The 53,332-nt window shown below is 75.4% G+C and carries 39 protein-coding genes; 13 read left to right on the top strand and 26 right to left on the bottom strand.

Features of this window, described 5'->3' with window-relative positions; translation table 11 throughout:
- Positions 1 to 2,268 (bottom strand): DNRLRE domain-containing protein (locus ACF1AK_RS35170; protein ID WP_391502902.1); only part of this gene is annotated, 2,268 nt, incomplete at its 3' end.
- Between the two features lie 369 nt (positions 2,269 to 2,637).
- Between ACF1AK_RS35170 and ACF1AK_RS35165 the strand changes: the two genes are divergently transcribed.
- On the top strand, positions 2,638 to 2,931 hold the full coding sequence (locus ACF1AK_RS35165) for a hypothetical protein (protein ID WP_391502901.1): 294 nt from the start codon (positions 2,638 to 2,640) through the stop codon (positions 2,929 to 2,931).
- Here ACF1AK_RS35165 and ACF1AK_RS35160 read toward each other — a convergent pair.
- Positions 2,928 to 4,529, bottom strand: a complete 1,602-nt coding sequence (locus ACF1AK_RS35160) for a glycerol-3-phosphate dehydrogenase/oxidase (protein ID WP_391502900.1) — start codon at positions 4,527 to 4,529, stop codon at positions 2,928 to 2,930. The two genes, ACF1AK_RS35165 and ACF1AK_RS35160, sit on opposite strands and share 4 nt — an antisense overlap.
- A gap of 34 nt (positions 4,530 to 4,563) precedes the next feature.
- The gene (locus ACF1AK_RS35155) at positions 4,564 to 5,196 is read right to left on the bottom strand and encodes a TetR/AcrR family transcriptional regulator (RefSeq protein ID WP_391502899.1); all 633 of its coding nucleotides are present in this window, start codon (positions 5,194 to 5,196) and stop codon (positions 4,564 to 4,566) included.
- Positions 5,197 to 5,216: 20 nt separating this feature from the next.
- Between ACF1AK_RS35155 and ACF1AK_RS35150 the strand changes: the two genes are divergently transcribed.
- The 5 genes from ACF1AK_RS35150 to ACF1AK_RS35130 all read left to right on the top strand — a co-directional run bounded on the left by ACF1AK_RS35150 (position 5,217) and on the right by ACF1AK_RS35130 (position 10,796).
- Entirely contained in the window at positions 5,217 to 6,842 is a 1,626-nt protein-coding gene (locus ACF1AK_RS35150; protein WP_391502898.1) for an FAD-binding oxidoreductase, read from the top strand.
- Complete coding sequence (locus tag ACF1AK_RS35145) at positions 6,839 to 7,762, top strand: diacylglycerol kinase (protein ID WP_391502896.1); 924 nt, start codon at positions 6,839 to 6,841, stop codon at positions 7,760 to 7,762. Before ACF1AK_RS35150 ends, ACF1AK_RS35145 begins: the two co-directional genes overlap by 4 nt.
- 83 nt (positions 7,763 to 7,845) lie before the next feature.
- Positions 7,846 to 8,217 (top strand): hypothetical protein, encoded by a 372-nt coding sequence (locus tag ACF1AK_RS35140; RefSeq protein ID WP_391502895.1) that lies wholly within the window; start codon positions 7,846 to 7,848, stop codon positions 8,215 to 8,217.
- A 1-nt stretch (position 8,218) separates the two neighbouring features.
- Positions 8,219 to 9,535 carry a tetratricopeptide repeat protein gene (locus tag ACF1AK_RS35135; RefSeq protein ID WP_391502894.1) on the top strand — a complete coding sequence of 439 codons (1,317 nt, stop codon included), beginning with the start codon at positions 8,219 to 8,221 and terminating at the stop codon, positions 9,533 to 9,535.
- Entirely contained in the window at positions 9,528 to 10,796 is a 1,269-nt protein-coding gene (locus ACF1AK_RS35130) for a Clp protease N-terminal domain-containing protein (RefSeq protein ID WP_391502893.1), read from the top strand. Before ACF1AK_RS35135 ends, ACF1AK_RS35130 begins: the two co-directional genes overlap by 8 nt.
- Positions 10,797 to 10,804: 8 nt before the next feature.
- Here ACF1AK_RS35130 and ACF1AK_RS35125 read toward each other — a convergent pair whose 3' ends face one another.
- Complete coding sequence (locus ACF1AK_RS35125; protein WP_391502892.1) at positions 10,805 to 11,134, bottom strand: hypothetical protein; 330 nt, start codon at positions 11,132 to 11,134, stop codon at positions 10,805 to 10,807.
- Positions 11,135 to 11,293: 159 nt separating this feature from the next.
- Here ACF1AK_RS35125 and ACF1AK_RS35120 point away from each other — a divergent pair, with 159 nt between their 5' ends.
- Complete coding sequence (locus ACF1AK_RS35120; protein ID WP_391502891.1) at positions 11,294 to 11,854, top strand: TetR/AcrR family transcriptional regulator; 561 nt, start codon at positions 11,294 to 11,296, stop codon at positions 11,852 to 11,854.
- A 59-nt stretch (positions 11,855 to 11,913) separates the two neighbouring features.
- Here the strand turns inward: ACF1AK_RS35120 and ACF1AK_RS35115 are convergent, their stop codons facing one another.
- The 8 genes from ACF1AK_RS35115 to ACF1AK_RS35080 form a co-directional block, all read right to left on the bottom strand.
- Entirely contained in the window at positions 11,914 to 13,275 is a 1,362-nt protein-coding gene (locus ACF1AK_RS35115; RefSeq protein ID WP_391502890.1) for a DUF2252 domain-containing protein, read from the bottom strand.
- 178 nt (positions 13,276 to 13,453) lie between these two features.
- Complete coding sequence (locus tag ACF1AK_RS35110; protein ID WP_391502889.1) at positions 13,454 to 15,094, bottom strand: multicopper oxidase family protein; 1,641 nt, start codon at positions 15,092 to 15,094, stop codon at positions 13,454 to 13,456.
- Positions 15,091 to 15,711, bottom strand: coding sequence for a hypothetical protein (locus tag ACF1AK_RS35105; RefSeq protein WP_391502888.1), 621 nt, complete (start codon positions 15,709 to 15,711; stop codon positions 15,091 to 15,093). The genes ACF1AK_RS35110 and ACF1AK_RS35105 overlap by 4 nt, the downstream gene beginning before the upstream one ends.
- Positions 15,712 to 16,131: 420 nt before the next feature.
- Positions 16,132 to 18,726, bottom strand: coding sequence for an FtsX-like permease family protein (locus ACF1AK_RS35100; RefSeq protein ID WP_391502887.1), 2,595 nt, complete (start codon positions 18,724 to 18,726; stop codon positions 16,132 to 16,134).
- A complete protein-coding gene (locus ACF1AK_RS35095; RefSeq protein WP_391502886.1) occupies positions 18,723 to 19,520 on the bottom strand; it encodes an ABC transporter ATP-binding protein in 798 nt (265 codons plus the stop codon). Before ACF1AK_RS35095 ends, ACF1AK_RS35100 begins: the two co-directional genes overlap by 4 nt.
- Before the next feature lie 166 nt (positions 19,521 to 19,686).
- Positions 19,687 to 20,475 carry an aminotransferase class IV gene (locus tag ACF1AK_RS35090; protein WP_391502885.1) on the bottom strand — a complete coding sequence of 263 codons (789 nt, stop codon included), beginning with the start codon at positions 20,473 to 20,475 and terminating at the stop codon, positions 19,687 to 19,689.
- A gap of 64 nt (positions 20,476 to 20,539) precedes the next feature.
- Positions 20,540 to 22,036: a pyridoxal-phosphate dependent enzyme gene (locus tag ACF1AK_RS35085; protein WP_391502884.1), complete on the bottom strand. Its 1,497-nt coding sequence runs from the start codon at positions 22,034 to 22,036 to the stop codon at positions 20,540 to 20,542.
- Positions 22,037 to 22,155: 119 nt separating this feature from the next.
- Complete coding sequence (locus tag ACF1AK_RS35080; protein WP_391502883.1) at positions 22,156 to 23,202, bottom strand: GNAT family N-acetyltransferase; 1,047 nt, start codon at positions 23,200 to 23,202, stop codon at positions 22,156 to 22,158.
- A 574-nt stretch (positions 23,203 to 23,776) separates the two neighbouring features.
- On the opposite strand from ACF1AK_RS35080, the gene ACF1AK_RS35075 reads away from it, so the two are divergent.
- Both ACF1AK_RS35075 and ACF1AK_RS35070 read left to right on the top strand, forming a co-directional pair.
- On the top strand, positions 23,777 to 25,000 hold the full coding sequence (locus ACF1AK_RS35075; RefSeq protein WP_391502882.1) for a hypothetical protein: 1,224 nt from the start codon (positions 23,777 to 23,779) through the stop codon (positions 24,998 to 25,000).
- A complete protein-coding gene (locus tag ACF1AK_RS35070) occupies positions 24,997 to 26,127 on the top strand; it encodes a glycosyltransferase family 4 protein (protein ID WP_391502881.1) in 1,131 nt (376 codons plus the stop codon). The genes ACF1AK_RS35075 and ACF1AK_RS35070 overlap by 4 nt, the downstream gene beginning before the upstream one ends.
- A gap of 84 nt (positions 26,128 to 26,211) precedes the next feature.
- On the opposite strand, the gene ACF1AK_RS35065 is transcribed toward ACF1AK_RS35070, so the two are convergent.
- The 5 genes from ACF1AK_RS35065 to ACF1AK_RS35045 all read right to left on the bottom strand — a co-directional run bounded on the left by ACF1AK_RS35065 (position 26,212) and on the right by ACF1AK_RS35045 (position 30,723).
- Positions 26,212 to 26,493: a hypothetical protein gene (locus ACF1AK_RS35065; RefSeq protein ID WP_391502880.1), complete on the bottom strand. Its 282-nt coding sequence runs from the start codon at positions 26,491 to 26,493 to the stop codon at positions 26,212 to 26,214.
- A 9-nt stretch (positions 26,494 to 26,502) separates the two neighbouring features.
- A complete protein-coding gene (locus ACF1AK_RS35060) occupies positions 26,503 to 27,450 on the bottom strand; it encodes an SPFH domain-containing protein (RefSeq protein ID WP_391502879.1) in 948 nt (315 codons plus the stop codon).
- A 265-nt stretch (positions 27,451 to 27,715) separates the two neighbouring features.
- Positions 27,716 to 28,381: a response regulator gene (locus tag ACF1AK_RS35055; RefSeq protein WP_391502878.1), complete on the bottom strand. Its 666-nt coding sequence runs from the start codon at positions 28,379 to 28,381 to the stop codon at positions 27,716 to 27,718.
- The gene (locus ACF1AK_RS35050) at positions 28,369 to 29,724 is read right to left on the bottom strand and encodes a sensor histidine kinase (RefSeq protein WP_391502905.1); all 1,356 of its coding nucleotides are present in this window, start codon (positions 29,722 to 29,724) and stop codon (positions 28,369 to 28,371) included. Before ACF1AK_RS35050 ends, ACF1AK_RS35055 begins: the two co-directional genes overlap by 13 nt.
- 45 nt (positions 29,725 to 29,769) lie before the next feature.
- Positions 29,770 to 30,723: a DMT family transporter gene (locus ACF1AK_RS35045; RefSeq protein ID WP_391502877.1), complete on the bottom strand. Its 954-nt coding sequence runs from the start codon at positions 30,721 to 30,723 to the stop codon at positions 29,770 to 29,772.
- A 112-nt stretch (positions 30,724 to 30,835) separates the two neighbouring features.
- On the opposite strand from ACF1AK_RS35045, the gene ACF1AK_RS35040 reads away from it, so the two are divergent.
- The 3 genes from ACF1AK_RS35040 to ACF1AK_RS35030 all read left to right on the top strand — a co-directional run bounded on the left by ACF1AK_RS35040 (position 30,836) and on the right by ACF1AK_RS35030 (position 34,366).
- Positions 30,836 to 31,801 (top strand): LysR substrate-binding domain-containing protein, encoded by a 966-nt coding sequence (locus ACF1AK_RS35040; protein WP_391502876.1) that lies wholly within the window; start codon positions 30,836 to 30,838, stop codon positions 31,799 to 31,801.
- Positions 31,802 to 32,524: 723 nt separating this feature from the next.
- On the top strand, positions 32,525 to 32,872 hold the full coding sequence (locus ACF1AK_RS35035) for a hypothetical protein (protein ID WP_391502875.1): 348 nt from the start codon (positions 32,525 to 32,527) through the stop codon (positions 32,870 to 32,872).
- A 201-nt stretch (positions 32,873 to 33,073) separates the two neighbouring features.
- Entirely contained in the window at positions 33,074 to 34,366 is a 1,293-nt protein-coding gene (locus tag ACF1AK_RS35030) for a chitinase (RefSeq protein ID WP_391502874.1), read from the top strand.
- Between the two features lie 58 nt (positions 34,367 to 34,424).
- Here the strand turns inward: ACF1AK_RS35030 and ACF1AK_RS35025 are convergent, their stop codons facing one another.
- From ACF1AK_RS35025 to ACF1AK_RS34995, 7 genes are all read right to left on the bottom strand, one after another.
- On the bottom strand, positions 34,425 to 37,460 hold the full coding sequence (locus ACF1AK_RS35025) for a hypothetical protein (protein WP_391502873.1): 3,036 nt from the start codon (positions 37,458 to 37,460) through the stop codon (positions 34,425 to 34,427).
- Positions 37,460 to 39,346: an HSP90 family protein gene (locus ACF1AK_RS35020; RefSeq protein WP_391502872.1), complete on the bottom strand. Its 1,887-nt coding sequence runs from the start codon at positions 39,344 to 39,346 to the stop codon at positions 37,460 to 37,462. The genes ACF1AK_RS35025 and ACF1AK_RS35020 overlap by 1 nt, the downstream gene beginning before the upstream one ends.
- A 68-nt stretch (positions 39,347 to 39,414) precedes the next feature.
- Positions 39,415 to 40,386 carry a hypothetical protein gene (locus ACF1AK_RS35015; protein ID WP_391502871.1) on the bottom strand — a complete coding sequence of 324 codons (972 nt, stop codon included), beginning with the start codon at positions 40,384 to 40,386 and terminating at the stop codon, positions 39,415 to 39,417.
- A gap of 249 nt (positions 40,387 to 40,635) precedes the next feature.
- Complete coding sequence (locus tag ACF1AK_RS35010) at positions 40,636 to 41,517, bottom strand: geranyl diphosphate 2-C-methyltransferase (RefSeq protein ID WP_391502870.1); 882 nt, start codon at positions 41,515 to 41,517, stop codon at positions 40,636 to 40,638.
- 15 nt (positions 41,518 to 41,532) lie between these two features.
- The gene (locus tag ACF1AK_RS35005; protein WP_391502904.1) at positions 41,533 to 42,936 is read right to left on the bottom strand and encodes a family 2 encapsulin nanocompartment cargo protein terpene cyclase; all 1,404 of its coding nucleotides are present in this window, start codon (positions 42,934 to 42,936) and stop codon (positions 41,533 to 41,535) included.
- Between the two features lie 243 nt (positions 42,937 to 43,179).
- Complete coding sequence (locus ACF1AK_RS35000) at positions 43,180 to 43,899, bottom strand: flavodoxin family protein (RefSeq protein WP_391502869.1); 720 nt, start codon at positions 43,897 to 43,899, stop codon at positions 43,180 to 43,182.
- Between the two features lie 90 nt (positions 43,900 to 43,989).
- Entirely contained in the window at positions 43,990 to 44,715 is a 726-nt protein-coding gene (locus ACF1AK_RS34995) for a DUF5995 family protein (RefSeq protein WP_391502868.1), read from the bottom strand.
- A 309-nt stretch (positions 44,716 to 45,024) separates the two neighbouring features.
- Here ACF1AK_RS34995 and ACF1AK_RS34990 point away from each other — a divergent pair, with 309 nt between their 5' ends.
- Entirely contained in the window at positions 45,025 to 48,036 is a 3,012-nt protein-coding gene (locus ACF1AK_RS34990) for a hypothetical protein (protein WP_391502867.1), read from the top strand.
- 94 nt (positions 48,037 to 48,130) lie between these two features.
- On the opposite strand, the gene ACF1AK_RS34985 is transcribed toward ACF1AK_RS34990, so the two are convergent.
- Both ACF1AK_RS34985 and ACF1AK_RS34980 read right to left on the bottom strand, forming a co-directional pair.
- Positions 48,131 to 51,214, bottom strand: a complete 3,084-nt coding sequence (locus ACF1AK_RS34985) for an SGNH hydrolase domain-containing protein (protein ID WP_391502866.1) — start codon at positions 51,212 to 51,214, stop codon at positions 48,131 to 48,133.
- Positions 51,215 to 51,230: 16 nt separating this feature from the next.
- Complete coding sequence (locus tag ACF1AK_RS34980) at positions 51,231 to 52,928, bottom strand: glycosyltransferase family 2 protein (RefSeq protein ID WP_391502903.1); 1,698 nt, start codon at positions 52,926 to 52,928, stop codon at positions 51,231 to 51,233.
- Positions 52,929 to 53,332 lie beyond the last annotated feature (404 nt).

The raw sequence follows: 53,332 nt of genomic DNA, 5'->3' as shown, positions 1-53,332 counted from the left end.
GGACAGGTTCCCCGCACGGTCCTTGGCCTGCACGCTGAGCACGCGCCGGCCCTCGGTGGTCGGGGTGATCGACGTGGTCAGCGCCGCGGTGGCGTTGACGGTGACCGGGGTGCCGCCGTCCAGCGTGTAGACGTAGGCGACCAGGTCACCGGTGCCCGAGGCCGGGGTGAAGGTGAACGAGCCGGCCTGGTTGGCCGCGCCGTGCCACAGCCCGTCCGACGGGTAGTCGGCGGAGGTGACGAACGGCGCACCCGGCTTGACGGTGTCGGCGATCAGGTGGGTCCCGACCCAGCCGGAGCGGGACTTGCCGTCGTCGAGCATCGCCCAGATCGAGTACTGCACGCCCTCGTCGAGCTTGGCGATGCCGTAGTCGGACGGGCGGACGGTGGCGATGGCGCCGTTCGGGGTGGGCCTGGCGATGCTGCCGATGAACGTGTCGCCGCGCCACAGGTCCAGGTAGACCGTGAGCGCGTCACCGTCGACGTCGGCGGCCTGCACCTGGAAACGCGGGTTGGCGTCCGGGGTGTAGACCGGGCTGCCCGGCTGCGACGGCAGCACCTGGACGGTGGCCGGGGTCGCCGGGACGGTGTTGTAGGTGACGGAGATGTACGGCGGGAAGTCGCCCTCGGCGGAGTCGAACTTCTTCCAGGAGAGGCTGCTGTTCTCGTCCGCCGCCTTCAGCAGGAAGCCGTAGTCGCGGTAGCCGAACTGGGCGAAGTGCCGGATCATCCCGGTGACGTCGGCCTTCGCCCACACCGAGCCGTCACCGGCGGTGCAGGTGTGGGTGTCGCCGCCGTCGTTGTCATAGGTGTCGTTGGACGTCGCCCAGAGGGTCTCGCCCTGCGGCATGTTGTTCCACCGCATCCACCCGGCCGCGCCCAGCGCGTTCCAGACCTCCCACTGCTTCGCGATGCAGGAGGAGGAGTGGAAGTTGTACAGGTTGAGCGTGGCGCTCTGGATCTGCTTGCCGTTGAAGTCGCCACCGGGGATCGTCAGGAACGAACGAGCCTTGGTCGAACCGTCGTAGCTGCCCAGCTTCAGGAGATCGGCCGACGAGTTGTCGGTGTTCTCGTTGTTCTGGATGTAGGTGTCGAAGGTGGTGACGACGTCGACGACCGGGTCGATGGTGACCGGGTAGCTGGTCCTCGCATCGGCCAGGAACGCCGCGTCCGGGGTGAACACCAGCTCGGTGTCCGCGCCCTGACCGCGCACCTCCATGGTCACCGGGGCCCGGTTGAGGTGCTCCTGCGAGGCCTGGTCGACCACCGCGTCCCACATCACGGGGGCGGGGATCTTCACGGTCTGCTTGCCGGAGACCTTCTCCAGCAGCTGGATCGAACCGTCCGGCTGGGGAGCGACGGTGAGGCCGGTGGTGTCGAGCGGGATCGTGATCGTGCCGGTCTGGGAGACGGCGGAACGGTCCTTCACGATCAGGAACTGCTCGAAGCCGGTCCGGGTCGCCTGGAGGACGAGGTCGACGCCGGGGCGGGCGTCGACGTAGGTCGCCTTCTTGCCCTCCAGCTTGGGTTTGGGCAGCTTGCCGAGCCAGCCGAAGGAGAGCTGCTGGTCACCGGAGCCGATCGTGACCAGCGGGCGCTCGGCCGGCTTGGCCGCGGGGGCCGCGGGGGCCGCGGGGGCGACCGTCGGGGTCGCCGTCGGGGTGGCGGCGGGCGCGGCCGGGGTGGCCGTCGGGGCCGCCGTCGGGGTGGCGGCGGGCGCGGCCGGGGTAGCGTCCGGCGTCGCCGTCGGAGCGGCCGTCGGGCCGGCGTCCGGGGTTGCCGTCGGACCGGCGTCCGGGCCGGCCGGGGCCGCGGTGCGGGCGGCGCTGCGGGAGGCGTGCTCGGTGGGCGTCGCGGTGGGCGTCGTGGCGCCCGGCAGGCTGTCACCCACCGTCACACCGGCGTCGCCGCCCTCGAAGACCAGGCCCTCCGGGTGCGCCTTGGGCGCGACCTTGCCGTCCGGCGTCTGCACCAGGGTGGTGTCGACCGGCACCCAGGCGTCGCCGACCTTCATCCGCAGCGGACCGGTGGAGCGCTCGGAGGTCAGCGTCCCGTCCGGGTTCGCCCACAGGGTGACGAACTCGGTGCGGGCCTTGGTGACCTCGATCCGGCGGCCCTGGAGGCGGGCCGCCAGCAGGGCCGACGCCTCGTCGGGCGCCTCCGTGGAGGGCGCGGCCGGGGCGGCCGGGGGCACCGGCACCTCGGCGGACTGATTGGACGCCAGGGCATCGGCGACGACACCGGTCTGCACCAGCAGACCGAGTGTCAATACCGTGGATATCCGGCGTATCCAGCGCATCGAAAAGGCCCCGCCGGTGGAACCGGGCGAGGCCAGGGAGCGTCGTGACATCAAGACTCTCTCGGAAAAATGGCACACATTCAGACGGTTCCGTTTCGGAACCGGAAGACAACCTCTCATCTTCAGCGAACGCCCAGGAACCAATCAGGATGACAATCGAGTAACGGATCACCCACGTCCCGTAATTAGGTGGCGATTCATCCGCATTCGCGCCGGTCGGACCATTTCCGCCGTTCGCCCCGAGATATCAGGAATCGCCCGCTCCCGCGCCGTAGACTGGCCGTTGTCCGGGGCTTCCCGGAGGGGGGCCCACGGGACGGGGATTCGCGGGAGGTCCTCATGCGCCGGCGGCACAGCTTCCACCTCGACCGGGGAGCACACTCCGTCACGGTGAACGTCAGGTCCGGCTGGATCACCGAGACCGAGCTGCTGGTGGACGGCAAGGAGGTGGCCTTCCACCGGGTGCACGGTCACGGGGTGTACCCGCTGACACTCGCCGCCCAGCTCCCCGGGGAGCCGCCGCAGCAGGTGGCCGTCCGGCTGGAGCGCACGGGCGTGCCCGAGCGGCCGCTCAGCTGCGCGCTGGAGTCCGGCGGGGCCGTGCACCCGATGCCGGAGCGCACGGAACGCTAGGCCCTCGACCCCCGCCCCGAACCTCCGCCCTGGACCTTCGCCGCGATCTCCTCGACGGCCGCGCGCGCCCGGTCGGCGTCCGCCGGGACGAGGCCGATCCTGGTGCGCCGGTGCAGCACGTCCTCGACGTCCAGCGCGCCCTCGTGGGTGAGCGCGTACGCGATCTCGGCCCGGCCGACGTCGATCCCCTCCGCGACCGGCGCGCCGTAGCCGGCGCCCAGCCGCTCCTCCCCCACCGCCAGCACCTCGCGCGCCGCGCCGCCGTGCCGGGCGAGCAGCGAGGCCGCCACCTCGCCCTCCGGCGCCGGGCGGCTGTCGCGGTGGCCGGGCGCGCCGACCAGCGGCAGCCGGGCCGTCCAGCAGGCGCGGGCGGGCAGTTCGCGCAGCCGGACGGCGGTGTCCACGGCGTCCTCGGCCATCCGGCGGTAGGTGGTCAGCTTGCCGCCGACCACGGTGATCACGCCGTCCGGGGACTCCAGTACGGCGTGCTGCCGGGAGAGGTCGGCGGTGGCGCCGTCGCCGGTGTCGATCAGCGGGCGCAGTCCGGCGTAGGCGCCGCGCACGTCGGCCCTGGTCAGCGCCGTCTCCAGGGCGGCGTTCACGGTGTCGAGCAGGAAGTCGAGCTCGGCCTCGGTGGGCTGCGGCTCGTCCGGGACGGGGCCGGGCGCGTCCTCGTCGGTGAGGCCGATCGCCACCCGGCCGAGCTGCTGCGGCAGCGCGAAGACGAAGCGGCTGGTGGAGCCGGGGACGGGCACGGTGAGCGCGGCGGAGGGCCGGCCGAGCGCGGCCGCGTCGACCAGCAGGTGGGTGCCCCGGCTGGGGCGCAGCCGGATGGAGGGGTCCACCTCGCCCGCCCACACGCCGGTGGCGTTGACCACCGCGCGGGCGCCGAGCAGGAACGATTCACCGGTCAGGGCGTCGGTGAGCCGGGCGCCCGACCCGGTCACCTGCTCGGCGCGCACCCGGGTCAGCACGGACACCCCGTACTGCGCCGCCGTCCGGGCCAGCGCCACCACCAGCCGGGCGTCGTCGACGAGTTGGCCGTCGTGCGCGACCAGGGCGCCGGACAGCCCGGCTCCGCGCAGGCCCGGCACCAGGGCGCGGGCCCGGTCCGCGCCCACCCTGCGCACGCGCGGCAGCAGCCGGCCCGGGGTGCCGGCGCTCAGCCGCAGCGCGTCGCCCGCGTGGAAGCCCGCCCGGACCAGCGCGGCCTGCCCGGGCCTCATCAACCCCTCCAGCAGCGGGACCAGTTGGGGCAGCGGGCGGACCAGGTGCGGGGCGGTGCGGGTCATCAGCACGCCGCGCTCGACGGCGCTCTCCCGGGCCACCCCGATCCGCCCGGAGGCGAGGTAGCGCAGACCGCCGTGGACGAGCTTGGAGCTCCACCGGCTGGTCCCGAACGCGAGGTCGCGCGCCTCGGCCAGCGCCACCGAGAGCCCGCGGGCGGCCGCGTCCAGCGCGACGCCCGCGCCGGTCACGCCGCCGCCGATCACCAGCAGGTCGACCGACGGCCCGGAGGCGAGCGCGTCCAGCTCCAGCTCCCGGCGGCGGGCGGTGAGTCGGGCGGTCCCGGCGAAGGGCCCGGCGGGGGTGGTCATCTGCGGCCTCCGTGGCGGCTCGGTGTCGGCGGGTTCACGGCGCGAGGTAGCCGTCCAGGGCCCGGGCGAGCTCGCGGCGCCAGGCCGCCTCGGGCAGCAGGGCCGCCACCATGCGGTGCGACTGGACGGTGGACTGGGCGATCAGCAGCACCATCGCGGCGAGCTCGACCGGCTCGCCGGCCCGGATCGAACCGTGGTGCTGCCCCTGGACGATGCCGGTCCGCAGCGCCTCCAGCAGCCCGCGCTGGCTGGTGCCGAGGCGCTCGACCACGTACTCGAAGAGGGTGTCGGAGTCGGCGGAGCGCAGCAGCGCGCCGAGCACCGGGTGGTCGCGCAGCCGGACCGCCACCTCGACGACGCCCTCGACGAACGCGGCCCGGTCGGCGCCGCCGAGCCGCACGGCGTCCCGGGTGGCGCCGATCTCGCGGGTGAGCAGCGCGCCGATCACCGCCCGGACGTCCGGCCAGCGCCGGTAGACGGTCGGCCGGCTCACCCCGGCGCGGCGCGCGATCTCGGCCAACTGGGTGCGCCCCACGCCGAGTTGCACGATCAGCTCGGCGGCGGCGTCGAGGATCGCGTCATCGGTTCCGCGCGGCGCGGCGGACGGCGGCACGGCGGGCCGTCCGGGGCTCTCGGGCCCCTCGGAGCCCTCGTTACTACTTGACATGATGTGTAAAACTGTAACGCATGACCCCCGAGAAGCAAGCGGCGCCGGCCGGTGCGGCCGCCCTGCCGCTCCCCCCGATGAAGTGGGACGCCTGGGGCGACCCGGCTCTCGCCAAGGAGCTGTCCGCCGACATCAAGGGCCTGCTCGCCGCCGCCCTCGGCGTCACCGGCGACGCCGCCCCCGGCCCGGACGCCTCGGAGGTCGTGCTGCGGCCCTGCGCCCTCTCCCCCGACGACCTCGCGGCACTCGCCGCCGTCGTCGGCGAGGCCCACGTCAGTACCGCCGACGCCGACCGCCTCCCCCGGGCCGGCGGCAAGTCCACCCCCGACCTGCTGCGCCGCCGCTCGCGCGAGCCGCAGGACGCGCCCGACGCCGTGGTGCTGCCCGGCGACGAGGACGAGATCGCCGCACTGCTCGCCGTCTGCGCCGAACGCCGCATCGCCGTCGTGCCGTTCGGCGGCGGGACGAGCGTCGTCGGCGGACTGGAGCCCGAGCGCGGCGCCTTCGCCGCCGTCGTCTCACTCGACCTGCGCCGCCTCGACCGGCTGCTCGACCTCGACGCGACCTCCGGCGAGGCGCTGCTCGGCGCCGGCCTCACCGGCCCGGCCGCCGAGGCGCTGCTCGCCGAGCACGGCTTCGAACTCGGCCACTACCCGCAGAGCTTCCGCTTCGCCACCATCGGCGGCTTCGCGGCCACCCGCTCCTCCGGGCAGAACTCGGCCGGCCACGGGCGGTTCGACGAGATGGTGCGCGGCCTGCGCGTGGTCACCCCGGCGGGCGTGCTGGACCTCGGCCGCGCCCCCGCCTCCGCCGCCGGGCCCGACCTGCGCGAGCTGTTCCTCGGCTCGGAGGGCACCCTCGGCGTGATCACCGCCGTGCGGGTGCGCATCCACCCCGTGCCCGCCGTCAAGGCGTACGAGGCCTGGTCGTTCCCCGACTTCACCACCGGCACCGCCGCGCTGCGCGCCGTCGAGCAGCAGGGCACCGGCCCGACCGTCATCCGGCTCTCCGACGAGGCCGAGACGATGATCAACCTCGCCATGACCGAGAAGATCGGCGGCGAGCCCGCGGTGACCGGCTGCCTGGCCGTCACCGTCTTCGAGGGCGGCGCCGAGCAGGTCGCCGCCCGCCACCGGCTCACCCGCGCCGTCCTGCTCGCCGCCGGCGGCAGCCCGCTCGGCGAGGCGCCCGCCCGGGCCTGGGAGCACGGCCGGTTCAACGCCCCCTACCTGCGCGACTCGCTGCTCGACGCGGGGGCGCTGTGCGAGACGCTGGAGACCGCCACCAGCTGGCAGCAGCTGCCGGCCCTGCGGTTCGCCGTCACCGCCGCGATCACCGAGGCGCTCCCCGGCTCCCTGGTGCTGTGCCACGTCTCGCACGTCTACCCGACCGGGGCGTCGCTCTACTTCACCGTGGTCGCCGCGCTCGGCGAGGAGCCGCTGGAGCGCTGGGCCGCCGCCAAGCGGGCCGCCTGCGACGCCATCGTCCGCTCCGGCGGCACCATCACCCACCACCACGCCGTCGGCACCGACCACCGCCCGTGGATGGCCGCCGAGATCGGCGACCTGGGCGTGCGCGTCCTGCGCGCCGTCAAGGCCGAGCTCGACCCGGCCGGCATCCTCAACCCGGGCAAGCTGATCCCATGACCGGCCGGAGAACCATCGCCCGCGTCGTTCTCCTCACCAACCCCGCGGCGGCCGGCCACGCCGAACCGGCGGCCCGCCGCGCCGCCGCCCGGCTGCGCGCCCTCGGCATCGCCGTGGACGCCCGGGCGGGCGACTCCGCCGCCGACTCGCTCGCCCTCGCCCGGGCCGCCGTCCACGGCGACGGCCCGGGCGCGTGCGACGCCCTGGTCGTGGTCGGCGGCGACGGCATGATCAACCTCGGCCTCCAGGCCGTCGCCGGCACCGCCGTCCCCCTCGGCGTCGTGCCGGCCGGCACCGGCAACGACCACGCCCGCGCCCACGGGCTGCCCCGCAACGCCCCGGAGGCCGCCGCCGACGTCATCGCCGCCGGCCACACCCGCACCGTCGACCTCGGCCGGATCACCGCCGCCGACGGCACCACCCGCTGGTTCGGCTCCGTCCTCGCCAGCGGCTTCGACTCCCTCGTCAGCGACCGCACCAACCGCCTGCGCCGGCCGCGCGGCCGGCTGCGCTACCACCTCGCCATCGCCGTCGAGTTCGCCAACCTCCGCCCGCTGCCGTTCCGGATCACCCTCGCCGACGGCACCGAGATCGACCGCGACCTCACCCTCGCCGCCGTCGGCAACACCAGCAGCTACGGCGGCGGCATGCTCATCTGCCCCGACGCCGACCCCGCCGACGGCCTCCTCGACGTCACCCTCGTCGACGCCATGCCCCGCCTCCGGGTCGCCCGGTTCTTCCCCACCCTGCTGAAGGGCACCCACGTCCACCACCCCGAGGTCACCACCCACCGCACCCCCGCGCTGCGGCTGTCCTCCCCCGGCATCACCGCCTACGCCGACGGCGAGTTCATGGGCCGCCTCCCGGTCGAGGTCACCGCCGTCCCGGCCGCCCTCCACCTCCTCGCCCCGGCCCCCTGACGGGGATCAGCACCGCGGTAGAATCCGCATCGGTAAACTGCCGCCCTCAACTCCGTGCGTTACCAGGGCTTGTGGGGGCATTCGTGGACGTGCACATTTCCGTGACCGGTGGGGAGACCGTCGCGGAGGCCGAGTCGCTGACCGACTGGCTCCGGGGGGAGCCCGGGCTGCGGGGCGTCGTCCTGACCGGGCGGGCGCCGCGGCCCGGGGAGATGGGGGCGGTGCTGGACACCGTCTCCGTCGCCCTCGGAGCCGGCGGCGGCCTCTCGGTGCTCGCCTCCTCGCTGCGGGCGTGGTTCGCGCAGCCCCGGCGCAGCGACGTCCGGCTGAGGATCCGCCGCCCGGGCGGCGCCACGGTGGAGCTCGACGCCAAGCGGGTGCACGCCGGGGAACTGGAGGCGCTCCTGCGCACGGCGCTGGCGGAGCCGGACGAGTCCGCCCCCGAGCAGGGCTGACGTGCCGCTCCCCGATCCCCAGCGTTCACGGATCGTGCTCGTCGGCGCGAGCGACTACACGGACCCGGACCTGCCGGCCCTCCCGGCGGTCCGGCGCACCGTGACCGACCTCGCCGCCCAGTTCACCGACCCCGTGCACGGCATCGTCCCCGAGGAGCACTGCAAGGTCCTGCTGAACGACACCGACCTGTCCCGGGTCGGCCGGACCCTGCGGGACGCCGCCAGCGCGGCCGAGGACCTGCTGCTGGTGTACTTCACCGGGCACGGGCTGGTCGGCGGGCGCCGGCACGACCTCTACCTCGCGCTGCCCTACAGCGAGTACGAGGCACCGGAGTTCAACTCCGTCGAGTACGACAAGCTGCGTGCGACCGTGCTCGACAGCCGCGCCGCCACCAAGATCATCGTGCTGGACTGCTGCTTCTCCGGCCGCGCCGTCAACGACACCATGGCCGGCGGCCGCGACACCGTCGACCGGCTCGAAGTCGCGGGCACCTACGTGCTCGCCTCCGCCCCGCGCGACCAGGTCGCCCTCGCCCCGCCCGGCGAGGAGTACACCGCGTTCTCCGGGCGGCTGCTGCGGCTGCTGCGCGAGGGCGTCCCCGGCGGCCCGGAGGAGCTGACCGTCGTGGAGCTCTACCGGCGGCTGGCCGCCGCCATGCGCGCCGAGCACCTGCCCGTCCCGCGCAACCGGGGCACCGAGAACGCCGACCAGACCGCACTCGCCCTGAACCGGGCCTTCGCCGCCACCGCCGCCCCCGACCTGCGCAACCGGCAGGCCGCGGCCGACCAGCAGGCCCTCCAGGGCGACTGGGCGGGCGCCGCCGAGGCCCTGCGCGCGGTCCTCGCGGAGCAGACCCGCATCCTCGGCCAGGACCATCCGGACACCCTGCGCTCGCTGCGCAACCTCGCCCACTGCCTCGGCGGCGCCGGCGACCCGGCGCAGGCCGTCCGCCTGCTGCGCCCCCTCCCCGAGGCCTACGCCCGGCTGCACGGCGGGGACCACCCGGACACCCTGCACACCCGCCAGTTCCTCGCCGTCAACCTCGGCGAGTCCGGCCGGCGCGCGGAGGCGGTCGCCCTGCTGCGGATCCTGCTCGCCGACCGCAGCCGCGTCATGGGCGGCGAACACGTGGACACCCTGCGGACGCGCCACATGCTCGCCCGCAACCTCGCCCTGACCGGCGCCGAGGCCGAGGCGGCGGCACTGCTGCGGCAGGTGATCGCGGAGCGGGAGAGGGTGCTGGGCGCGAAGCACCCGCACACGGTGCGGGCCCGGAAGGACCTGGCGGCACTGGAAGGAGGCGGACGAGGTGTTTGAGGACTTCGACGACCGCGTGCGCAGGGCCGTCCTCCTGGCGGGCGCCCAGGCGGCCGCTCGCGGTCACGGGCGGATCGACACCCCCCACCTCCTCCTGGGCCTCCTCGACGAGGAGGGAGACGCCTGCAGCGTCCTGATCGCGGGTGGTGTCGACCCCGGGGCCGTCCGCCAGGAGGTCGAGAACCGCATCGGCCGCGGTACGCACCACGGCCCCATCGTCGGGTACTCCCCGGGCGCCGAGTCGGTCTTCCAAGCGTGCCGCCGCAAGGCGGTCGAGCACCCCGACGGGCTGGTCCGCGTCACGGACCTGCTGCGGGAGCTCGCCGTCCGACGCCCCGTCGAGGGCGCCGCCGAGGTGCTGGCCCATTTCGGCCTCACCCGGCCGAGGATCGAATTCCTCGCCGCCCAGCCCGCGGCCCGTCCCACGGTGCTCGCCTCGCTCGGCCGGGACCTCACCGCCGCCGTCCGGGGCGAGACCGTCCACGGGCGGCGCCCGGAGATCGAGCAGGTGATGCGGGTGCTGCGCCGGCACACCCGCAACGTCGCGCTGCTGGTGGGCGAGCCGGGTGTCGGCAGGACGAGCGTGGTGATCGGGCTGGCCGAGGCCATCGCCCTGGGCCGGGCGCCCGCGGACTTCCTCGGGAGGACCGTCCGGCTCCTCGACGTGGGCGCCCTGTTCGCCGACCCGCAGCACCACGGCCGGTTCACCGAGCTGATGGCCGAGCTGGTGGGCAACCTCATGGAGGCGACGGACCTCGTCCTGTTCCTCGACAACGCCCTCGCGACGGTGCGGACGCGCGAGGGCGTCGTCGAGGCGCTGGCGTTCCTGCGGCCGGTCTTCGGCCGGGCGGGCGTCTCCGTCGTCGCCACCGCCACCAGCGAGGAATTCCGGCGCTGGGAGCGCGGCTCCGCGCTCGACCGCGCGATCCAGCTGGTGGCGGTGACCGAACCGGCGCCGGGCGAGGTGCTGGAGATCCTGCGCCACGCCCGGCACCGGCTGGTCGAGCACCACGGCGTGGAGATCACGGACGAGGCCCTGGAGACCGCCGCCCGGCTGGCCCGCGACTTCCTGCCCGGGCAGGCCCTTCCCGGCGCGGCCGTCGACCTGCTCGACGAGTCGGCCGCGAGCGTCCGCTCCGGGCCCGGGCAGTCGCAGGGCTCCCCCGCGGTCACCCGGACCGTGGTCGAGCACACCGCCCACGCGGCCGTCCCCCTCCACCTGCCCGTCCCCCACGACCCGTTCGTCTGGTCGATGAGCTGACCCCGCCGCTACCCCAGCTCCAGCGCCTCCCAGGCGAAACCCTCGCCCCACCCGGGCTCACGCCTCGCCCAGGCGGTCATCGCCGCGATCACCGGCTCGGGCTCGTCGAGGAGCACCTGGAAGTGCCGGTCCGGTCCGCCGTCCCGGTACTCCAGGGTGTACTCGCCGCCCTCCTCGTGCCACACCTGCACATAGACGCCCGGCTCGTCGGGCAGCCGCCCGACCACCAGGAAACGGTCCTTGCGCTCCCCGATCCGCCGGACCAGCCCCGCCAACGCCTCGGCGCCGGGCCGCGGGTGGGTCTCGTCGTTCTCCGTCCGCACCGTGATCTCCAACATGGCCCGATCCTGGCACGGGCCACTGACACTCCCGCCTCCGCTCCTGTTTCCGCCTCCGCTCCTGCTCCCGTCTCCGCTCCTGCTTCCGCTCCTGGCGGGCCGGGCCCGCAGCCTCGGCCGCGTCCGGCCCCGGACGGCCGCTTCGGTACGGTGGGCCGCATGGGTGTGACGCGGACGCCGCGGGGGCGGTGGGTGGAGGAGGGGCTGCGGGCGCTCGCCGAGGGCGGGCCGGAGGCGGTGCGGGTCGAGGTGCTGGCGCAGGCGCTCGGGGTGACCAAGGGCGGCTTCTACGGGCACTTCCGCAACCGCGAGGCGCTGCTCGCCGAGATGCTGGACACCTGGGAGCACACGGTCACCGACGACGTCATCGAACGGGTCGAGGGCGAGGGCGGGGACGCCCGGACGCGGCTGGGGCGGCTGTTCGCCATCGCCGCGACGCCCGGGCAGGGGCCGGGGACCGGGATGGCGGTCGACCTGGCGATCCGTGAGTGGGCACGCCGGGACGAGGCGGTGGCCGGGCGGCTGCGACGGGTCGACGACCGGCGGATGGCCTACCTGCGGTCGCTGTACGGGGCGTTCTGCCCGGACCCGGAGGACGTGGAGGTGCGCGCCTTCGTGTCGTTCACGCTGCGGATCGGGTACCACCTCGTCGACGTCGGCCACGAGGGGCGCAGCCGGGCCGAGGTGATGGAGCGGACCAGGGACTGGCTGCTGCGGTAGCCGGCGGCCGTCGGCCCGTCACGGCGTCGGGGAGCCATGGCCTCGGGGGCCCGGCGCCCTCAGACCCCCCGGCGGGCCTCCAGCAGGCCGTTGTCGATCGCCGCCACCAGCGCGGCGTGGTCGGCGAGGGTGCGGTCGGCGTACTGGACGGCGAAGTCGGCGACGGCCTCGGCGAAGGTGTCCGAGCGGCCGAGGTAGCCGGCGATGGCGATCCGGTCACCGGAGCGGGCGTGCGCACGGGCCAGGGCGCGTCCGCAGAGGTCCGCGTAGGCGCGCAGGTCACCGGGGGCCATGCCGGCGACGTCGGCGGAGCCCTTCATGTCGCGCAGCTGCCGGCCGTAGAAGTGCCGGCCGGCCGGGCCGGTGGTCCAGCCGAGGAAGATGTCGCTGGCGGCCTGGAGCAGGCGCTGGCCGGTGACCACGCGGTGCCCGCCGTGCACCACCGGCGCCTCGCCACCCGGCCGGCCGGCGGGCAGGTACGGCTCCAGGACGGACCGCCCAGCCTCCTTGAGCTGCAGGAACAGCGGATCGCGCTCGTCGCGGCCCTCCAGCAGGAGGACGAAGCAGCGGGTGCCGACGCTGCCGACGCCGACCACCGTGCGGGCGACGTCGGCCAGCCGGTAGCGGTCGAGCAGGACGCGGCGGTCCTCGGGGAGGGTGGCCCGGTAGTCGCCGAAGATCTTGCCGACCCGGCGCAGTTCGTCGCGCGGGAGAGGTTCGAGCAGCGGCGGGTCGCTGACGATCCGGCGCCGGCCGTCCTCGCCCCGCTCGGTGAGCTTGTCGAAGGCCTGGAGGCTGGTGCGGCGGCGGGCCTTGTCGAGACCGGCCTCGACGCGCCTGCGACGGCTGCGCTTGCGGACCAGCGGGAGGAGGTCGTCGGCGTCGATCCGGGCGTACCAGACGTCGAGTTCGCCCAGCGCGGCGAGGCGGCGCATGGCGGCGGCGTAGCCCCGGGCGGCGGTGAGGGCGGCCCGGCGGGCACGGTCGTCGCCGTGCCCGTTGTCGCGGGCGGCGACGGTGACGCTGGCGGCGAGCCGCTTGAGGTCCCACTCGAAGGGGCCGGGGTAGGTCTCGTCGAAGTCGTTGGCGTCGAAGAGCAGCGCCCGCTCCGGGGAGGCGTACACGCCGAAGTTCAACAGGTGGGCGTCGCCGCAGAGCTGGACGGTGAGGCCGGTCTCGGGGACGGCCGCGAGGTCGGCGGCCATCACGGCGGCGGCCCCGCGCAGATAGGCGAACGGCGATTCGGCCATCCGCCCGTAGCGGATCGGGACGAGGTCGGGAAGCCTGTGCTGGGACTGCCCGGCCAGGACGGTGAGCGGATCGGGCCGGTCGGCGGCGGCGATCCAGCGGCCGTGGGCGGAACGCGGGATGAGCTCGCGGGCGGCCCGGCCGAGCCGGCGGCGTTCGGTCGGACTGGTCATGCGCAGCTCCTCGACGTGCGCTCCGGCGGGCCGGGGCGGGCGCGGCTTCCTTCCCCGCGACGCTAGGGCAGCCGCCGGGGGACGGCACGTCGGAGCGCGGGCGGACGTCCGGGACGCCCGCCCGCGCTGCGCCGGACGGGTGAATCGAGTGCATGCGTGCACAGGCGCGCGGCCCGCGTCACTCCACGGTGAAGTCCGCCATCATCGCCATGTCCTCGTGCTCCAGGTTGTGGCAGTGCAGCATGTAGGACCCCGGGTAGTCGGTGAACCGCACCAGCACCTCCACCGCCTCCGCCGGCCGCAGGTCCACGGTGTCCTTCCAGCCCTCGTCGTAGGGGCCCGGGTCGCCGCCGTTGCGCGACAGCACCTGGAAGGCGTTCAGGTGCACGTGGACCGGGTGGTGGACGTCGCTGAAGAACCGCCAGATCTCGGTGCTGCCGAGCTCCGGGGCGGCCAGCGCGCGGCCGGGCTGGTAGAGCCGGTTGTTGATGGTCCAGTTGCCGTCGCGGCCGCGGCGGAAGCCGAAGACCCGGGTGGCGACGGCGGCCTCGGGGTCGAGCCGTTCGAGGGTGCAGAGCCGCTCGGGCAACGGTGGATCGTCGTTCACCGGGCGCGAGCCGACCTCGAACAGCATCACCTCCTCGGTCCGCCCGGCGCCGAAGCGGTTCATCAGCCGCACGGCGGTGCCGGGCGGGTAGCGGGAGAAGTCCACCACCAGGTCGAAGCGCTCGGCCGGCGCGATCTCGACCGCGTCGTGCGCGACCGGCTCCTCCAGCAGCCCGCCGTCGCCGCCGATCTGGACGAGCGCGTCACCGCCGGGCGGCTGCGGGTCGAGTTCCAGCCGGTAGAGGCGGGCGTTGGAGGCGTTGACCAGGCGCAGCCGGTAGCGGGCCCGGTCCACCTCGGCGCGCGGCCAGGGGGCGCCGTTGACCAGGATGACGTCACCGAGGACGCCGTTCATGTAGTCGTCGGTGACGCCCGGGACGGCGAGGTCGGGGTCGGTGGCGGGGTAGGCGAAGGAGCCGTCGGCGGCGAAGGCGCGGTCGGCGAGCATCAGCGGGAGCTCGCGCTCGCCGCGCGGCAGCGGCAGGGCGTCCTCCTCGTCGTCGCGGACGAGGTGGAAGCCGGTCAACCCGCGCCAGATGGCGGGGCCGGTGAAGCCCATCCGGTGGTCGTGGTACCAGAGGGTGGCGGCGCGCTGGTGGCCCGGATAGGTGTAGTCGCGGGTGCCGATGACGGTCCGGACGGCGTCGCGGGTGGCCCGGCCGGCCGATCCGCGCATCGTCTTCATCCCCTTCATCCCCTCCGTCCCGGCCATGCCCGCCATGCCCGCCATGCCCGCCAGCGCGTGGGCGGTGGCGTGGTCGGCGGACGAGCCGACCGGGAGCAGCAGGTCCACCGGGTAGCCGTCGCTGTCCGCCGGGGTGTGGCCGCCGTGCAGGTGGACCACCGAGGGCACCGGCAGTTCGTTGCGGTGGCTCACCACCGTCCGGCGGCCGGAGCGGACGGACAGGGTGGGGCCCGGGTAGGTGCCCCCGTACGTCCAGGCCTCGGTGTGCACGCCGGGCAGGATCTCCAGCCGGGCGACCCGCTGGGTGATCTCGTAGTAGTCCGCGGTGCCGTCGGTGCGGACCGGGGCGAGCACGGCCGGCACCGGGAGCGGGACCTCGAACGGCTCCGGCAGCGGGACCTCACTGCTCAGCAGCCGTCCGGGCCGCCCCTCGGCCAGCAGCCGGGCGGCCGCGGGGACGGCGAAGGCGCCGAGGGCACCGGCGCCGAGCACGGCCGCGCCGGCGCCGAGGAAGCGGCGGCGGTTCACGGGGCCACCTCCACCGGGCCGCTCCCGGTGCCGGCCGCCGTGCCGGAGGGCCGGGGCAGCCGTCCGGACCCGTCCTCCGTCCCTGTTCCTGTTCCTGTACCTCTTCCCGTTCCTGTTCCCGTTCCCGACGGCGACGGCGACGCTGCGGGCGAGGTCAGCGGCAGCCGCCAGGCGCCGACCAGGCCGAACAGGTGTGCGCTGACCAGCAGCACGCCCAGCGTCACGTGCACGCCGACCGACCGCTCGTAGCCCGTCCAGGTCTGCGCCCCGGCCGCCGCCAGCAGCAGCACCGCCACCACCAGCGGCCACCACGGCCCGCGCTCCCCCGCCGGCCCGGCGGCCCGGCGCACCAGCGCGGCCGCCGGCAGCTGGAGGACCAGCACGCCGCCCAGGGCCATCGCGGCGACCTCGTGCGCCCGCAACGCCTCGTAGTGGCCGTTCAGGAAGCCCGCGGCCAGCACCGTCCCGGCCAGCACCAGCGCGGCCGAGGCCGTCGCGGTGCCCCGCAGCAGGAGCCGCGGCAGGCGGACCGCCCGGGGCGCCGGCGGACCGTCCGGCGTACGTGCCGGGGGGAACAGCGGCAGGCGGGGCGTGCGGGTCACCGGGGGACTGCTCAACTCGGCCTTCTCTCTGCCGGGCGCGCCGCGAGGCCGGGGCCCGCCGGGCGGGCATGCCGGACGCGCTCGGCGCGGGGGTGTGGGCGGGACAGCCGCCGCGGGCACGCGGCACCGGCTCCGGGCGCGGCCGCGCACGCGGCTGATCACCCCTCACTATCGGTGCGGGGACGCCGCTTTCCGGCCGACGACCCCGCTCTCCCGTCTGTTCAGCGCGGCTTTGTCACCCGAACGGGCGGTGCGCCGCCCCCGCGCGCACCGCCCGTCCACGCCCCCGGTGTGCTCCGGGAGCCCCGGCCCGGAGCACGGAAGGGCCCCGGTCCACCGGCGGCACCCCCGTCGCCCGCCGGTGGACCGGGGCCCGGTCCGATGATCCGCCCCGCCCTTTCCCCGTGCTCCCCCACCGGTGCCGTTGCCGGTCGGCTACTGCTTCCCGCCGCTCGCGGCGACCGGGCTGGAGCCCAGCAGGGCCCGGGCCGGCAGGGCCGTCGCGGCCAGGCAGAGCACCACCGCGCCGGCGGCCAGCGGCAGCGCCGTCCCGACCGGAACGAACGGCGTCGCGCCGGTGAGGCCCCGGGTGACCGGGACCAGCGTCAGCCAGGCGATCACCGAGCCCACGCCCAGACCGGCCGCGGCCACCAGCAGCGCCTCCCAGCGCATCATGTGGCGCACCTGGCGCCGGGTGGTGCCGGCCAGCCGGAGCAGCGCCACCTCGCGGCGCCGGTCCAGCACCGTCATGACGAGGGTGTTGGCGGCCGTGACGGCGGCGAACCCGCCCAGCACACCGGCCATCACCGTGTTCGCCCAGGCGCCCATCTCCTGCGACTTGTCGGACTGCGCCGCGAAGCCCGCCCGGTCGGTCACCGTCAGACCGGGAACACCGAGGCCGGACAGGCCCGCGGCGACCGCGGCCCGGTCGGCGCCGGGGGCGTCCGCGACCAGCACCTGGCTGTCGAAGGCGGCGGTGACGTGCTCCGCGACCGCCGCCCGGGGCAGCAGCACCTGGCCGAAGCCGAGTCCGCGCTCGTAGGTGGCGACCAGCAGCGGCTTCGTCGCCGTGCCGTCACCGAGCCAGAACGGGACGCGCTCGCCGACCTCGACGCCCAGCGCCGAGGCCAGGTCGGCGGAGAGCGCGACGGTGTCGGTGGCGCGGCCCAGGCCGTCCAGCGAGCCGGCCCGCACCCCGAGGTCGAGCACCTTGGGCAGCCGGGACGGGTCGCCGGTGATGCCGAGCGCGGTGGCGGAGAGCAGCTGGTCGCCGGTCCGGTAGACGACGCCGGTGCGCAGCACGCCGACCGCCGCGTCCACGCCGGGCACCTTGGCCGCCCGCTCGACGACGCCGGCCGCGGCGGGCGCGCCGTCCGTCCCCGGGACGGCGACGGGCAGACCGGGGCCGGTGGAGCCGAGCACGTGGTCGGCGGTGATGCCGGTGCGCACCTGCTCGCCGGTCTCGTGCCGGATGGTGCTCTGCATGAACAGCAGGGTGCCGCAGAAGGCGGTGACCATCACGATCGGCGTGATCGCGGAGGCCAGCCGGCGGGCGTTGGCGCGGGTGTTGTCGGCCGCCAGCGAGCCGGGCGCACCGCCCGCCCGCAGCGGCAGGCCGAGCGCCCAGGCCGCGGCGCGGGCCACCCAGGGGCCCAGCAGGGCGACCGCGACCAGGAAGGACATCACCACGCCGAGCGCGGTGTTGGCGGCGTTCTCGCCGTCCAGGCCGGCGGCGACGCCGGCCAGCACCACGCCGCCGGCCGCGAAGACCACGCCCAGGACGGTGCGGACGACGCCCAGCCGGGCCGGTTCGACGGCGGCCGCGCCGAGCGCCTGGCTCGCCCGCATCTTCGAGGGGCGGCGGGCGGCGAAGAAGCCCGCGGTCAGCGCGGCGAGCGTGCACGCCGCGACGGCGACCAGCATCGGCAGCGGGCCGACCGACAGCTCGACGTCCGCCGGGACGACGCCGCGCTCCACCATCCCGTCGAACCACCAGCGGGCCAGGCCCACCCCGGGCAGGACGCCGAGCGCGGCGGCGAGCGGCGCGACCAGCATCGCCTCGGTGGCGATGGTGCGGCGGATCTGGCGCGGGGTGGCGCCGACGGCGCGCAGCAGGGCGAACTCACGCGAGCGCTGGCCGACGGCCAGGGCGACGGTGGAGATCACCACGAACACCGCGGTCATGGTGGCCGTGCCGCCGAAGGAGCCGCCGATCGCGATCAGCATCACCTTCGCCTCGTTCAGCAGGGGCTGCTCGACGACACCGCGGCCCTTGCCGGTCAGCACCTCGGCGGCGCCGCCGACGGCCTGCTTCACCTGCGCGGTCAGGGCCTTGCGGTCCACGCCCTCGCGGGGCTGGACGGCGATCGCGTCGACCCGGCCGGGGTGGCCGGAGAGGCGGTCGGCGCGGTCGTCGGCGAACCAGGCGGTGGGGCCCGCCTGCTGGGCGGCGGCGAGGCCGGAGACCCGGTAGGTGCCGCCGCCGCCGGGGGCGGTCAGCGCCACGGTGGCGCCCGGCGCGAGGTGGGCGGCGCGCGCCGTGTCGGCGTCCAGCACGACCTCCCCCGCGCCGGGGGCGCGGCCCTCGACCAGCTTGTCCTGCGGGCCGGCGATGCCGAGCGCGGCGAAGCCGCGGCCGGTGAGGCCGGGGAGCGCTCCGGCCGTGCCCTGGGGGGCGTTCGGCGCTCCGCCCTGCAGCGGGAAGGCGGTGTCCGGGCGGGCGGCGGCGACGCCGGGCTGTGCGGCGATCCTGGCCACCAGCCCCGCGTCCACCCGGGCCCGCTCGGACAGCGGCTGCTCGTGGGTGTCGGACTCGTCGTTCGTCTTGTAGGTGATGCTGACGTTCGGGTCGGCGGCCACCACGACGGGCGTCCCGCCGTAGCGCACGGACGGCACGGAGGCGGTGATGCCGGTCTGCAGCAGCGTGCCGCAGGCCGTGATCACGGCGGCGCCGAACAGCAGCGCGACGAAGGTGCCGATGAAGGAGGCCGGGCGGAAGCGCACCGAGGCCCGGGCGAGTCCGTTGCTCATGCCGCAGCCCCCAGCCGGCGCGCGGTCAGCCGGACCATCCGGTCGGCGATCGTCTGCGGGTCCGGGTGGTACAGCTCGTCGGCGAGCGCGCCGTCGGCCAGGAAGAGCACGCGGTCGGCGAACGAGGCGGCCACCGGGTCGTGGGTCACCATGACGACGGTGGCGCCCATGGTGTCCACCACACGGCGCAGCAGGCCCAGCACCTCGTGGGCGGTCGTGGTGTCCAGCGCGCCGGTCGGCTCGTCCGCGAACAGCACGTCCGGGGCGGTGATCAGCGCGCGGGCGATCGCCACGCGCTGCTGCTGACCGCCCGACAGCTCCCCGGGGCGCCTGCGGCCGAGGTCGGCGAGGCCGACCTGGGCGAGCAGCTCCTTCGCGCGGGCGCGGTCCTGGCGCTCCCCGGCGAGGCGCTGCGGGAGCAGCACGTTCTGCAGCACCGTCAGCGAGGGCAGCAGGTTGAAGGACTGGAAGACGAAGCCGATCCGGTTGCGGCGCAGCCTGGTGAGCCGGTCCTCGCTCAGCCGGGTGATCTCCTCGCCGCCCAGGTACACCTCGCCCCCGGTCGGGCGGTCCAGGCCGGCCGCGCACTGCAGGAAGGTGCTCTTGCCGGAGCCCGACGGCCCCATCACGGCGGTGAAGGTGCCGCGGTCGAGCGCCAGGTCGATGCCGCGCAGGGCGTGCACGGTCTCGCCGCCCCGCCCGTAGCTGCGCCGGACACCACGCAGCTCGATCGCGGCGTGGGCGGCGGGGCGCCCGGTCGGCTCGGGCTGGGGGCGGGAACGGCGGGGTGCCATGAGGGGCCTTCCTTCGTGGATCGTCGCTGGTCGTCGACGTGTTCCAGGCTAGGAAGACGCGGGGCGCCGGACCATCCGGTCCGCTGCCGGAACGGGGGTGGGGTTATCCCCCCGCCCGCTCTCCGGGTGGCGCCAGGGCGCGCGTTCCCGGCCGGGCGCCCCCGGGTCAGATCGGCTCCGGCTCGACCCCCTCGTAGGCGGCGCGCAGGGCGGCGACGACCGGGTGCGCCGGGTCGAGCGCGGTGCCGTCGATCGCGGCGAGCGGGCGCACCCCGACGCCCGCGTTGAGGGCGACGGCCGCCACGAAGCGGCCGACGCCGGCCGCGGTGACCGGCTCGCGCCGCTGCGGGCCGGGATGGGCCGCGGCGAGCAGGGCGGCGGTGACGCCCGGCAGCGCGGCGGCGTCCGGCCAGACCAGCGCGTCGCCGTCGTACAGGGCGAGGTTCCAGGTGGCGCCCTCGGTGACCCGGCCCGCCCCGTCGAGCAGCAGCGCGTCGTCGTAGCCGTCGAGCTGGGCGAGCCGCCGCCGGTGCAGCAGGCCGAACAGGCCGACGTGCTTCACCTCCGGCAGCTCGCGCCGGTACGCGGTGGTGCGCACCCGCAGCGGCCCGGGCGCGGCGGCGGGTGCCGGGCGGGTGGTGACGAGCAGGTGCGGCACGGCGGGGGCGGAGGGGCGCTCCAGGCCGAGCGCCGGGTCGAACACGGTGACCCGGACGATCACCGGCGCGCCGTCGGCGGGCAGTGCCCGGCGGATCCGGGCGCGGACCTCCGCGCGGTCCAGCCCGGCGCCGAACACCGTGCGGCAGTCCCGGACCAGCCGGTCCAGGTGCAGCCCGAGGCCCCGGGTGCGGCCGGCCTCGGCGCGCAGGGTGGTGAAGTGCCCGTAGTTGAGCAGGCCCAGGGCCGCCAGCCGGGCGGGGTCGGCGGGGGCGCCGTCGATCTCGATCTCTGCCATGGCGTCGAGTCTCCCAGGGGGGGCCGGGGGCCGTACGGTGCGCCCGGGGTGGCGGGCGCCCGCCCTAGGCGGTGAGGGCCGACCGCGGCAGCACCCCGGCGGCCCGGCCGTCCACCAGCACCAGCACGCCCGGGTGCGCCGCACCGAGCGCGGCCCGGGCCTCCGTCACCGACTGCCCGACGCCCACCGCCGGGAGCGCCGGTCCGAGCAGGGCGCCCAGCGGGGCGTCCGGCTCGGCGGAGCCGTCCGCGAGCGCCGCCGCCAGCACCTCGCGGGACACCGAGCCGACCACCTCCACCGCGCTCACCCCGTACGGGCGCGCCGCCCGCGCGAGCACCGCCGGGGCGATGCCGCCCGGCACGCCGTGCAGCCTGCGCACCGCCTCGCCGACGGTCGTGCCGGCGTCGACCGTGACCAGCGGCCCGGCGCCGTCGAGCAGCGGCCGCAGGCCCGAGGGTCCGGGCAGCGGCCGCGGGCCCGCCGGTCCGGGCAGGTCCGCCGCAGCCGCCGGGAGGCCGTCCTCCGTGCTCCTCCCGCCGCTCTCCCCCGTGTCCTCCCCCTCGGGCCCCTCCTCCAGGAAGCCCCACTGCCGCATCCAGGCGTCGCTGTGCACCTTGGAGAGGTAGGAGCGGCCCGAGTCCGGCAGCAGCACCACGACCAGGTCCTCCGGCCCCAGCCGGCGCGCCACCCGCAGCGCGGCCGCCACCGCCGTGCCGGACGACGGCCCGGCCAGGATGCCCTCCTCCCGGGCGAGCCGGCGCGCCGTCAGCAGCGACTCGCGGTCCGGGATGCGCTCGAAGGCGTCCGCGACGTCCTTCCGGTAGGCCTGCGGCCAGCGGTCCTCGACGGTGTCGGGGTGGATGAAGTGGCCGATGCTCTCGACGTAGTACGCGCTGCCGTCCCCGCCGCCGTAGACCGAGCTCTCGGGGTCGGCGCCGATCACCGTGACCCTGCCGCCGGAGACCTCCTTCAGGTGGTGGCCGGTGCCGGTGATGGTGCCTCCGGTGCCGACGCCCGCGACGAAGTGGGTCACCCGGCCGCCGGTCTGCTCCCAGATCTCGGGGCCGGTGGTCCGGAGATGGGCGTCGGGATTGGCCTGGTTGTCGTACTGGTCGGCGAGCCAGGCCCCGGGGATCTCCTCGGCGAGCCGGCGGACGACGTTGAACAGGTGCGAAGGGTCCTCCAGCGGTACGGCGGTCGGCGCGAGCACCACCTCCGCGCCGTACGCGCGCAGGATGTCCGACTTCTCCGGCGCGGCCCGGTCGGCCACGCCCGCGATCACCCGGTACCCGCGCCGGCGGCCGACGATGGCCAGGCCGATGCCGGTGTTGCCCGAGGTCGCCTCCACGATCGTGCCGCCGGGGGCCAGCAGGCCGTCCCGTTCGGCGGCCAGCACCATCGAGAGCGCGGCGCGGTCCTTGACGCTGCCGCCGATGCTCAGGAACTCGGCCTTCGCGTAGACCGGGGCGGCGAGACCGGCGCCGAGCCGGGCGAGGCGGAACAGCGGTGTTCCGCCGATCGCGTCGAGGACGGACTCGTGCACGGCGGGCCTGGGGGGCATGGCGGGCTCCTCAACTCGGGTTGCTGCGGGCGGTGTCGACGCGTGCGTCCGGCGGAGCCTTCCCGGCGCGGCGGGCGGGTAGGCCGTGTCCTGCGCCTCACCGGGCCGCGTCCTGCGCCTCATCCGGCGGGCGGCGGGGCGGGCGCGTTCGGGCGCGGCTCCTCCGCCGGCCGGGGCACGCCCGGGAGGGCCGGGGGGCGGTACGGGGTGGTCACCGTCCGGCCCCGGGCGCGGGCGGACTCCTCGAACCGGCCGATCCGGTGGGCGAGTCCCTCCGGTTCGCCGATGTCCGCCCAGCGCCAGGCCTCCGCCCACCACTGCGGACCGCGCACCAGCGGACGGCCGGCGAGCGCGAGGTGCAGCGCGAGCGTCGAGCGGGCGTAGTCGTGCACCCAGCCGTCGGCCTGCCGGTAGGCGGCGGTCTCGTCCAGGCGCAGCCGGCCCCGTTCGCTCCCGGCGGCGAGCAGCGGCGTCCAGCCGGGCGCGTCGGGTCCATCGGGCGCGCCGGGCTCGTCGGGTCCGTCGGGCTCGTCGGGTCCGGGGGACGGGCGGTCGGCGACCAGCAGCACCAGGCGGCCGTCCTCCTCCCGGACGCGGTAGGGCGGGAGCCGGCGCACCCGGGCGAAGCCGATGGCGTGCTTCCAGGAGACCACCCACAGCCCGCGGCGCAGGTAGTAGCGGACGGCGTGCTGCCAGGTCCAGCGCGCCTCCAGCCGGTAGCCGGGCAGGCCCTCGGCGGTGGCGGCCCGGTAGACCTCGTCGAGGGCGGCCGCCGCCAGGCCGCGGCCGCGCGCCGAGGGGCGGAGGTAGAGCGAGGAGACGGCCAACTGGCCCGGTCCCCTGGTCCAGTTGTCGACGGCGACGGTGCCGACGGGCTCGGCCCGCTCGGCGTCGGCGCCGCCGTCCAGCAGCCAGTACCGCCGCCGGTACAGCTCGCCGCCGGGCCACTCGCGGCCGCACTCACCGAGGCGCTCGCGCAGCCGGCGCTCCGCGGCCGGGCCGATCGCCTCCGGGTCGACGCACTCGCCCAACTCCCCCTCGGCGCAGGAGGCGAGGTCCCAGAGCGCGAAGCCGCGCCCTTCCTCCGCCCCCGCCGCCCGCACTCCGGGCGCGGTCGCCAACCGTTCCTGCGCCCGTCCGACCGCCGCATCCCAGGACCTCACCACGCGGTCCACGATAGCGAGCAACCGGCACCGAATGTAATTCGGTGGACACCGAACGTGAGATCGGATACGAATTCCCTTGTCCGGGAATCCGATCGAGGGGGAGGAGCCCACTCCGATGCACCGCGACCGCAGCCACGCCGCGTTCCTCCGGACGCGCGGGCCGCCCCGGCCGCCCGCCCGGTGGTAGGGGAAACCCGACCAGAGGACTCGACCTGACCGTCATGACCTCGCCGACCTGCGCCGCTGCAATGAAGTGGTGCTGATTCACCGCATCCGTACCCCCCGTCCGGCCGATCCCGGCCCCGGCCCCGGTCCCCGGCCCGGCCCCGCTTCCCGTCCCGGTTCCGCCTCCCGTCGCGGCCGTCCGCCCCGGCCCGGCCGTGTCCACCGCGTCCCCCGTCCACCGGGTTCCTCCGGTCCGCCCCGCCCACCCGGCGGGCGGAGGGCGCTGTGGTGTGGCGGGTGGCTGGCCGCGGCCGCGTGGGCGGGGGCGTTCCCGCTCGCCTCCGGGCTGGGACCGCACCGGAGTTGGGGGCTGATCGCGGCCGCCGGGTACCTGGCGGCGGCGGTCGCCGTGCTCACCCTGCCGCAGCGGTGGGCGCGCGCCGGATCGGTGGCGGTCGCGCTGACCGGTGCGGTCCTCGTCCCGCTGCTCGTCCTGGTCGCGGCCGGGCAGGGGCAGAGCGAGGTCGCCGTCATCGAACGGTCGGGCGAGCTGGTGCTCCGACACGGGACGCCGTACCTGGCCGAGCCTCGGACGGTCGCCGAGTACACCCCCTACCTGCCCGGGATGGCACTGTTCGGGCTGCCGCACGCCCTCCTCGCCGCCCTGCCGGACACCTTGCCGGACACCCTGTCCGGCGCTCTGCCCGGAGCCCTGCGGGGCGGCGCGGACGGGTGGCCGGCCCGGCTGGCCGGTGACGCCCGGCTGTGGTGCGCCGCCGTGTTCCTCGGCTGCCTGGCCGCCGCCGGCCGGCCGCCGCGGCACACCGCCGCGGCCACGCACACACTCGCGCACACCCACGCGCACGCCGTGCGCGAGGCCGTGCGCGAGGCCGTGCGCGAGGCCAAGGGCAGCCCGAACGTGCCCGTACCCGCGGTGGCCGCGCTCGTCGCCTCGCCCCTGGTCGCGCTGCCGCTCTGCGTCAGCGGGGTCGACCTGCCGCTGACCGGTCTCTGCGTGCTCGCGCTCACCCTGGCCGGCCGGGCCCGCCCGGTCGCCGCCGGGTCGGCCCTCGCGCTGGCCTGCGCGCTCAAGTGGACGGCCTGGCCCGCGGTCGCCGTCGTCGTCGCCCTGCTCGCCGCCACCGCCGGGCGCCGACCGGCCCTGCGGGCGTTGGCCACCGCCGTCGCCGGCACGGCCGCGCTCGTCCTGCCCTGGGCACTGCGCGCACCGGGACCGCTGGTGGAGCAGGTGTTCGCGTTCCCCACCGGCCGCGGCGAGTTGCCCACCCCGGCGAGCAGTCCGCTGCCCGGCCGGCTGCTCGCCGAGCTCGGCCCCGGCGGCTGGTGCGCGGCGCTCGCCCTGCTGCTGCTCGCCGGGCTCGCCGTCGCCGCGTCCCTCGTCCGGCACCCGCCCCGGGACACCGTCGCCGCCGCCGACCGGCTCGCCCTCGGCCTCGCCCTGGCGTTCCTGCTCGCCCCCGCCGGCCGCTACGGCTACCTCGCCCTGCCCGCCGTGCTGGCCCTGCTCCCCCGCCTCACCCGGCTCCCGCGGCCGCCGCGCCGCCCCCTCCCGCGGTCCGCCCCGGCCGCCGCCCCCCGCCCCCGCACTCCCCAGGTGGTCCCCGTCCCATGACCGGCACGCTCATCGTCACCAATGACTTCCCGCCCCGGCAGGGCGGCATCGAGACCTTCGTCCACGCCGTGGCCACCCGGCTGCCCGCCGAGGAGGTCGTCGTCTACACCTCCGACGAGCCGGGCGCCGCCCGCCATGACGCCGCGCTCCCGTTCCCGGTGGTCCGCGACCGGTCGAGGATGCTGCTCCCCACCCCCCGGGTGACCCGCCGGGCCGCCGAACTCGCCCGGGCCCACGGCTGCGACCGGGTCTGGTTCGGCGCCGCCGCCCCGCTCGCCGCGATGACCCCGGCCCTGCGGCGGCTGGCCCCCGGCATCCGGCGGACCGTCGCCACCACGCACGGCCACGAGATCTGGTGGGCCCGCACCCCCCTCGCCCGGCGCCTGCTGCGGCGGATCGGCGACAGCGTCGACGTCGTCACCTACCTCGGCCCCCACACCCGCGACCGGATCGCCCCCGCGCTCGGCCCCGCGGCCCGCCTCGAACGCCTCGTCCCCGGCGTCGACACCGACCTGTTCCGCCCCCGGCCCCGGGAGGCCGGCCCGCAGGCACCGGTGATCCTCTGCGTGGCGCGGCTCGTCCCCCGCAAGGGCCAGGACACCCTGATCCGGGCGCTCCCGCTGATCCGGCGCAGCGTGCCGGGCGCCGTCCTCGTCCTGGTCGGCCGGGGCCCGGACGAACGCCGCCTGCGGGGCCTCGCCCGCCGGCTCACCGCACCCGGCTCGGTCCGCTTCGCCGGTGGCCGTGACCACGCCGACACCCCGGCCGCCTACGCCGACGCCGACGTCTTCGCGATGCCCTGCCGCACCCGCCGGGCCGGGCTGGAGGCGGAGGGTCTCGGCATCGTCTTCCTGGAGGCGGCCGCCGCCGGCCTGCCCGTCGTCGTCGGCCGCTCCGGCGGCGCCCCGGACGCCGTCCTCGACGGCGTCAACGGCACCGTCGTCGACGGCCGCGACCCGTCCGCCGTCGCCGCCGCGATCATCCGCCTCCTCCGGGCCCCCGCCCCCGACCGCGCCCGCATGGCCGCCGCCGGCCGCGACTGGGTGCGCACCGAGTGGTCCTGGGACACCACCGCCCACCGCCTGACCGCGCTCCTCACGGAGAGCCCTGCCCCCGCCCGCCGTTGACGCCGCGCCACCCCCGCGCCCGCCCCGGCCGTCGCCTCGCCGTCCCCGGCCCCGGCGGTCAGGCCCGACGGTCAGTCGCGGCGGTCAGTCCCGGCCGGAACCGCCCGGCTCCGCGGGCTCCCCGTCCCCGGCCGGGTCCCCGGGGGCGGGGGCGGCGTCCGGGGCCGGGCCCTGCTTCGGCGGACGGCCGCGGCGGGGGATCCGGGCGGCGCCGCCGGGCATCCGGCCCGCGTCGGCGAGGGCCCGGCGGAGCAGGAACTCGATCTGCGCGTTGGTGCTGCGCAGGTCGTCCGCGGCCCAGCGGGCGAGCGCGTCGTGAACTGAAGGGTCCAGTCGCAACAGGAGCTTCTTCCGTTCCGTCGCCAAGGCCTCGCCTTACTGGTAGAGGGAGCCCGTGTTCACGACGGGCTGGGTGCCGCGGTCGCCGCAGAGCACCACCAGGAGGTTGCTCACCATGGCGGCCTTCCGCTCCTCGTCCAGGTCCACGACATCGCGTTCGGCGAGCCGGTCCAGCGCCTCCTCGACCATGCCGACGGCGCCCTCGACGATCAGCCGGCGTGCCGCGACCACGGCCCCGGCCTGCTGGCGCTGGAGCATCACCTGCGCGACCTCCGGAGCATACGCGAGCCGGGTGATCCGGGATTCCACGACGCGCACACCGGCCGAGGCGACGCGGGCGGCGATCTCCGCGGAGAGCTTGCGGGCGACCTCCTCCGCACCGTCACGCAGCGACAACTGCCCTTCCTGGTGGGCGTCGTACGGGTAGCTGGTGGCGATGTGCCGCACGGCCGTCTCGGTCTGGATGGCGACGAAGTCGGCGTAGTCGTCCACCTCGAACACCGCCATCGCGGTGTCCTCGACCTGCCAGACCACGACGGCGGCCATCTCGATCGGGTTGCCGTCCGCGTCGTTGACCTTGGTGGTCTCGGTCTCGTGGTTGCGGATCCGGGTGGAGATCCGCTGCCGGGTGGTGAACGGGTTCAGCCAGGTCAGGCCGGCCTCGCGGACGGTGCCCCGGTAGCGCCCGAGCAGCTGGACGACCCGGGCCTCACCGGGCGAGACCACCGTCAGGCCGAAGGTCGCCAGCAGCGAGCCGAGCGTCAGCAGCGGTCCGGCGACCAGCAGGGCGATCCCCAGGCCCTTTCCGCCGTCGGACAGTTGGACGCCACCCGCGACGGAGGCCCCGACTCCGGCGATCAGTCCGAACAGGCTCGCGCCGAGCATCGCCAGGCCGGCCCGCCCGGTGATCGTCCGCTCGGTGACCGCGGGGGCCGGAAGGTCCAGAACGAGGCCGTCCTCGGCGGGGAAACGCTGCGTGGTCATGGGGGCGACTCCTTCGGCGAGCATCGGCATCCGATATCAAAGTGATATCACTTAATCACTCATCGGCGCCACCATGCCATTCCCCGACGCCCGGCAGCGCTCGGCGGGGAGGCGGCAGGGCCGAGAGACAGGGCGGCAGGGCGGGGCGGCAGGGCAGGGCGGGTGGCCGCGGTCGACGGGGCGGCAGGCCGGCCGACTCGCCGCTGTCAGGCCCCGGCCCGCGAGACCGGCGGCGGCGCCGACCGCCCCGCCGGCGGCGTCCCGGCTACTCGCCGCGCAGGTCGGCGAGGTGGGCGAGCACGGCGAGGACGCGCCGGTTGCCCTCGACCGGGTCGAGGTCCAGCTTCATGAAGATGTTCCCGCAGTGCTTCACCACGGACGCCTCGGTGATGCTCAGCCGGGCGCCGACCGTCTGGTTGTTGAGGCCCTCCGCCATCAGCCCCAGCACCTCGCGCTCGCGCGGGGTGAGCCGGGCGATCGGACGGTCGGCGGACTGCTGCCGCAGCAGCACCCGCACCACCTCCGGGTCGATCACCGTCTGCCCGGCCGCCACCCGGCGCAGCGCGTCCAGGAACTCCGACACCTCGCCCACCCGGTCCTTCAGCAGGTAGCCGAGCCCGGCCCGCTGGGCGCCCGCCGCACCGAGCAACCGGGTCGCGTACGGGGTGGCCACGTACTGGGAGAGGACGAGGACGGGCAGACCGGGGTGGCGCTCGCGCAGGTCGAGGGCGGCGCGCAGCCCCTCGTCCCGGAAGCCGGGCGGCATCCGGACGTCGGTGACGACGACGTCCGGGCGGTCCGCGTCCACGGCGGCGGCCAGGGCGTCCGCGTCCCCGACCGCCGCGACCACCTCGTGGCCGCCCCGGGTGAGCAGTTCGACCAGCCCGGCCCGGAGCAGCACGGCGTCCTCGGCGATGACTAGCCGGAGCACGGCACCTCCAGCCGGAGCCTGGTCGGCCCGCCGGTCGGACTCGTCACCATCAGTCGTCCTCTCAGGATCGCCACCCGGTCGGCCAGTCCCTGGAGTCCCGCCCCGGCGGCCGGGTCGGCCCCGCCGCGGCCGTCGTCGGTCACCTGGAGCACCAGCCGGTCGCCCTCGACCCGCCCGTGGACGGTGACGGCGGTGGCGCCGCTGTGCTTGGCGGCGTTGGTGAGCGCCTCGGTGACGGTGAAGTAGGCGGTGGACTCGACCGGGCCGGGCAGCCGTCCGGGCAGGTCGAGGTCGACCTCGACGGGGACCGGGTGGCGCAGCGCGACCTCGGCGACGGCGGCGGCCAGCCCGTGGTCGGTGAGCACCTGGGGATGGATGCCGCGGACCAGGCCGCGCAGTTGCTCCAGCGCCTGCCGGGCCTCGCCGCGCGCCCGGTCGACGAGGTCGAGCACCGGGTCCCCGGCGGCGTCCGCGGCGCCCGCGCCGCCCGCGCCCGGGGCGGCGGCGCGCTCGCGCAGCTCGTGGGCGGCGAGGCCGAGGGTCATGGTGAGGGCGACGAGCTGCTGCTGGGCGCCGTCGTGCAGGTCGCGTTCGATGCGGCGGCGCTCCGCCTCGAAGGCGTCGACCAACCGGGCCCGGGAGCGGGTCAGTTCGACGACCTGGCGCCCGAGGCCCTCCTCGCGGGGGCCGAGCAGCAGCCGGGCCAGCCGGACGTGGACGGTGGTGAGCAGCGCCGCGGCGTAGCCGCCGAGGAACAGCCCGGCCAGGCCGACGGCGGTGGCGGGCAGGGCGTGCAGCGGTCCCGGGACGACGTGGCCGGGGATCAGCATGACGCTCTCCGGCGCCATCGCCCAGACCACGACGGGGCTGACGACCAGGGCCCCGGAGAACACCAGCAGGGCGATCAGGCCGAACCCGGCGGCGGTCAGCGGCGGGCCGACGAGCAGGGTGTGGGCCAGTTCGCGCCAGGTCGCTTGCTCGCGCAGCCGGGTCCGCAGCCGGGCGCGGCGGCCGGCCCCGGGCAGCGGGCGGTGCGGGTCGGGCACCGGCAGGGGTTCCACGAGCCGCAGCCGGCGGCGTTCCAGGGCGCCGGCCGGCAGGCCGGAGAGGGCGAGCGCCAGGAGCAGCGGCAGACCGATCCCGACGACCGCGAGCCCGAGGCCGAGCACCGCGAGGACGGCCAGCAGGACGACCACCAGCAGCCCGAGCGGTGCGCCGCCGACCAGATAGGCCCAGCAGCGCAACGCGTCACGGGTGAACGGGAAGCGCAGCGGGCGGGCGCGCAGCGCGGCCTGGACGGCGACGGTGGGCGAGGACGGCGGCGCACCGGCCGCGCCCGCCATGTCGGCGCCCCCGTCCGCCTCCCGCCCCGTGCTCACCGGCCCACCCTAACCGACCGGCTGACGCTCCCTCCGGCCCCGGCGGCCGGTCCGCACCCCGCTGCCGGGCGCGGCGGGCGGCTGCCGGGTGAGCGCGACGGCGGCGATCACGGCGAGGCCGCCGGCCACGGTGTTCCAGCCGACGGGTTCGGCGAGCAGCAGCGCGCCGAGCGCCGTCGACCAGAGCGGGGTCGCATAGGTGACGGCGGCGGCCACGGCCGTGCCGGCGGTGCGGACCAGGTCGAGGTTGAGGACGTAGGCGACGCCGGTGCCGAGCGCGCCGAGCACCAGCAGGGCGGCGGCGGCCCCGGCACCGGGCCAGTGCGGGACGCCGACGGCGAGCGGGGCGGCGACGGCCAGTTCCACGGCGGCGCCGGTGATCTGGGCGGCCGACAGGGCTGCCGCCGAGTGCGGCCGGGCGGAGAGGTGACGGCGCAGGTAGGCGAAGCCGGCGCCGTAGCAGCAGGTCGCCGCCAGACAGGCGAGGCCGCCGGCCGGTGCCCCGGTCCCGGACGCGGCGCCGAACCCGCGCCACACGCCCAGCACGGTGAGCACCCCGGCGAACCCGAGGACGAGCCCGGCGATCCGGCGCCGCCCCGGGCGCGCCTCCCCCGGCACCGCGACCAGCGCGAAGAGCAGGGTGAACAGCGGGGTGGTCGCGTTCACCACCCCGGCGAGCACCGAGCTGACCCGGGTCTCGCCGTAGGAGAACAGCACGAACGGCACCGCGTTCAGCAGCAGCGCGACCAGGGCGCAGTGGCCCCAGGTGGCGAGGTCGCGCGGCGCGGCCTCGCGGCGGGCGGCGAGGACCGCCCAGAGCGCGGCCGCGCCGAGCAGACAGCGCCACGCCGCCACCCACACGGGAGGCACCCCCGCGTCCACCGCCACCTTGATCAGGGCGAAGCTCGCCCCCCAGATCGCCGACAGGGCCACGAACCCCGGCCACCAGCGCCGTCCCGTCACCGGCCACCCGCCTCTCCCGTGCGCACCGCACCGTTCGTCGATGGACAGAGGGTGACGGGTCGGCCGATCATGAGTCCAACAAGTGGCCGTGCAGCCCGGATGAGGAGGTCTCATGAGCTCGGAGGTGAACCTCGCCCAGCTCAGGGCGCTGGTCGCGGTGGCGGACGCAGGCGGCTTCGGGGCGGCGGCGGCCGGGCTGGGCGTGAGCCAGTCGGCGGTCTCGCACGCGGTCGCCGCGCTGGAGCGGGTGCTCGGCGCTCCCGTCCTGCACCGGGGCTCACCCGCCCGGCCGACCCCGCTCGGCGAGCGGATCCTGCCGCACGCCCGCACGGCGGTCGCCTCCGCCACCGCCGTCCGGACGATCGCCGCCCACCACTCGGGCGGCCTGACCGGAACCGTCCGGCTGGCCGCGCCGACCACCGTCTGCCAGGGGCTGCTGCCCGGCCTGCTGCGCGACTGGCGGACCGAGCACCCCCGGCTGGCAGTCCGGGTGTTCGAGGGGGAGGACGACGAACTGGGCGTCTGGCTGGAGTCCGGCACCGTGGACGCGGCCGTCCTGGTGGACGCGGATCCGGTGCCGCCGGGGGCGGTCGCGCTCGGCGCGGACTCCATGCACGCGCTGCTGCGCCGCGACCACCCGCTCGCGGGCGAACCGGCCGTCGACGTGGCCGACCTGGAGGATGACGACTTCCTGCTCTCCGAGGGCGGCTGCGAGCGGCACATCCGGGACGCCTACCGCCGGGCCGGCGTCCGCTTCGCCCCACGCCACCGGATCCGGGACCTCAACACCCTGATCGGCATGGTGCACGCGGGCGTGGGCGTGTCGGTGATGCCGGCCCTGGCACAACCCATGCTCCCGGCGGAGTGCGTCCTCGTCCCCATCCACCCGCCCGCCCACCGCACCCTCACCCTCACCGGCCCCGCCACCCGCCCCTGGCCCCCCACCGTGACCGGCCTCCTCACAGCCGTCCGCGCCACCCACGGAGCCCCCACACCACAGCCACAACCGGCCCCAAAAGTCGACCCCGCCGACTCCCCACTCCCCCACCCCGGCCAGAGCAGCAATCTACGCGAGTAGGCACAACCCCACGCCTCACCCCAGCCCCAAAAGTCGGCCCCACCGACTTCCCACTCCCCCACCCCACCCCCACACCCCCTTCTGCACGCATGGCCGCCGAGGCTGAACCCGACACGGACCCAAAAGTCGGCCCCGCCGACTTCCCGCTCCATCGCCCCGCCACTCCCCCTCAAATCTACGCGCATAGATGATGCCAGGCGGAACACGCCATGGATCCAGAAGTCGGCCCCGCCGACTTCCCACTCCACCGGCTAGCCACCTGCGGCCAATCTACGCGCATAGATAATGCCTTGCGGAACACGTCGCGGATCCAGAAGTCGGCCAGGCCGACTTCCCACTTCGCCACCCCGGCCGGGGCGCATATCTACGCGGGTAGACGCGACCCCGCACCCACTCCAGCCCCAAAAGTCGGACCCGCCGACTTCCCACTCCCCCACCGTGGGCGGAGCACTCATCTACGCGGGTAGATGCGACCCCGCGCCTCGCTCCAGCCCCAAAAGTCGGGCCAGCCGACTTTCCACGCCCCTCTGGGCGCGCACGTGGCCGCCGAGGGGGAACGCGGCACGGCTCCAGAAGTCGGACCCGCCGACTTCCCACTCCAGTGGCTGGCACCCCGAGCTAATCTACGCGCATAGATGGGCGCCGGGAGGAGCGCGGCGCGGATCCAGAAGTCGAGGTGGCCTACTTCGGCTCAGCTTCGATGGTCCCTCGTACAGTGACGGCATGACGACGGTGCTGCGGCATCCCCGGCCTGGATTCCTGTGGGACTGGTGGGCGGTGGACGCTCAGGGTTTCCTCGTGCAGTTCAGTTGTGGGCCCGCTCCTGAGCGGCTTCTCGCGCACGTGGATCGTGTCGACGCCGCAGCTGCGTGGGCCGAGGAGAACCGCCCCTTGCTGCACGCCTTCAGCTGCGACGGCGAGCTGCCGGTCTACACCCGCACCAGCGTCCCGGACTGCCCGTTGCGGCTGTCCGACGCCCCGTCGGCTGTCGCGGACGTGGCGGTCCTGGTCGAACTGCGCAGGGCAGTGGGAGACACCTGGACGGTCAATCTCGACAAAGGATGGGTTTAGCCGCCGGCTGCCGTCGCATCCGGGCCGGATCGCACGCGGAGCAGCGGCGGGGGCGGTTGACGGTCGCCGGTGACAGGTCTATACCAGTGACGACCTCGTGGCGGCCCGGCCCCGGCGCGGGGTTCCGCCGGGCCCGGCGTGCCGCCCCCACATCGGCGCGGGCGGGCCGAACTCCGCCGTTTCCTGGAGAGGTTGACCCCGATGGAACGTGCACTTCCCCCACCGCCGGAAGCACCGGCACCCCCGCCCCGCAGACGCGTCGCCGCCGCGCTGGCCGGGGTGTTCGGGCTGCTGGCGGGCGGGCTGGTGGCGGTCGCCGCGAGCGCGACGACCACCACGGCCGCCACCGCCGTCACCGCCGCCCCCGGCGGCATCGGCAGCAACTGGTACGCCTCCGCGCCGTACCTGATGCCCGAGGACAACAGCCCGCCGGACGTCTCCACGGTGATGGACGCCACCGGCCAGAAGGCCTTCCAGCTCGCCTTCATCCTGGCCAAGGGCGGCTGCGTCCCGGCCTGGGGCGGGACGTCCCCGATCGACACCGACACCACCATGCCGGCCGTGATCCAGACCGTCCGCGGCAAGGGCGGTGACGTCTCGGTCTCCATCGGCGGCTACGGCGGCACCAAGCTCGGCCAGACCTGCGGCACGCCGGAGGCGACCGCGGCGGCGTACCAGAAGGTCGTCGACCGGTACCAGCTGAAGGCGCTCGACTTCGACCTGGAGGAGCCGGAGTACGAGAACACGGCCGCGATCCGCAACGAGATCGGCGCGGCCCGCATCCTCCAGCGCGACAACCCGGGGCTGTACATCTCGGTCACCACGGCCGGCACCGCCGCCGGGACCGGCTGGTTCGGGCAGCAGATGCTCAACGAGGCCAAGGCGCAGGGCTTCACGCCCGACAACTTCTCCATCATGCCGTTCGACGGCGGCTTCAACGGCGCGGCGGCGCAGACCTCGGCGCTGGTGAACTTCAACCAGATCCTGCGCACCACCTTCGGCTGGTCGGAGGCGGACGCCTATGCCCACGAGGGCGTGTCGCAGATGAACGGGCGCACCGACGTCGCCGAGTACTTCCGGCAGGCGGACTTCCAGACGGTGCTGGACTTCGCGCTGGCGCACCGGATGGCCCGCTACACCTACTGGTCGGTCAACCGGGACCGCCAGTGCCCGGGCCCGGTCGACCCGGGGCTCTCCGGCTCCTGCTCCAGCGTGGCGCAGAACGACTGGGACTTCACCAAGTTCACGGTGAGGTTCGCCGGGGCGACCCCGCCGACCACCCCGGCCACCACCCCGCCCGCGACCCCGACCAGCACGCCCCCGACCAGCCCGGGCGCCTGTGCGGACCCGCCGTGGAACGCGGGCACGGTGTACGTCGGCGGCGCCAAGGTCTCGTACCAGGGCCACAAGTACCACGCCAAGTGGTGGACCCTGAACGAGAATCCGGGCTCAAGCGGCCAGTGGGGCGTCTGGGCGGACGACGGCCCCTGCTGAACCGCCCGCGCCCGGCCCGCACCCGGGCCGCGCCGGTCGCGGCCCGGGTGCGCGGGCGTCACTGCGCCAGGCGCTCGCGCAGCTCGGCGAGGATCGACGCCGCCTCCTCCATGCCGTGCGCCCGGCAGCGCTCGACGGCGACGGTGAGCCGCTCCCGGGCCGCCGCGACGCGGCCCAGGTCGGTGCCCTCGATCAGCGCGGCCAGCCGCACGGCCTCGGCCCGCGGCGTCTCGGCCTGCTCGCCGCCCTCCTCGTAACCGGCGATCGCCCGCTCGGCCTCGGCCAGCGCCTCCTCGTAGCGGGCGCCCACCGCGTACACCCGGGCCCGCTCGTAGTGGACGGCGGCGCGCGGGTACCAGGTCTCGGCCCCGGGCTCCTCGCGCTCCAGCCGCTCGCGCACGGCGTCCGCCTCCGCCAGCCGGGCGAGCGCCGGCTCCACGCCGTCCGGGCCGTCCTTCTGCGCGGTCATCCGGGCGAACTGCCGCAGCATCGCGGAGACCGGGCCCGGCTGCGGCCACTGCTCGTGGGCGGCCAGCGCCCGGGCGCGGGCGGCGTGCGCGGCCTCCCAGCGGTCGGCGTGGACCAGCGCCACGGCCGCCTCCGACGCGACCATGGTGCGCAGGTGGAGGTCCTCGGTCCAGCCCTCCAGGACGGCGGCGAGCCGCAGGTACTCCTCGGCGGCGTCGCGGTCCTCGTCCAGCGCGAACAGGCCGCGCGCCAGGTCCAGCCGGGCCTGGGCGAGCAGCCGCTCGTCCAGGGCGCCGGCCGCCGGAGCCGCCGGATCCGCAGCCGCCGGTGCCGCCGCCGCGCCGGCCAGCACCGACTCCAGCACGGCCACCGCGTCGGCGGTCCGGTCGGCCCCGGTCAGCAGGTCGGCGAGCTGGAGCCTGGTCCGGGCCGCGTCCTCGACGGCCTCCGGGCCCATGCGGTCGAACCGGGAGGCCGCCTCGGAGAGCGCCCGGATCGCGCCGCCGGTGTCCCCGAGGTGGGCACTGGCGTGCCCGACCATCAGGTAGGTGGCGGCGAACGGGTACGACTCGTCGGCCCAGCGGGCGGCCGCCGCCAGGGCGCGGTGCAGCACCTCGACGGCCTCGGCCCGCTCGCCGTCCTGCAGCAGCGCCTGCCCCAGCAGGCCGTACGCCCGCGGGGTGTGCCAGGGCTGCCCGCCCTGCTCCAACTCGGCGATGACGACCCGCAGTTCCGCCGCGGCCTCGACGGTCCGGCCCTGCCGGGCGGCGGCGTCCGCGGCGTACTGGCGGGCCACGGCCAGCCGCCGCACGGAGCCGCGCGCGGCGGCTGCCTCACGGTAGGCGGTGACGGTGGCGGCGAAGCGCGCGGCCCGCTCGGCGGGCGGCGGCTGCGGCGGCTCGGGCAGCGCCCGGACCAGCTGCTGGTGGGCGGCGTAGGCGCGGCACTGGAGGACGATCAGGTAGTCGTCGTCCGAGATGCCCGGCGCGCCGCCGGCGGCCCCGGCGGCCGCCAGCTGCTCGGCGCGGGCCAGCGCGGCGTCCAGGGCCGGCCAGTCGACGGCCGGACCGGCGCCCCCGTCCTCGCCCTCCCCCTCACCCTCGTCGTCCCGGACGAGTTCGGCGACCAGCGCCCTGGTCCGGGCCGCCAGCGCCCGGCCGGGCAGCCCGTCGCGCTTGAACAGCCCGCCGGCGACGAGCAGTTGGGCGGCTCCCTCCTCCCAGTCGCCGCGGTCGAGCGCCTCGTGCGCCCGCCGCTCGGCGAGCTCGGCACGCAGCTGCCCGAGCGACCCGGCCGCCGCGTCGAGCAGCCCCTGCGGCCCGCCCTCCGTGTCCTCGACCGAGCCCCCGGCGGCGGTGAAGCGCTCGTCGATCACCTTCCAGAGCCGGTCCGCGTCCGGGTGGCCGACCAGCCGCAGCTCACGGGCGCGCAGCACCAGCGCGGTGAAGTCCTCCGGCTCCGGCTCCACCTCCCGGGCCGGAACCGCCGGGACGACCGGGACGGCCGCCAGCTCCGGCGCGGCCGCGGCCCGCACGCCGAGCGCGAGCGGCTCGGCCAGCAGCGGACGGCCGGCCAGCCGCTCGCGCCGGCGGGTGCTCACCGCGTCGGTGCCGTTGCGGGCGTCGAAGCGGGCGGCCAGCGCGTCCGCCTCCCCGCGCACGTGCGCGAGCAGGGTGTCCACGGTCCAGCTCGCACCGGGCGGGCCGCTGACGGCCAGCTCGCCGTGCCCGGCCCGGGCGAGGGCGGCGATCAGCACCTCGACGCAGGTCAGGAAGTCCAGCCGGCTGACCGGGTCGCCGGTGACGCCGAACAGGTCACGGTTCTCGGCGAGCAGCTCCAGGCCGCGCGGCTCGTTGCCGGACAGCGCGCAGAACTCGATGTGCAGGCCGACCGAACGGGCCAGCCCGCTCTTGCCCCGCGCGAAGCGGTAGCCGACCAGGTGGCTGGAACGGGCTTCGTCCAGCCGACCCTGGCGCAGCAGCGGCAGCAGCGCCTGGGCGTGGCTGACGTAGGGCTCCTCCGCACAGGTGGCCTCGCCGTCGAGCACCGGCCGCCAGACGTCCAGGGCCGTCGCGTCGTCGCCCTGGCGCAGGTGGTGGACGGCGCGGGCGCGGATCTCGCAGGCGTGGCAGTCACTCAGCTCGGTGCGCGGCCGGCCGGCCCACAGCTCGTAGGCGTCCTGGACGTCCTCGCCGATGTGCGAGGCGAGGTGGAAGCGCTGGGCGTAGTACGGCTGGAGGCCGTGCCCGGCGGCGCGGTAGCGGCTGCGCATCTCCTCGTGCCAGCGGCGGATCGCGGCCAGCGGCACGTCGGGGGTGCCCATCAGCGAGGTGGAGACCCACTTGAAGCGCCAGAACACCTGCTGCTGCGCCCATTCGCCGAAGCCGTCCGGGTCCTTGTCCCAGAGCTTGAGGACGCGGGCGAAGACGACCGGGGACTTGCTCCGCTCGCCGTCGTACTCGTAGGCCTCCATCAGTTCGAGCAGGGCCATGGCGCGGACCGCGGTGTCGTCGAACTGCTCGGCGGCGTCGACGAGTTCCTCGGCGGTGACGGTCCGCTGCCGCCCGTAGGGGCGGGCGTCGTTCTCGCGCAGCGCGGTCATCACCGCGTCGATGCTGCTCAGCATCACGCCTCCTTCGAACCGGAACCGGCGGCGCCGCCGTTGCCGCCGGACGCCGCCTCGTGCCCGAGCATCGCGTGGTCGAGCAGGCTGATGAACGAGCGGTTGAGCAGCGCGCTCTCGCTGGAGGTGAGCGGCCGGCGGGTGAGCAGCACGGCCTGCCCGTAGAGCGTCTCCACCGCGGTGACGGCGAGTTCGCGGTCGCCGATCGAGGCCGCCCGCCGGACCAGCGGGTTGAGGTGGTTGAGGACGAGCTGCGCGCGGGGCACCTCGGCGCGCAGCGAGCCGAGGATGTCGGCCCACAGCCCGTCGGCCTCGTCGGCGAGTTGGGCGCGGGTGCGCTCGTGCCGGGCCTCCCGGTTGTCGAGCAGCAGGGCGGGCGCGCTGGTCGGGTGGAAGCTGCGCAGGGCGACGTCGCAGTCGAAGCGGCCGACCACCTCGCGGGCGGTGGCGAGGAAGGCCGAGGCGGCGAGTTCGGCGGCCGGGTCGACGGTGTCGAGGTGGGCGGTGACGGTGCTCGGGTCGAGGTCCGCGACCGACGCGCCGGGGCGGATCTCGGGCAGCCGGTGCACGAGGTCGCGGTCGTAGGTGTAGCCGCCGTTGACGACGCCGAGCCCGGCGGCGCCGGCGATCGGGGCGACCTGGCGGAACTCCTCGACGGTCCGGGTGACCAGCACCACCGGGTGGGTGCGGGCGAACTCGTCCAGGGTGACATTGCCGTCGGTGGTCTCGAACGGCAGCCAGGGCAGCAGCATCCGCAGCAACTCGTCGTCGTAGCGAGCGAGTTGCTTGACGGCGAGGTGGTGCACCGAGAGGAACCGGTGGAGCAGCGCCGGGTCGCTGGCGGACAGGCCGGTGAGCCAGTCCCGGATCCGGGCGCCGAGCGCGTCGCGGACGGCGGCGAGCGTCTCGTCGGCGTACAGGCCCTCGCGGCTGGCGGTGGGCCGCAGGCCGTCGGTGTCGACCACGCAGCGGACGAAGAACGCCCAGTCGGGCAGGAGTTCGTCGGCGTGGTCGGAGAGCAGCATGCCCTTGAGGTGCACCCGGTGACCGGCCCGGCGCGACGGCGGCACGGCCTCGGGCAGCACGTAGGCCACGCCACGCAGGCCGACCAGCGGCAGGTCCAGCTCGATGGTGTCGAGCGGGGTGAAGTCGAAGGTGGAGCGGCAGTACGCGGCCAGCGCCTCGCGGCGGGCCAGCGGGGAGCCGTGCTGCGCGGCCCACGGCGGCGTCCGGTTGACGAGGGTGGCGTCGCCGCGGCCGTCGACCACGGTGACCTCGTGGCGCAGCAGGCTGCCGAAGTCCCGGGCGAGGCTCAGCACGCGGTCGGCGCGGGTCCACTCGGCGGCGTCGGAGCGCGGCGCGAGGCGCACGGTGGTGCCGGGCTCGGGCTTGGCGTCGGCGGGCAGGGTGCGGATGGTGTAGCGGCCGTCGGAGCTGCCGCGCCACTCGATGACGGGGGCGTCGGGGGTGGCGGCGGAGCGGGTGACGACGGTGATCTCGTCGGCGACCACGAAGCAGGCGAGCAGGCCGATGCCGAACTGGCCGATGAAGTCGCCGCGGGCGCGGGCGAGCCCGGCGCCGTCGATCCGGCCGTCGGCGTCCCGCTTGGAGCTGCGGCCGATAGTGGCGAGGAAGGTGTGGACGTCCTGCTCGGTCAGGCCGATGCCGGTGTCGGTGACCGTGAGGTCGCCGTCGGCGCGGACGGTGATGGCGGCCGGCGCGGCCGGGTCGAGGGCCTGCCGGGCGGAGATCGCGTCGACCGCGTTCTGCAGCAGTTCGCGCAGGTAGACCCGGGGGCTGGAGTAGAGGTGGTGGGAGAGCAGGTCGACCAGGCCGCGCAGGTCGACCTGGAAGGTGTGCGCGCTCGTCGGGTTCTCGGATGGGGACACCGGTGGCTCTTTCGATCGCAAGGGGTGGGTCGGGCTTCGGGGGCCGAGGGGCGGGCCGGGGGGACCGCTCAGCGCGGGGCGCAGCGGTCGCGGTGGGCCTGGAAGTTCCCGGCCTCGTCGCCGCCCAGGTAGTACCAGGGCCATTCGGTGGCGACGTCGTCGAGGGTGGCGAACACGGCGTGGGCCAGCTCGCGCTCGTCGGCGAGCGAGAGGACCATCGCGAAGGTGTTGTGGGTGGAGCGCCAGTCGCGCCGGCGCCGGTAGGCCGGGTGCAGCACGGAGCGCAGGGCCGCCTCGCGCAGCGAGGAGCGCACGGCCGGGCCGGTCAGGTAGGCGTGGTCCTCGCCGTCCGGCAGGTCGAGCCAGTGCTCCAGGTGGGCGATGGCGACCAGCTCGCCGAGCGGGCTGCCCTCCGGTGCGCCGAGCATCGCGGTGCGGGCGAAGGCGTGCATCTGCTCGTGGGAGCCGCCCCACTTGGCGCAGAGCTGCTGCAGGCGCTGCTGGTGGGAGCCGAGGTGCTCCGGGTCGCGGCGCAGCGCGGCCTCGAAACGGGTGGTGGCGACGGTGCGGCCGAGCGAGGCGCCGCGCGCGCCGATCTGGAGGAAGAACCAGGGGGCGAGCCAGCCGGGCTCGCGCTCGGCCACCTCCAGCAGCTGTTCCTCGGCGGTCTCCAGCCGCTCGCCGAACAGCCGCCACTGGTCCTCGGTGACGTGCTTGGCGCGGGCGCCGGTGCGGGCCTCCCAGGCCCAGGAGATCTGCCGGGCGCCGGAGAGCAGCAGCGCGAGGGTGTCCTCGGGCCGCTCCGCGACGGCCTTGGCGAGCCACTCCTCGGTGCCCTCGACGTCGGAGATCCGGTTCAGCAGCCAGGTCAGCTCGGCCTGGTCGGGGACGGCGGCGAGGGCGGGGCGCAGCGCGGCCCAGTCGCCGGCGTCGGCGAGGGCGCGCAGCCGGCGCAGTTCCTCGTCGCCGTGCGAGAGGTCCAGCACGGGGGGCAGCGAACGCGGCGGCCTCCGCCCGGCCAGGCGGCGGAAGATGGACATGGTGCGGCCCCCCTGAGACCTCGTCGACCGGCACGGCCGTCGGCATCGTTCGTATGGCCTCGCAACGGCCAATCGGATGATGCACTGCATATCACGTGCCACTGACGTCCCGTTGACCAGCCCTCTTCCGGGAGGCCCGCCGGGGGGTGCCGCGCGGCGGACCGGGCCCGCCGGGGGGTGCCGCGACGCGGCGGACCCGGCCCCGCCGCCGTTCGGCCGGGCCGGGTCCTCGCCGTGCGGCGCCCGGGGTCAGACCCGGTCGGCCGCGATCAGCAGGTACTGGAAGGAGCCGTCCTTGTAGGAGTTGATGAACGCCTCCTCGATGCCGGTCACCAGGGACGGCACGGTGGCCCGCAGCTCCCAGTAGGGAAGGGTGGCGGCGGTCAGGTCGACGACGGCGTTCGGGACGAGGCGGTTGTCGGCCATCGCGCGCAGGTACTCGCGGCGGGAGTGGATGTTGCACTCGAAGTGGGCGTTGATCTGCGAGACCCACTTCGACGGCTGGCCGTAGATCGGGTTCCAGCAGCCGGTGATGGTCACGTAGCGGCCGCCGACCGACAGGATCCGGGAATGCTCGGCGAACAGGTCGTGCAGGTCCACGTACATGCTGGACTCGTTGTTCCAGGAGGCCCGGACGGTGCCGTTGCCGAACGGCATGTCGAGCATGTTGCAGACCTGGGCGTGCACCGAGTCGTCGATGCCGAGCTCCTTGGCCCGCCGGTTGCCGAACTCGGCCTGCTTGGCCGACAGGGTCACGCCCTCGACCTTGCAGCCGAAGCGCTGGTGGGCCATCACCATGGAGCCGCCGCGGCCGCAGCCCGCGTCGACCAGGGTGTGCTCGGGGCGGATGTCGCCGAGGCTGTCGAGCAGGACGTCGGTCTGCGCGGACTCCAGCCGGTGCAGCTCGGCGACGAGCTTCTTCTCGCGCTCGCTGTCCTCCGGGTCGCCGAGCGCCGACAGGTCAACCTCGCCGATGCCGTAGTGGTGGTGGTACAGGCCGTCCACGTCGCCGAGGCGCAGGTTCACCGGCCGGGCCTCGTGGTCCCAGTAGCGGGCGATGTCCCCCTGGTAGGGAGTGGCCGGTCCGGGGACGGCGGTGCGGTTCACGGGGGTGGTGTCGGTGACGGACACGGTTCAGCTCCTTGGTTACCAGAAATCGGGCAGGCTGTAGCGGTAGGTGTTGGTGCGGTGCCAGTAGTGGTTGCCGTCGACCCAGGCGGCGACCCCGCGCAGGAAGCGCACCACCACCGGGACGGGCGTGGCGGCGGCCAGCGCCGCGGCCTCCGCCTCGAAGGCGTGCATCAGTTCGTTGTGCACCTCGACGGCCTTCAGGTAGCCCTCGCGGTCGTCGACGCCCTCGCGCTCGGAGATCACCACCGGCAGGTTGAGGTGCCGGCCCGGGCTCGCCAGCTCCTTGGTGTACGAGTACAGGTCGTTGACGATGGTGGTGGCGTTGGAGGCGAGCGCGATGACCCGCTGCATGGCCGGGCGGGCGTGCAGGTCGGCGGGCAGCTCGTAGCCGCCGACGGTGTCGGTGATGGTCGGGCACGGGCGGAAGTTGTTGAACTGCCGCATGGCCAGGTACTCCCACACCTCCGGGACGTGGTGGTCGTCCTGGTCCCAGGCGGCCTCGGCGAGGTACCCGAGGTGCAGGCGCGCCATGTCGTGCCGGAAGCGGTCCGCCTGGGAGGCGGTGGCGGCCCGGACGAAGTGCTCCATCGCCGAGCGGTACGCCCGCCGGGGGGCGTCCGAGGCCAGCGACTCCTGCCAGCCGCCGTGGTACTCCGCGGTGGTGTGCAGCGGGTCCAGGGCGGTGTGGGCGAGCAGCAGCCGGCTGCCGAGGCCGACCGGCGAGCCGCCGAGGTCCTCGCAGTAGCAGTCGTCGACGGCGTTCTCGGCGACCATCAGCCGGGTGGCGAGCATGACGTGGTCGACGCTCGGCGCGTCCGGGTGGCAGGCGACCATGTAGCGGCTCACCGAGAAGCCGTCGAACTCGTCCTCCCAGTCCGGCGGGTAGAGCTCGATCTCGTCGGCCCACAGCTTGATGCGGCGGTTCACCTCCGCCACCCGCTCCGCGTCCGGCTCGGGCACGGGGTGGAAATACAGGCCGGGCACGGGGTCGCCGGAGGCCGGCTTGCCCGAGGGCGCTGCGGCCTCCGCCGCCCCGGCCTGACGGGGCGCCAGGTGCAAGCCCGCCGTGCCGATCCCGCTCGGCCCGCGGAGGAGCTGCTCCAGGGCCGTCCCGCTCATGACCGCACCGCCGCGCGCCGGCCGGGGTGCGGGTGCTGCGGGGACGCCTGCGGTGTCTCGACGCTCGTGGCCACGGGCATGGGAGAACCTTCCTCTGCGAAGGGGGGCACGACATGACGGGCCGTCGGCCGTCGCCTCCGTCCCGGAAGAGGGGGCATCTCCGCTCCTCACGGGCGGCCCCGTCTCGCTGCTGCCCAACCGTAGGCGGGGCGGAACGATCTGGACCGCTTCGCATGATCCTGTGCACTCGAAAGGGTGAACGTTCACATCAGTCGCGTTTGAAATGGCGCATCTGATGATCGGTTCGGACCGCCGGGCACGACGAAGCGGCCCCGCCGGAGCCGCCGGGCCGCTCGTCACGGCTCGTTCCGGTACCGACGGGCCGCCGCACCGCCCGGAAGGCCAGCGCCGGCGCGTGGTCGGCGCACTCCGGGCCGGGGTTGCCGCCGGTGGCCGCCACCGCCCTCGACGCCACCCTTCCCACCCGCTACCGCACCGCCCCGGAGGGCCTGCCCGCCTCCCCCGGCTCCGGCCCGCCGCCGCTCAGCGGTGCTCGGGGTTCTCGAAGTCGAAGCGGCACCCCGCGTCCCACTCGGAGCGCTGGTTCCCGTACGCCGGGATCCCGCCCGCGTCCTTGAGGATCCGGGCCAGGTGGAGCAGGTTCCAGGTCATGAACGTCGTGTTGCGGTTGGTGAAGTCGTTCTGCGGCCCGCCCGACCCGGCGTCCAGGTACGACGGCCCCGGCCCCGCCTCCCCCACCCACCCGGCGTCCGCCTGCGGCGGGACGGTGTAGCCGAGGTGCTGGAGGCTGTAGAGCACGTTCATCGCGCAGTGCTTGGCGCCGTCCTCGTTGCCGGTGATCAGACAGCCGCCGACGCGGCCGTAGTAGGCGTACTGGCCCTGGGAGTTGAGGATGGAGGAGCAGGCGTAGAGGCGCTCGACGACCTTCTTCATCACGGAGGAGTTGTCACCCAGCCAGACCGGGCCGGCCAGCACCAGGACGTCGGCGGCCATCACCCGGCTGTAGAGGACGGGCCACTCGTCCGTCTCCCAGCCGTGCTCGGTCATGTCGGGCCAGACGCCGGTGGCGAGGTCGTGGTCCACCGCGCGGACCACCTCGACCCGCACGCCCTGGCGCTCCATGATCCCGGTACTGACGTCGATCAGGCCCTGGGTGTGGCTCCGCTCGGGCGACCGCTTGAGCGTGCAGTTGATCACCAGGGCACTCAGATCGGCGTACCCGGCGGGGGGCGAGGTGGACATCGTCGGCCTTTCGCAGCTCGGCTCGTCACCCACCAGTCCACCCCGGCCCCGCTCACCTCCGCCCGCCGGACTCCGCCAAGCGGAGTCGCCTCACTCCTCCCCCGGAGGCTCCGGCGGCGCCAGCACCGGCGTGACCAGCATCCGCCCCGCCAGCGCGGTGCTCGCGGTGACCGCGGCGAGGGTGGAGTCGTACATCGGCCGGATGTTGCGCTGGTGCCAGAGCGTCTGGGTGCTCGCCCAGGCGGCGTCCCGGGCGCGGGCGGTCGAGAAGCTGGCGACGATGTGCTTCAACGGCTCGGCCTCCCGGGTGGGGACCGTGGCGATCTGCGCCTCGAAGGACGCCCGCAGCCCGGCCTCCACCTGCGCGAGCAACTCGTTCACCTTGAGGTAGTCGGTGTGCACCGGCGGCATGTCGGGCGTGGTCCGCCGCTCGATGCAGGTCCCGACGACGGCGAGCGCCAGGTCGTGGTTGAGGTGCGCGTTCATCCCGGCGAAGGCGAACTGGACCGGCCACACCCTGCGGTGGCCGCGCGCCTCGAACAGCGGCCGCCACGCCTCGTTCACCGGCCGTCCCGCCTCGTCCGCCTCCACCGCGTCGAAGTACAGGCCGGCGAACACCACGCCGAGCCGCTCGACGAACGCCCGGTCCTGGAAGTACCCGGCGGTGAGCCGCTTCCCGGCCAGCTCGGTCACCCCGAGGTACATCCGGTTGAAGCAGGCGACCCCGTCCCGCGGGTCCAGCCGCGCCTCGATCTCCCGCATCCGCTCGATGACCTCGTCGACGCTCTGCGCGGGTTTGGCGGCTGGCCGGGTCATGGGGCTGGTCCTTCCGTCGGTGTGCTCCGGCTGCCAGCTATACCGACCCACCGCCGACGTGTCCGGCGGACCGGCGGACACACCGTCACCCGTCACCCGTTCCGGTGACGGCCGGCACCGGGGCCCGGGCCGCCGGCGGCGGCGTCCGACGCGCCCTCGAACGTCCCGACGGTGCGGACCCGTGGCCCGGCCGCCACTGACGAAGGTTCGTATCCGTCCTCTATGATCCCGCCGGACCGGCGGCGCGATCTCACCGCCGGGCCGGCGTTCCGGTGACCGCACCGGACGAGACATCGGAAGAGAGACTCGGTGACCTTCACCCCACGTGCCCGCCGCGCGCTCGGCGTCGCGGCCTCGGCACTCACCCTGGCCCTGATACCCGCGGGGCCGGGAGGCGCCACGCCCGCCCCGGCGACCGCCGCCGACGGGCCGGCGCCCGCGGAGCTGACCGCCACCCGCCCCTTCGACGACACCTTCCGGCTCAGCCCCTCGCTCAACACCGCCCCGTTCCACGGGCTCAACACCGACCTCGCCACCCGGCAGTCGCCGCCGGACGGGGAACGGACGGTCTCCTACACCCGGGTCTCCGGCCGCTGGTGGACCGCCGAGCCGCAGGACCCGTCGTTCGTCCAGGTCAGCGCGCCGGGCCGGCCCGACCGCCTGCAGTTCGGCCAGGGCATCTCGGCCGTGATGCTCGGCGCGCCGGCCGTGGCGGACGAGAGCGGCCGGTACACCGTCTCGACGGTCGTCGACCCCTCGGTGGGCGACACCACCAGCCAGGACTGGGCCTCGATCGTGCTCAGCCGCAGCCACCGCAGCGCCGGCTACGTGACCAACGCCGACGTCGACCTCGGGCTCACCGTGAAGTCGGACGGCAAGCTCGCCCTCTACCACGGCGGCGGAGGCGAGAGCGCGTTCTGGTCCGGCCAGGTCACACCGGCCGACTCCTACGCCGTCTCCCTCACGGTCTCCACCGGCGCGGACCGCACGGTCACGCTGAAGGTCAACGGCACCACGCTGACCGCCACCGCCCCGGCGACGGTCACCCGCTGGCCGAGCAGCGCCTTCCTCTACCTGGGCGCCTACCTCGCCTCCAGCAGCACCACGGTGACCACCTTCGGCGACGGCGCCGGGCACGGCCTGTCGGTCAGCCGGATCGACACCTCCGCCGGCGCGAGCGCCCGGCCGCTCGTCGACACCTTCGACGACGCCCCCTCCGGCACCGCCGACTTCGGCCTGAACCAGGACCTGAGCGCCCGCCAGCCGAGCCTGCTCACCTCGAACTACGCCGCCGAGTCCGGGATCAACGGGCTGGTCACCGACCCCGTCCCGGGCGCGGTGCAGGTCAACTCCCCCGCCCACCCGAACGTCCTCTCCTTCCCCCGGGGGACCGCCGCGGTGCGCCTCACCAAGCCGGCCACCGCGGCCCTCCCCGACCCGGCGAAGGGGGAGACCAACGGCCGCTACACCGTGCGCGCCGAGCTGACGCCCGTCGTCGGCAGCACCACCGGCACCGACTGGGCCTCGCTCGCCGTCAGCCGGGCGAGCAACGGCACCGGCGCGATCGACGCACCCGACGTCGCACTCGGCCTGCGCGTCCGGGCGGACGGCGGGCTCGCGCTCTACCAGGGCGGCACCGCCACCCCGCTCCCGGCCGTGCCGGCCGCCCCTTCGTACGCCGTCTCCCTGACGCTGGCGGCCGGAACGGACAGGCGGGCCACCGTGACCGTCAACGGGACCACCGTCTTCTCCGGCGCCACCACCGCCGAGCTGCCCCGTGACGGCTACGTCGTGCTGGGCGCGCACCCGTCCGCGCCCGGCCGCGTCGCCACCGTGGACGACCTGCGCGTGTCCATGCTCGGCGGCCTCGGCTACTACGGGTACTACGCGACCGTGGACCCCACCGACGGCCCCCACCCCGACTTCACGCCCAAGGTCGCGGGCTGGACCAACTTCAACGGCTACTCGCGCGACGCGGACAACCTCTCGCTCGGCTTCCTGGACAACTGCGGGCCGGCCTCCTGCGCCCTCGGCGTCAACCCCGAGGTGGTCGATCCGGGCGTGGAGCACAGGCTCGTCGCCAAGAGCGCCGCCGACATCAAGACCAACCTCGCCGGCCTGAAGGAGCGGATCGGCGGCAACCTCGACAAGATCGGCGCCGTCTACCTCACCGACGAGGCCTACTACCGCGGGCTGACCGCCGACCAGATCCGGGTGCAGGCCGAGCTGGTGCGGGCGGCCTTCCCCGGCAAGCTGCTCATCTTCGACTACGCCTCGGGCGACCTCTCGCCGGTCCAGGGGGTCAACCCGGCCCCCGCGCTCGCCGACATCGTCGGCTCCAACCGGTACTGCCAGGGCCGCGGGACGGTCCAGGGCCTGGTGGAGAAGATCCGCTCCAAGCTCGCCTCGCCCGACCAGCACCTCATGCTCTTCCCGGAGACCTTCCGGTCCGACGAATGCGGGAGCAGCAGCGACGCGCAGATCGCCGCGTTCAACGGCGAGTACGGGGCCGTCGCGGCCCAGGACCCGCGGATCGTCTACCTGCACCCCTTCCGCTGGATGACGAACACCGCCGCCGACCTGCCGCAGACCGTCGCCCGCCAGCAGGCCGCCGGCACGGCGATCGTCCACGCCACCCCCACCCGCCGGCCCTCCTCGGCCGGCGTGTACCGGGCGGCCGACCAGAGCGTCACCCAGCTCTCCCACAACGGCGTCACCATCGCCCGGGCCACCCTCGGCGCTCCCGGTGACGTCCCGCTGACCGGCCACTGGAACGGGCCCGGCGTCGACACCCTCGGCTACTACCGCCCGAGCACCGCCGAGTTCTTCCTGCCCGGCCCGGACGGCACGATCGGTGCCCCGGTGCGGTACGGCAACTACGGTGACGTCCCCGTCGTCGGGGACTGGAGCGGGCGCGGGCGCACCACGATCGGCGTCTACCGGCCGAGCGAGGCGACCTTCTACCTCAGCGACGACAACGCCGTCTTCAGGTACCGGATCATGCTCGGCAACCCCGGCTGGAAGCCCCTGGCCGGCGACTGGGACGGCAACGGCACCACCACCGTGGCCGTCTACGACCCGCAGACGCGGGTCTTCCACCTGAACGACTCCAACGAGGCCGAGAGCATCGTGGACCTCACGTACGGCAACACCGGCGACATCCCGGTCAAGGGCGACTGGGACGGCACCGGCCGGGACGCCATCGGCGTCTTCCGCCCCTCCGACCGGACCTTCTCCGGCGCGGCCGTCGGCAGCAACCTGACCGTCTACCGGGCGGCGGTCGACGCCGGCGAGACCCCGCTGGTCGGCAGCTGGGGCTGACCCACCCCCGCGAACGACGGAGGGCCCCGGGCCGGGGAGCAGCGCGCTCCCCGGCCCGGGGCCCGTTCGTTCCCGGCTACGGCTCCGGCTACGGCTACGGCTTCGTGGCGACGGAGACGTAGTCGACCCGCATCGGGTGCCCGGGCTCGGTGGCCGGCGTGACGGCGCCGCCGAACGCGGCGGGCAGGTTGCCGCCGACGGCGACGTTGAGGATCAGGAACAGGCCGTGGTTCACGGCCCGGTCCCACGTCGCGCGGTCCATCTGCGCGGCGGTCACCCGGTGGTGCTCGCGCCCGTCCAGGTACCAGCGGACCTGCTCGGCACCCGGTGCGAGGTCGACCTCGACCGCGTACCGGTGGAAGCCGGTGCGGCACTCGGCGCCGCAGGGCTGGTCACCGGAGCCCAGACCGCGCGGCTCCTGGCAGGGGCCGCCGTCGAGGACGCCGCAGTGCATCGTGCCGAACACCGCGTCCCGGCCGTTGACCTGCTCCATGACGTCCAGCTCGCCGATGGCGGGCCAGCCGGTGTAGCCGTTGCGCAGCTCACCGCCGAGGGTCCAGAACGCGGGCCAGTAGCCGGCGGCGGCGGGGCCGGTGACGTCGGGCAGGGCGATCCCGGCCTCGATCCTCAGCACGCCGCCGGGCGGCGGGGCGAAGTCGGCGCGACGGGACTCGATCCGCCCGGACGACCACTGCCCGGCGGCGTCCCGGGTGGGCACGATCTCCAGCGCGCCCCGGCCGTCGAGCCGGACGTTCCCGGTCGAGTCGGTCATGGTCTCGATCTCGCCCGTCCCCCACTGCGCGGCCGGGCAGCCCGGGTAGCACGTACCCAGGTCGTACTGCCAGTGTGCGGCGGACGGACGGCTGCCGGCCGGGCCGTCGAAGTCGTCGCGCAGCAGCTGCGTCCAGCCGTCCGCGGTGAGCGTCGGCGCACCGGCGGCGGCGGCCTTGGGCGGCAGGGCGCCGGACTCCGTCAACAGCCGCTCCAGGCGCGGCGTGAGCACGACGGCGGCGACGTTGGTGAGGTGCGCGTCGTCGCGGTAGAGCAGGATCCGCTCCAGCACCGCCGGGCAACTGCGGCCGCTGCCCGGGCAGATGACGTCGTTCACCGACACGGTGCGCACCCCCGGCACCCGGCCGGCCGCGATCTCCTCGGCGAGCGGGTCCGCCCACAGCGCCTTGTCGCGCGGGAACTCGCAGGCCGCCGGGTCGTCGGTGTGGCCGGACACGCAGGCCGGCACGTCCGTCCCGGGGACCGGGGTGTCGCGCAGGTGGACGATCGGGACGCCCAGCTCGCGCAGCGGAGTGAGGGTCTTCTCCCATCCCTGGAGCAGCAGTTCACGGTCGTCGGTGTAGCGGTTGAGGGTGGAGACGACGATCAGCCGGGGCTTCGGCCCCTCCTTGAGCCGGGTCAGCGCGTTCGCCCGCCAGGTGTCGCACTCGCGGTAGGTGCGGCCCAACTGCGGGTTGACCACCGAGATCTCCGGCAGCGGGCAGCCCTGCTTGACCAACTCCTCCAGCTCCCAGCGCCGTTCGGCGGCGAGTGCGAGCAGCGCGGAGAACCACTGCCCGGCGTGCGAGTCGCCGAGCAGCACGATCCGGTCCGGGCTGCCGACCACGCCGAAGCGGCAGTCGGGGCTGGTGGTGGCGGTCGGGGCGACCTCGCACTCGCCGTCCGGCGGGAAGTCCTGGCGGGCCTGGACGGCGTCCGGCACCACCGCCGCCCCCTTGGCCGGAGTGGCGGTGCGCACCAGCAGCGAGGTGCCGTCGGCCGAGCCGGGCGGCAGGCCCTGGAGGTCGACGGGAGCGGCCGGGCCCAGCAGGCGCAGCGTGCCGGAGCCGACGACCAGCGCCAGCACCACCGGGATGACCACCGAGGCGAGGCCCAACGACAGGCCTCGGCGCGGGAGTTCGGAGACGGTACGGCTGTGCCGCAGCGGCTGTTCCACCCAGCGCATCACGGCGGCGGCGGGCAGCGCGGCGGCGGCGGTGAGCGCGACCTTCACCGGCCAGTCCAGCGGGCCGAACCTCGCGCCGGCCAGGACGAGCACCGGCCAGTGCCACAGGTACAGGTTGTAGGAGAGCCGGCCGATCGCGCGCGGCACGCGCAGGCCCAGCACCCGGCCCACCCCGGGCCCGGGCGCCACGGCGCCGTCCCGCCCGGGGGTGCCCGCCAGGATGACGGCGGCCGTGCCCAGCGTCGGGACGAGCGCCGCCCAGCCCGGGTACGGGGTGGAGCTGTCGTACGCCAGTACGCATCCCACGATCGCCGCCGCTCCGCCCCAGCCGGCCAGCACGCGCAGCATCCGCGGCGCGCCCAGCAGGTGCCAGGGCAGCAGGGCGAGCAGCGCGCCGACCCCGAACTGCCAGACCCGGGAGGGCGTTCCGAGGTAGGCGAGCGAGACGGAGTCCTGCGTCCAGCGCAGCGACAGCGCGAAGGAGGCGGCGGTCAGCACGGCGGCGAGCGCGACCGCGACCGGCCGCACCGCCCGTCCGCGCCCGTCCGCACGGCCGCCCCGCACCACCCGCAGCACCAGGTAGACGGTGAGCGCCAGCAGCGGGCCCCAGACCAGGTAGAACTGCTCCTCGACGGCCAGCGACCAGAAGTGCAGCAGCGGGCTCTCGTCGCGCCCGGCGGCCAGGTAGTCGGTCTGCTGGGCCACGAAGCGCCAGTTGCCGACGGAGAACGCCGCCGCCAGCACGTCGTACTCCAGGTCGGCGCGCCGCAGCGGTACGGTCAGCCAGGCGCCGAACAGCGCCACCGCGCCGAGCACGACCGCCGCCGAGGGCAGCAGCCGGCGGGCCCGGCGGGAGAAGAACTCACCGAGCCGGATCCGGCCGGTGGTGGTGGCCTCGCGCAGCAGCAGGCCGGTGATCAGGTAGCCGGAGACGACGAGGAAGACGTCCACCCCGACGAACCCGCCGGCCAGGCCGGGGACGGCGGCGTGGAACGCCAGGACCGCGAGCACGGCGAGCGCGCGCAGGCCCTCGATGTCGGGGCGGAAGCCGGCCGGACGGGGCGCCGGGCCCGGGGCATCGGAACCCCGGGAGGCGGCGCGGTCCCGTTGGCCGGGAATGGTGAAGGCGGTCGGCCGCAGCTCGGGGACGGGCGACGGTGACGACGGCAGTGGTGTCGGTGGCGGTGTCGGTATCGGTGACGGTATCGGGGAAGACGGCATGGAAGGCGACGACCTTTCAACCCAGCCAGGGCAGCATCGGGCGGACCCAACCGGAGGCGAGCAGGGCGGTGAGCACGAGCGTGGCGGTGGCGGCCAGTCCCTCGGGCCACCGCCGGGGCAGCATGCCGGTCCGGGGCGCCTTCGGCCCGGCGGCAGCGGCATCGGCGCGGGCGGCGCCGCGGACCTCGCCGAGGAGGTCGCGGACCAGCGGCAGGCCGATCTGCGCCTGCACCGCGAGGTAGAGCCCGAGGCCCCAGTTCGGCGCCCAGCCGTACCGGGCGACGGCCAGGGCGAGGCCGAGGGCGCCGGCGCCGAGCGAGGCGCAGAGCCAGGCCAGCGACAGCAGCACCACCTTGCGGGCCATCCCGCCGGAGCCGGCCTTCCTGCGTGCGGCGGGGGCGTCCCCGCCGGCCGCACCGGCCGCACCGGTCGGCACCCAGGCGGCGCTGCGCCCGCGCAGCGTGTGCCAGAACGCGACCCCGGCGGCGACGCTCATCAGCACGTTGGAGCGGATCACCTCGATCCGCCAGCGGGTCCGGCTGACCCTGGGCAGCAGCACGTGCCAGAGCCAGAGCGGCGCGAGCATCGGCAGCACGTGCCAGGGCCGGATCTGGTCGGGGTAGAAGAACATCATCACCAGCGGCGGCAGCGGCGCGACGAAGATGTTCACGGCGGCGGCCAGGTAGCCGACGATCCCCTCGTAGAAGCAGAGGCGCATCCGCCAGGGCGCGCCGATCCGCTTGAGCTCGGGCGAGCCGAGCAGGTGCAGGTTGCCCATCGCCCAGCGGTACTGCTGGTTGACGTACGAGGCGAGGTTGTCCGGCGAGGTGCCCTTGGCGACCAGCACCGGGACGTACAGCGTGCGGTAGCCCCTGGCGTACAGGCCGAGGCCGGTGAAGAGGTCCTCGCTGTGGTCGAGCCGGGCGAACCCGCCGGCCTCGTCGATCGCGGCCCGCCGGTAGACGGCGTTGCTGCCGCAGCAGATGGCGGCGTCGCTGGCGTCGCGGGAGGGCTGGATCCAGCGGAAGAACCACTCCTGCGCGGCACCGGCGGCGCGCTCGATCCAGCTCATCGTCTCGTCGGTGTCGAAGCACTGCGGGCTCTGCACGATGCCGATCCGCGGGTCCGCGAAGTACGGGACGAGGTGGCGCAGGAAGTCCGGGCGGGGCGCGAAGTCGGCGTCGAGGATCGCGATCAGCTCGGCACTGCTCAGGGTGAGCGCGTGGTTGAGGTTGCCGGCCTTCTTGAGGTGCCCGCGGTCGGGCCGCACGACGTACCGGTAGCCGTGCGCGGCCGCCAGCGCGGCGACCTCGGACCGGTCGGCGTCGTCGAGCACCCAGACCGTCAGCGCGCCGGGCCAGTCCACCCCGGCGACCGCCCGGTAGGCGTTCTCCAGGACGTCCAGCGGCTCCCCGCAGGTCGGCAGGTACAGGTCGACGGTCGGCAGTTCCTCCGGCGCCCACGCGTGCACCAGCACCTCGTGGGACTGCCGGGTGAGCCGCCGCTGCCGCAGGCTGTTGACGGACGACAGCGCCAGCGCGACGACGTTGAGCCCGAGCACGGCCAGGAAGACCCAGAGCGCCGGCGTCCGCAGGGCGAACGTCAGCATCGTCCCGGCGGTGAACACGAACGCCGCCGAACTGGCGACGAGCACCCACCTGCGCTGCGGCCCGAAGTACCAGTACAACTCCTGGTCGTCCGGCGGTTGCGGCAGATGGGCAAGAGGATCGGAAGGAGAAGAGGAAGAGGAAGAGGACAAAGCGGAAACAGGACGTACCTGTTGGACGGTCATATGGCCCCCACAGCCGTGTTTCTGACAGCTCCACGGGTCACAGTACCGCATTGGTATAGACCATTAACCCACTCATCCGGGACCCGGACGCCACCTCCGCGCCACCTCCCCCGCCCCTGCGAAGCAGCAGGTCAAGCGGACGTGAACACTCCTCCAACAACCTGCCCGCGAGGCCCCCGCCGGGCCGGCCGAACGGGCAGCAGAACGCCAGTGGGGGGGGGCCCCGCGGGGGGGGGGGGGCCCCCCCCCCCGGGGGGGGGGGGGGGGGGCCCCCCCCCCCGCCCGGGGGGGGGGGGGGGGGGCCCCCCCCCCCCGGGGGGCCCCCC

The sequence above is a fragment of the Kitasatospora sp. NPDC015120 genome, assembly GCF_043080305.1.
Lineage (GTDB): Bacteria > Actinomycetota > Actinomycetes > Streptomycetales > Streptomycetaceae > Kitasatospora.
This window is presented reverse-complemented; position numbering and strand designations above follow the sequence as displayed.

Excerpts from the sequence above, each read along its gene's own strand:
- ACF1AK_RS35165 (WP_391502901.1), top strand. The coding sequence starts at position 2,638 with ATGCGCCGGCGGCACAGCTTCCACCTCGACCGGGGAGCACACTCCGTC.
- ACF1AK_RS35160 (WP_391502900.1), bottom strand. The coding sequence starts at position 4,529 with ATGACCACCCCCGCCGGGCCCTTCGCCGGGACCGCCCGACTCACCGCC.
- ACF1AK_RS35155 (WP_391502899.1), bottom strand. The coding sequence starts at position 5,196 with ATGTCAAGTAGTAACGAGGGCTCCGAGGGGCCCGAGAGCCCCGGACGG.
- ACF1AK_RS35150 (WP_391502898.1), top strand. The coding sequence starts at position 5,217 with ATGACCCCCGAGAAGCAAGCGGCGCCGGCCGGTGCGGCCGCCCTGCCG.
- ACF1AK_RS35145 (WP_391502896.1), top strand. The coding sequence starts at position 6,839 with ATGACCGGCCGGAGAACCATCGCCCGCGTCGTTCTCCTCACCAACCCC.
- ACF1AK_RS35125 (WP_391502892.1), bottom strand. The coding sequence starts at position 11,134 with ATGTTGGAGATCACGGTGCGGACGGAGAACGACGAGACCCACCCGCGG.
- ACF1AK_RS35120 (WP_391502891.1), top strand. The coding sequence starts at position 11,294 with ATGGGTGTGACGCGGACGCCGCGGGGGCGGTGGGTGGAGGAGGGGCTG.
- ACF1AK_RS35115 (WP_391502890.1), bottom strand. The coding sequence starts at position 13,275 with ATGACCAGTCCGACCGAACGCCGCCGGCTCGGCCGGGCCGCCCGCGAG.
- ACF1AK_RS35100 (WP_391502887.1), bottom strand. The coding sequence starts at position 18,726 with ATGAGCAACGGACTCGCCCGGGCCTCGGTGCGCTTCCGCCCGGCCTCC.
- ACF1AK_RS35095 (WP_391502886.1), bottom strand. The coding sequence starts at position 19,520 with ATGGCACCCCGCCGTTCCCGCCCCCAGCCCGAGCCGACCGGGCGCCCC.
- ACF1AK_RS35090 (WP_391502885.1), bottom strand. The coding sequence starts at position 20,475 with ATGGCAGAGATCGAGATCGACGGCGCCCCCGCCGACCCCGCCCGGCTG.
- ACF1AK_RS35085 (WP_391502884.1), bottom strand. The coding sequence starts at position 22,036 with ATGCCCCCCAGGCCCGCCGTGCACGAGTCCGTCCTCGACGCGATCGGC.
- ACF1AK_RS35070 (WP_391502881.1), top strand. The coding sequence starts at position 24,997 with ATGACCGGCACGCTCATCGTCACCAATGACTTCCCGCCCCGGCAGGGC.
- ACF1AK_RS35060 (WP_391502879.1), bottom strand. The coding sequence starts at position 27,450 with ATGACCACGCAGCGTTTCCCCGCCGAGGACGGCCTCGTTCTGGACCTT.
- ACF1AK_RS35050 (WP_391502905.1), bottom strand. The coding sequence starts at position 29,724 with ATGGCGGGCGCGGCCGGTGCGCCGCCGTCCTCGCCCACCGTCGCCGTC.
- ACF1AK_RS35040 (WP_391502876.1), top strand. The coding sequence starts at position 30,836 with ATGAGCTCGGAGGTGAACCTCGCCCAGCTCAGGGCGCTGGTCGCGGTG.
- ACF1AK_RS35035 (WP_391502875.1), top strand. The coding sequence starts at position 32,525 with ATGACGACGGTGCTGCGGCATCCCCGGCCTGGATTCCTGTGGGACTGG.
- ACF1AK_RS35030 (WP_391502874.1), top strand. The coding sequence starts at position 33,074 with ATGGAACGTGCACTTCCCCCACCGCCGGAAGCACCGGCACCCCCGCCC.
- ACF1AK_RS35025 (WP_391502873.1), bottom strand. The coding sequence starts at position 37,460 with ATGCTGAGCAGCATCGACGCGGTGATGACCGCGCTGCGCGAGAACGAC.
- ACF1AK_RS35015 (WP_391502871.1), bottom strand. The coding sequence starts at position 40,386 with ATGTCCATCTTCCGCCGCCTGGCCGGGCGGAGGCCGCCGCGTTCGCTG.
- ACF1AK_RS35000 (WP_391502869.1), bottom strand. The coding sequence starts at position 43,899 with ATGTCCACCTCGCCCCCCGCCGGGTACGCCGATCTGAGTGCCCTGGTG.
- ACF1AK_RS34995 (WP_391502868.1), bottom strand. The coding sequence starts at position 44,715 with ATGACCCGGCCAGCCGCCAAACCCGCGCAGAGCGTCGACGAGGTCATC.
- ACF1AK_RS34985 (WP_391502866.1), bottom strand. The coding sequence starts at position 51,214 with ATGCCGTCTTCCCCGATACCGTCACCGATACCGACACCGCCACCGACA.